The 56,258-nt window shown below is 71.9% G+C and carries 49 protein-coding genes (2 of these 49 cut by a window edge); 22 read left to right on the forward strand and 27 right to left on the reverse strand.

What is annotated here, in order from left to right; genetic code table 11:
* The 3 genes from HNQ07_RS08095 to HNQ07_RS08105 form a co-directional block, all read left to right on the forward strand.
* A protein-coding gene (locus tag HNQ07_RS08095) for an MBL fold metallo-hydrolase RNA specificity domain-containing protein (RefSeq protein ID WP_184110511.1) crosses the window boundary here: on the forward strand, positions 1-1,152 show its 3' portion. It extends 312 nt beyond the left edge of the window; 1,152 of the gene's 1,464 nt are visible here — the last part of the coding sequence; the start codon falls outside the window, past its left edge; it ends in the stop codon at positions 1,150-1,152.
* Between the two features lie 115 nt (positions 1,153-1,267).
* Positions 1,268-1,768, forward strand: coding sequence for a thioredoxin-like domain-containing protein (locus HNQ07_RS08100; RefSeq protein WP_184110915.1), 501 nt, complete (start codon positions 1,268-1,270; stop codon positions 1,766-1,768).
* Between the two features lie 105 nt (positions 1,769-1,873).
* The gene (locus HNQ07_RS08105; RefSeq protein WP_184110513.1) at positions 1,874-3,886 is read left to right on the forward strand and encodes a serine/threonine-protein kinase; all 2,013 of its coding nucleotides are present in this window, start codon (positions 1,874-1,876) and stop codon (positions 3,884-3,886) included.
* A gap of 10 nt (positions 3,887-3,896) precedes the next feature.
* Here the strand turns inward: HNQ07_RS08105 and HNQ07_RS08110 are convergent, their stop codons facing one another.
* Positions 3,897-5,063, reverse strand: coding sequence for a YihY/virulence factor BrkB family protein (locus HNQ07_RS08110; RefSeq protein ID WP_184110515.1), 1,167 nt, complete (start codon positions 5,061-5,063; stop codon positions 3,897-3,899).
* Between the two features lie 90 nt (positions 5,064-5,153).
* Here HNQ07_RS08110 and HNQ07_RS08115 point away from each other — a divergent pair, with 90 nt between their 5' ends.
* Entirely contained in the window at positions 5,154-5,573 is a 420-nt protein-coding gene (locus HNQ07_RS08115; RefSeq protein WP_184110517.1) for a thioesterase family protein, read from the forward strand.
* Between the two features lie 58 nt (positions 5,574-5,631).
* Positions 5,632-7,383 carry an NAD-dependent malic enzyme gene (locus HNQ07_RS08120; protein WP_184110519.1) on the forward strand — a complete coding sequence of 584 codons (1,752 nt, stop codon included), beginning with the start codon at positions 5,632-5,634 and terminating at the stop codon, positions 7,381-7,383.
* Positions 7,384-7,445: 62 nt separating this feature from the next.
* Here HNQ07_RS08120 and lpdA read toward each other — a convergent pair whose 3' ends face one another.
* The 3 genes from lpdA to HNQ07_RS08135 all read right to left on the reverse strand — a co-directional run bounded on the left by lpdA (position 7,446) and on the right by HNQ07_RS08135 (position 11,305).
* On the reverse strand, positions 7,446-8,852 hold the full coding sequence (lpdA, locus tag HNQ07_RS08125) for a dihydrolipoyl dehydrogenase (protein ID WP_184110521.1): 1,407 nt from the start codon (positions 8,850-8,852) through the stop codon (positions 7,446-7,448).
* A 99-nt stretch (positions 8,853-8,951) separates the two neighbouring features.
* Positions 8,952-9,614 (reverse strand): response regulator, encoded by a 663-nt coding sequence (locus tag HNQ07_RS08130; RefSeq protein WP_184110523.1) that lies wholly within the window; start codon positions 9,612-9,614, stop codon positions 8,952-8,954.
* Entirely contained in the window at positions 9,611-11,305 is a 1,695-nt protein-coding gene (locus HNQ07_RS08135; RefSeq protein ID WP_229831889.1) for an ATP-binding protein, read from the reverse strand. Before HNQ07_RS08135 ends, HNQ07_RS08130 begins: the two co-directional genes overlap by 4 nt.
* A 219-nt stretch (positions 11,306-11,524) precedes the next feature.
* Here HNQ07_RS08135 and HNQ07_RS08140 point away from each other — a divergent pair, with 219 nt between their 5' ends.
* Together HNQ07_RS08140 and HNQ07_RS08145 are read left to right on the forward strand one after the other, a co-directional pair.
* Positions 11,525-12,853, forward strand: a complete 1,329-nt coding sequence (locus HNQ07_RS08140) for a dicarboxylate/amino acid:cation symporter (RefSeq protein ID WP_184110525.1) — start codon at positions 11,525-11,527, stop codon at positions 12,851-12,853.
* Between the two features lie 127 nt (positions 12,854-12,980).
* The gene (locus tag HNQ07_RS08145; protein WP_184110919.1) at positions 12,981-13,829 is read left to right on the forward strand and encodes a DUF2167 domain-containing protein; all 849 of its coding nucleotides are present in this window, start codon (positions 12,981-12,983) and stop codon (positions 13,827-13,829) included.
* 63 nt (positions 13,830-13,892) lie between these two features.
* Here the strand turns inward: HNQ07_RS08145 and HNQ07_RS08150 are convergent, their stop codons facing one another.
* The 5 genes from HNQ07_RS08150 to HNQ07_RS08170 all read right to left on the reverse strand — a co-directional run bounded on the left by HNQ07_RS08150 (position 13,893) and on the right by HNQ07_RS08170 (position 19,044).
* Positions 13,893-14,831 carry a pseudouridine-5'-phosphate glycosidase gene (locus HNQ07_RS08150; RefSeq protein WP_184110527.1) on the reverse strand — a complete coding sequence of 313 codons (939 nt, stop codon included), beginning with the start codon at positions 14,829-14,831 and terminating at the stop codon, positions 13,893-13,895.
* Between the two features lie 47 nt (positions 14,832-14,878).
* Entirely contained in the window at positions 14,879-16,024 is a 1,146-nt protein-coding gene (locus HNQ07_RS08155; protein ID WP_184110529.1) for a carbohydrate kinase, read from the reverse strand.
* Positions 16,025-16,427: 403 nt separating this feature from the next.
* Positions 16,428-17,243, reverse strand: a complete 816-nt coding sequence (locus HNQ07_RS08160; RefSeq protein WP_184110531.1) for an HpcH/HpaI aldolase/citrate lyase family protein — start codon at positions 17,241-17,243, stop codon at positions 16,428-16,430.
* Between the two features lie 9 nt (positions 17,244-17,252).
* Entirely contained in the window at positions 17,253-18,251 is a 999-nt protein-coding gene (locus HNQ07_RS08165) for an NAD(P)/FAD-dependent oxidoreductase (RefSeq protein WP_229831888.1), read from the reverse strand.
* A gap of 109 nt (positions 18,252-18,360) precedes the next feature.
* Positions 18,361-19,044 carry an ankyrin repeat domain-containing protein gene (locus tag HNQ07_RS08170; RefSeq protein ID WP_184110533.1) on the reverse strand — a complete coding sequence of 228 codons (684 nt, stop codon included), beginning with the start codon at positions 19,042-19,044 and terminating at the stop codon, positions 18,361-18,363.
* A 62-nt stretch (positions 19,045-19,106) separates the two neighbouring features.
* Here HNQ07_RS08170 and HNQ07_RS08175 point away from each other — a divergent pair, with 62 nt between their 5' ends.
* A complete protein-coding gene (locus HNQ07_RS08175) occupies positions 19,107-20,534 on the forward strand; it encodes a glycoside hydrolase family 32 protein (protein WP_184110535.1) in 1,428 nt (475 codons plus the stop codon).
* Here HNQ07_RS08175 and HNQ07_RS08180 read toward each other — a convergent pair.
* The 3 genes from HNQ07_RS08180 to HNQ07_RS08190 are packed head-to-tail and all read right to left on the reverse strand — an operon-like array spanning position 20,516 to position 22,399.
* A complete protein-coding gene (locus tag HNQ07_RS08180) occupies positions 20,516-21,034 on the reverse strand; it encodes a DinB family protein (RefSeq protein WP_184110537.1) in 519 nt (172 codons plus the stop codon). The genes HNQ07_RS08175 and HNQ07_RS08180 overlap by 19 nt on opposite strands.
* Positions 21,035-21,041: 7 nt before the next feature.
* Positions 21,042-21,536 carry a GNAT family N-acetyltransferase gene (locus HNQ07_RS08185; protein ID WP_184110539.1) on the reverse strand — a complete coding sequence of 165 codons (495 nt, stop codon included), beginning with the start codon at positions 21,534-21,536 and terminating at the stop codon, positions 21,042-21,044.
* On the reverse strand, positions 21,533-22,399 hold the full coding sequence (locus HNQ07_RS08190) for an RIO1 family regulatory kinase/ATPase domain-containing protein (RefSeq protein ID WP_184110541.1): 867 nt from the start codon (positions 22,397-22,399) through the stop codon (positions 21,533-21,535). The genes HNQ07_RS08185 and HNQ07_RS08190 overlap by 4 nt, the downstream gene beginning before the upstream one ends.
* A gap of 362 nt (positions 22,400-22,761) precedes the next feature.
* Here HNQ07_RS08190 and HNQ07_RS08195 point away from each other — a divergent pair, with 362 nt between their 5' ends.
* Positions 22,762-24,012: a hypothetical protein gene (locus HNQ07_RS08195; protein WP_184110543.1), complete on the forward strand. Its 1,251-nt coding sequence runs from the start codon at positions 22,762-22,764 to the stop codon at positions 24,010-24,012.
* Positions 24,013-24,140: 128 nt separating this feature from the next.
* Positions 24,141-26,060 carry a hypothetical protein gene (locus HNQ07_RS08200; protein WP_184110545.1) on the forward strand — a complete coding sequence of 640 codons (1,920 nt, stop codon included), beginning with the start codon at positions 24,141-24,143 and terminating at the stop codon, positions 26,058-26,060.
* Positions 26,061-26,113: 53 nt separating this feature from the next.
* Here HNQ07_RS08200 and HNQ07_RS08205 read toward each other — a convergent pair whose 3' ends face one another.
* Positions 26,114-27,070: an ABC transporter substrate-binding protein gene (locus HNQ07_RS08205; RefSeq protein ID WP_184110547.1), complete on the reverse strand. Its 957-nt coding sequence runs from the start codon at positions 27,068-27,070 to the stop codon at positions 26,114-26,116.
* Positions 27,071-27,226: 156 nt separating this feature from the next.
* Between HNQ07_RS08205 and HNQ07_RS08210 the strand changes: the two genes are divergently transcribed.
* Positions 27,227-28,105, forward strand: a complete 879-nt coding sequence (locus HNQ07_RS08210; RefSeq protein ID WP_184110549.1) for a hypothetical protein — start codon at positions 27,227-27,229, stop codon at positions 28,103-28,105.
* Between the two features lie 133 nt (positions 28,106-28,238).
* The gene (locus HNQ07_RS08215) at positions 28,239-29,063 is read left to right on the forward strand and encodes an EamA family transporter (RefSeq protein WP_229831887.1); all 825 of its coding nucleotides are present in this window, start codon (positions 28,239-28,241) and stop codon (positions 29,061-29,063) included.
* Positions 29,064-29,076: 13 nt separating this feature from the next.
* Here the strand turns inward: HNQ07_RS08215 and HNQ07_RS08220 are convergent, their stop codons facing one another.
* Both HNQ07_RS08220 and HNQ07_RS08225 read right to left on the reverse strand, forming a co-directional pair.
* The gene (locus HNQ07_RS08220) at positions 29,077-31,104 is read right to left on the reverse strand and encodes a bifunctional diguanylate cyclase/phosphodiesterase (RefSeq protein ID WP_184110551.1); all 2,028 of its coding nucleotides are present in this window, start codon (positions 31,102-31,104) and stop codon (positions 29,077-29,079) included.
* A 73-nt stretch (positions 31,105-31,177) separates the two neighbouring features.
* On the reverse strand, positions 31,178-33,154 hold the full coding sequence (locus HNQ07_RS08225; protein ID WP_184110553.1) for a S9 family peptidase: 1,977 nt from the start codon (positions 33,152-33,154) through the stop codon (positions 31,178-31,180).
* Positions 33,155-33,421: 267 nt separating this feature from the next.
* Here HNQ07_RS08225 and HNQ07_RS08230 point away from each other — a divergent pair, with 267 nt between their 5' ends.
* Complete coding sequence (locus HNQ07_RS08230) at positions 33,422-33,613, forward strand: hypothetical protein (RefSeq protein WP_184110555.1); 192 nt, start codon at positions 33,422-33,424, stop codon at positions 33,611-33,613.
* A 47-nt stretch (positions 33,614-33,660) separates the two neighbouring features.
* Positions 33,661-34,767: a M20 family metallopeptidase gene (locus tag HNQ07_RS08235; RefSeq protein WP_373297966.1), complete on the forward strand. Its 1,107-nt coding sequence runs from the start codon at positions 33,661-33,663 to the stop codon at positions 34,765-34,767.
* A 7-nt stretch (positions 34,768-34,774) separates the two neighbouring features.
* Here HNQ07_RS08235 and HNQ07_RS08240 read toward each other — a convergent pair whose 3' ends face one another.
* The 8 genes from HNQ07_RS08240 to HNQ07_RS08275 form a co-directional block, all read right to left on the reverse strand.
* On the reverse strand, positions 34,775-35,266 hold the full coding sequence (locus HNQ07_RS08240) for a DUF4385 domain-containing protein (protein ID WP_184110559.1): 492 nt from the start codon (positions 35,264-35,266) through the stop codon (positions 34,775-34,777).
* Positions 35,267-35,426: 160 nt separating this feature from the next.
* Positions 35,427-36,068, reverse strand: coding sequence for a Dps family protein (locus HNQ07_RS08245; RefSeq protein WP_184110561.1), 642 nt, complete (start codon positions 36,066-36,068; stop codon positions 35,427-35,429).
* A 72-nt stretch (positions 36,069-36,140) separates the two neighbouring features.
* Positions 36,141-37,052, reverse strand: a complete 912-nt coding sequence (locus tag HNQ07_RS08250) for an SDR family oxidoreductase (protein WP_184110563.1) — start codon at positions 37,050-37,052, stop codon at positions 36,141-36,143.
* Between the two features lie 63 nt (positions 37,053-37,115).
* The gene (locus HNQ07_RS08255) at positions 37,116-37,523 is read right to left on the reverse strand and encodes a cupin domain-containing protein (RefSeq protein WP_184110566.1); all 408 of its coding nucleotides are present in this window, start codon (positions 37,521-37,523) and stop codon (positions 37,116-37,118) included.
* A gap of 132 nt (positions 37,524-37,655) precedes the next feature.
* Positions 37,656-39,950, reverse strand: a complete 2,295-nt coding sequence (locus HNQ07_RS08260) for a LuxR C-terminal-related transcriptional regulator (protein WP_184110568.1) — start codon at positions 39,948-39,950, stop codon at positions 37,656-37,658.
* A gap of 46 nt (positions 39,951-39,996) precedes the next feature.
* Entirely contained in the window at positions 39,997-40,893 is an 897-nt protein-coding gene (locus tag HNQ07_RS08265) for an MBL fold metallo-hydrolase (protein ID WP_184110570.1), read from the reverse strand.
* A 16-nt stretch (positions 40,894-40,909) separates the two neighbouring features.
* Positions 40,910-41,539: a response regulator gene (locus HNQ07_RS08270; RefSeq protein ID WP_184110572.1), complete on the reverse strand. Its 630-nt coding sequence runs from the start codon at positions 41,537-41,539 to the stop codon at positions 40,910-40,912.
* On the reverse strand, positions 41,532-43,082 hold the full coding sequence (locus tag HNQ07_RS08275) for a sensor histidine kinase (RefSeq protein ID WP_184110573.1): 1,551 nt from the start codon (positions 43,080-43,082) through the stop codon (positions 41,532-41,534). Before HNQ07_RS08275 ends, HNQ07_RS08270 begins: the two co-directional genes overlap by 8 nt.
* 145 nt (positions 43,083-43,227) lie before the next feature.
* Between HNQ07_RS08275 and kdpB the strand changes: the two genes are divergently transcribed.
* From kdpB to HNQ07_RS08305, 6 genes are all read left to right on the forward strand, one after another.
* Positions 43,228-45,288 (forward strand): potassium-transporting ATPase subunit KdpB, encoded by a 2,061-nt coding sequence (kdpB, locus tag HNQ07_RS08280; RefSeq protein WP_184110574.1) that lies wholly within the window; start codon positions 43,228-43,230, stop codon positions 45,286-45,288.
* An 86-nt stretch (positions 45,289-45,374) separates the two neighbouring features.
* Positions 45,375-45,455: a K(+)-transporting ATPase subunit F gene (kdpF, locus tag HNQ07_RS24350; protein WP_229831909.1), complete on the forward strand. Its 81-nt coding sequence runs from the start codon at positions 45,375-45,377 to the stop codon at positions 45,453-45,455.
* Positions 45,456-47,159, forward strand: coding sequence for a potassium-transporting ATPase subunit KdpA (gene kdpA, locus HNQ07_RS08290; RefSeq protein WP_184110575.1), 1,704 nt, complete (start codon positions 45,456-45,458; stop codon positions 47,157-47,159).
* Positions 47,156-47,791 (forward strand): potassium-transporting ATPase subunit KdpC, encoded by a 636-nt coding sequence (kdpC, locus tag HNQ07_RS08295; protein ID WP_184110576.1) that lies wholly within the window; start codon positions 47,156-47,158, stop codon positions 47,789-47,791. The genes kdpA and kdpC overlap by 4 nt, the downstream gene beginning before the upstream one ends.
* A gap of 4 nt (positions 47,792-47,795) precedes the next feature.
* Positions 47,796-48,887: a sensor histidine kinase KdpD gene (locus tag HNQ07_RS08300; RefSeq protein ID WP_184110577.1), complete on the forward strand. Its 1,092-nt coding sequence runs from the start codon at positions 47,796-47,798 to the stop codon at positions 48,885-48,887.
* Between the two features lie 86 nt (positions 48,888-48,973).
* Positions 48,974-51,163: an APC family permease gene (locus HNQ07_RS08305; protein ID WP_184110578.1), complete on the forward strand. Its 2,190-nt coding sequence runs from the start codon at positions 48,974-48,976 to the stop codon at positions 51,161-51,163.
* 204 nt (positions 51,164-51,367) lie between these two features.
* Here the strand turns inward: HNQ07_RS08305 and HNQ07_RS08310 are convergent, their stop codons facing one another.
* Complete coding sequence (locus tag HNQ07_RS08310) at positions 51,368-52,264, reverse strand: SDR family oxidoreductase (RefSeq protein ID WP_184110580.1); 897 nt, start codon at positions 52,262-52,264, stop codon at positions 51,368-51,370.
* A 170-nt stretch (positions 52,265-52,434) separates the two neighbouring features.
* On the opposite strand from HNQ07_RS08310, the gene HNQ07_RS08315 reads away from it, so the two are divergent.
* A complete protein-coding gene (locus HNQ07_RS08315; protein WP_229831886.1) occupies positions 52,435-53,685 on the forward strand; it encodes an MFS transporter in 1,251 nt (416 codons plus the stop codon).
* Between the two features lie 45 nt (positions 53,686-53,730).
* Here the strand turns inward: HNQ07_RS08315 and obgE are convergent, their stop codons facing one another.
* The 3 genes from obgE to rplU all read right to left on the reverse strand — a co-directional run bounded on the left by obgE (position 53,731) and on the right by rplU (position 55,770).
* Positions 53,731-55,056 (reverse strand): GTPase ObgE, encoded by a 1,326-nt coding sequence (obgE, locus tag HNQ07_RS08320; protein ID WP_184110582.1) that lies wholly within the window; start codon positions 55,054-55,056, stop codon positions 53,731-53,733.
* Between the two features lie 118 nt (positions 55,057-55,174).
* Entirely contained in the window at positions 55,175-55,450 is a 276-nt protein-coding gene (gene rpmA / locus HNQ07_RS08325; RefSeq protein WP_184110584.1) for a 50S ribosomal protein L27, read from the reverse strand.
* Between the two features lie 17 nt (positions 55,451-55,467).
* The gene (gene rplU / locus HNQ07_RS08330; protein WP_184110586.1) at positions 55,468-55,770 is read right to left on the reverse strand and encodes a 50S ribosomal protein L21; all 303 of its coding nucleotides are present in this window, start codon (positions 55,768-55,770) and stop codon (positions 55,468-55,470) included.
* A 381-nt stretch (positions 55,771-56,151) separates the two neighbouring features.
* Here rplU and HNQ07_RS08335 point away from each other — a divergent pair, with 381 nt between their 5' ends.
* Positions 56,152-56,258, forward strand: partial view of a YkvA family protein gene (locus HNQ07_RS08335; protein WP_184110588.1) — the start only. 271 nt of this gene lie beyond the right edge of the window; only the first 107 of its 378 coding nucleotides appear in the window; the start codon lies at positions 56,152-56,154; its stop codon lies beyond the right edge, outside the window.

Here is a 56,258-nt window from a genome sequence, read left to right on the forward strand (position 1 = left end):
GAGGACGGCTACCGTATGGACCTGCGCCACGCCCGGCGCCAGGGCCGCGAGGCCGAGGTGCTGCCCCCGCTGTACGAGGAAGCGGACGTGCACCGCACCGTGGCCCTGCTGCGCCCGGACCTGGCCTTCGGCGAGACGACCACCATCGCCGGCGTGAAGATCACGCCCCAGCGCGCCGGGCACATCCTGGGCAGCGCGTACCTGCTTTTGGAGAGCGCGGACGGCCGCCTGATCATGTCGGGCGACCTCGGCAACCGCGAGAGCGGCCTCCAGATGGACTTCACGCCGCCCCCGGAGGCGGACGCGGTCGTGATCGAGACGACCTACGCCAACCGCACGCACCGCCCGTGGACCGAGACCCTGCTGGAATTCCGCGACGCCCTGAGGGGCGCGGTGCGCCAGGGCGGCAAGATCCTGATTCCGACCTTCGCCATCGAGCGCGCCCAGGTGATCCTGTACACCCTGAAGGACCTGATGGACGCGGGCGAGGTGCCGCGCATCCCGGTGTTCCTCGACTCGCCCATGGCGACCCGCGCGACCAACGAGTACTTCGAGTTCGGTGACGAGCTGATCCCGCCGGTGCGGGACGCGCTGCGCGCCGGCGAGGACCCCTTCCGGCCCAGCACGCTGCACGTGGTGCCCACCAGCGCCGAGTCGCAGCGCCTGAACAAGTACGACGGCCCGGCGATCATCATGGCCGGGAACGGGATGATGACCGGTGGGCGCATCCAGCATCACCTCAAGCACCACCTGTGGAACCCCTCGACCAGCCTGATCATCGTGTCGTATCAGTCGCCCAGTTCCCTCGGTGGGCGGATCGTCACGGGCGCCGACCACGTGCGGATCATGGGCGAGGACATCGCGGTGCGCGCCCACGTGCACACCATCGGCGGCTTCTCTGCCCACGCCGACCAGGACGACCTGCTGGCCTTCCTGGCGACCACCGGCACGCCGCACGTGTGGCTGGTGCACGGCGAGCCGGAGGTCATGGACGCCTTCGTGCCGGTGCTGGAGGGGCGCGGCCTGAAGGGCGACCTGATGCCGGACCGCCAGGACGTCGACCTGCGCGGCCCCGGCTTTCCCCAGGGCCGCCCGCCCGGCGTGGTGCTGGACGCCGCGCCGGACGCGGCACGCGCCGAGGGCGGCGAGTAGGAACGGGACCGGACCTGAGCGGAAGAATGGAGTGGCGCGGCGCAACGGCGGGCTGCGGCCTCCGGCTGGCGGAGCGGTAAGTCCCGGCCGCCGTAAGCTACCCTGGGCAGTGATGATGCGCGCCGCGTTCCCCCTCCTTCCCGCACTCCTGCTCACCCTGACCGCGTGCGGTTCCAAGGGCATCGAGGGCCTCCAGACCTACACCTACGCTGCCGGCGACCACCGCAGCGGGTCGCTGGTGTACGCGGAGAACCCCCCGGCGGGCGGCGCGCACAACCCCATCTGGCAGAACTGCGGCGTGTACTCGCAGCCGCTGTACAACGAGTACGCGGTGCACAGCCTGGAGCACGGCGCGGTGTGGATCACGTACCGCCCGGACCTGGACAGCGCGCAGGTGGACACCCTGAAGAAGCTGGTGGACGGCCGCCCGTACACGCTGCTGAGCCCCTACGACGGCCTGCCCAGCCCGGTCGTGATCAGCGCGTGGGGCGCGCAGCTCAAAGTCGAGAAGGCCGACGACGCCCGTCTCAAGGCCTTCCTCGACAAGTACGAGCAGGGTCCCACCGCGCCCGAACGCGGAGCGGCGTGCAGCGGCGGGTACTCCAGCACCCGCTGACGCGGACTTCGTGACGGTCCCCTGACCCCGGCGGAAGCGGGCGGCCCTACAGTGGAGGCCGCCGCGTCCGGCGTTCCCGCCGCCTGCTCCTCCGGAGGCCCGTCCATGCCCAGCCGCTCCGCACTGCCCGCCGTCCTCGCCCGCCTGTTCCGTCGGTGCCCGGCCCTCCGCTGGGCGCGCGCCCTGCTGCCCGTGCTGCTGGGCGTGTCGCTGCTCGGCGTCCGGGCAGGGGCCGTGCAGGTCGGCACGCTGAACCTCACGCCGCCCTCCGGCTGGACGGTCCGGGTCGAGAAGGGCGTGGCGACCCTGATGCCCGCGGGCGGTGCCGCCGGAGTGATGCTGGTGATTCCGGACCAGACGATCACCGGCGACGCGAGGGCATGGTTCACGACCAGCGTGGGGCAACTGTCCAGCGACGGGCAGGTGACGGAGCGGACGGACGTGCAGGTCTCCACCACGCCGGCCGGGGCGTCGCTGCTGACGGCCGGCGCGGCCGTGCGGCTCGCGCAGGGCACGCAGTACCGCGCGTACATCGCCAGCGTGTCGGGCACCCGGGCCACGTTGTACGTGCTGGTCGCGCCCAGCCGCGAGGTCTTCACGGCCCGTCAGGCGGACTTCGTGGCGCTGGTCCGCTCGGGCCGCGCGCCGGCCGCCGGGGTGCCGGCTCCCGCGACCGGCGGCGGGCTGACCGGACCGAAGGCCGCGCTGCCGGCCGTGAAGCCCATGAACGCCGCGCAGTTCGTCGCGGCCGGCGGCGATCCGGCCACCGCCGTGATCCCCGACGAGTTCCGCTGCTACCAGGAAAAACGCGGCAGCGGCGTGACCCCCGAACTCGTGTTGCAGATCCTTCCCGGCGGGAAATACCGCACGCCCTACGGGGCCGGGTCGTACACCGTGAAGAGGGACGGGAGCCTGACCAGGACCGCGTGGACCGGCGGGGTGCTGGACGGCGCCTCCGGCTATCTGGATTTCGGGGACGATGGCCAGCAGCTCAGCCTCCACGACGTCGGCGAGGGCACGCTGGACGACGCCAGCGACTTCGAGTGCTACCAGCGCGGCCCGCGCGAGAACCGGCAACTGCTGGACTTCAAGCTCCGCACGCCCGCTGTGGCCGCGTACCCCTGCACCCTGACCGACGGCAGCGGCCGGAGCGGCGGCACGCTGGAGATCCTCGCGGGCGGTGCGTACCGCCTGGGCGGCCAGAGCGGGCACTACAGCGTGGACTTCCGCAGCGACCAGGACCAGGAGTGGAGCGACCTGGAGTTCACGGGCGGCGCGCTCCAGGGCGCCAGCGGTACCTACGGCGAGGACGCCACGGGCCTGCGCACGCTGCGCGTGTACCGCCCCAGGATGGAGTGCACCAGGGTGGTCAAGCCCACGCCCCTGCCCCGCTACGGCGCGGCGAAGGCGCCGGCGCCGCCCAGGGGCAGCGGAGGCCTGAGCGGCGCGTACGCCACGTGGTACCCCGACCCGCTGGCCGCGATGGGCCTGGGCGGGTGCAGCGGCCTGTGCTGGGACGTGTACGTGTTCGACAAGGCCGGCTACGTCTTCACCGCCGAGCCGGACGCGTCGCTGGACGAGGCGGACTGCACCCGTACGCACCCCAACGGTCTGCCGGTGTGCGAGGTCTACCGCGCGCAGGGCGGCCAGCTCGTGATCGGCCGGGACAAGCCTGTGCCCTTTGCGAAGGCGGGCGCGGCCCTGAAGATCGACGGGCGCACCTACCAGCTGCTGCAGTCCCTGGCCGGCGTGAAGCTGAGCGGCACGTACACGTCCGACAGCTTCGTGGGGGGCGGCGCCAGCACGGTCAGCGGCGCGTTCCGGACCACCCTGACGTTCCTGCCGCAGGGCAAGTTCACCCGTGAGCGCAGCGGCGGCGTGAGCGCCACCACCACCGACACCGGCACGAACGCGGGCACCGTGACGGGCGGCGCGACCGTCACCAGCGAGCGGCGGGGCGGCGGCACGTACCGCGTGACCGGGTTTACCGTGGAACTCACCTTCGGCGGCGGACATGTCGAGAAGCTGTTCGGCTACGCCCTGCCGGGCAAGGACGGCTGGCCGCAGCTCGACCTGCTGCGGCTGGGCGGCTCGACCTACACGACCGGCCGGAAGTAGGGCCCGGCCGTCACGGCCGCCGGTCGCGCTTTCCCGCGATGCCCAGCACGCGCAGCACCACCACCGCCGGAATCGCCATGACGGCCAGCAGCGCGTTCCACACGGTGCCGCGCACGCTGGGCAGCAGCCGGCCCTCGCCGTGGCGCGGCACCCGCGGCAGCATGCGCGGCCAGCGGGGCAGATCCACGCCCAGCACCCGGCCGCGCGCGTCGCGCACCGGGCCGCCCTCGGCGAGCGCCGCCCGCTCCTGCTCGCTGGGTTCCGTGCTGATCTCCGCGCCCTGGGCGGCCAGCGCCTGCTTCTTGCCCACATTGGCCGCGCCGCCCGCGTGGGTGCCGAACTTCTGCGAGTACACCCACGTGACCTCGGCCCCGAAGAAGAAGATCATCGCGGAGTAGTAGATCCACAGCAGCAGCACCACCAGCGCGCCGGCCCCGGCGAACACGCTGCCCGGCGCGGCCTGCCCCAGGTACAGGCCGATCAGCAGCTGCCCCAGCGTGAACAGCGTGGACGTGAACACGCCGCCCGCCCACACCTCGCGCCACTCCAGCTTCACGTCCGGCAGCACCTTGTAGATGCCCGCGAAGATCGGGGCCAGGAACGCGGTCGAGAGCAGCAGCGTCCCGGCCCGCACGAAGAACGCGCCCGCGCCGATGGTGTTGCCCAGCCGCTCGGCCACCGCCGAGAGGTACGTGTTCAGGCCCAGGAAGGCGATCAGCAGCAGCCCGATCCCGATGATCATCAGGAAGGACTTCACGCGCGTCCACACGATGTTCACCACGCCCTGCGGCGGGGAGGGATCGGCGCCCCACATGGAGTTCAGGGCGTCCTGGATCTGCACGAACAGCCCGGTCGCGCCCAGGAACAGCGTCACGAAGGCCGCGACCGTCGCCGTTGTACTCCCCTTGGTGAGAGCGTCGGGTTTGATCAGGCCGCGCAGGAACTCGGCGGTGTCGGTGCCCAGGTTCTGCGCGATCAGGCCGGACGGCCCGAAGAGTTGGTCGAGCACCGCGCTGTCGGTCAGCACCCGCCCGGCGATCAGCACCGCCAGCAGCAGCAGCGGCGCGACGGCGAACACGGCGTAGTACGCGATGGCCGCCGCCAGCCTCGGCGCCTTGTCCTGATTGAATGCCAGGAAGGCCTCGCGGATCAGGGTGAGGACATCGGCAACCTTCATCCAGCCAGTGTAGGGGGGTGGCCCGGCCGCACCGGAACGGAGCGTTCAGACAATGCCCATGAACGGCGTGCCGGACGCTACTGTGGCCGCATGCGCGCCATTCCGCCGGGCTACACGCAGACGCTCGACGTGCTCGTCACGGACGACATGACCGTGCAGTTCGGGGAACTCGGGGCGGTGCACCCGGTGTACGCCACGTACTGGCTGGCCCGGCACTTCGAGGAAGCCGGGCGCAAGATCATCCTGCCGTTTCTGGAGCCCGGCGAGGGCGGCATCGGCACGCAGGTGGACGTGACGCACACCGCGTCCGCGCTGCCGGGCATGCGGGTCACGGTCACGGCAGTGCTGGAGCGCGTGGAGGGCCGCCGGGTGCATTGCCGCTTGAGCGCCGTGAACGAACTCGGGGACGACATCGGGCACGGCACGACCACGCAGGCCGTGCTGCCACAGGCGCGGATCGACAAGAATTTTGGCGCGCTGCGGCAGCGCTGGGACGCGCGCCGGGCCTGAACACTTCCGTGCATTTCGTGCCCGGACTGTGCGGCGCGGTTCGGTATGCTGCAGTGCCATGCCCAAAGGTCCCCCCGTCTCCCGGTACTACGACGTCAGCCGCGACGAGCACGGCCAGCGGTACATCGACGTGCACGTCAGCGGTCTGGCCCTGCTCCAGAACCCGCTGCTGAACAAGACCACCGCCTTCACCCGCCAGGAGCGCCGCGACCTGGGCCTGGAGGGCCTGATCCCGCCGCACGTCAGCACCTTCGCCGAGCAGAAGGAGCGCACGTACCGCCGCTACCTCGGCTGCCGCAGCGACCTCGACAAGCACGAGTACCTGCGGGCCCTGCAGGACCGCAACGAGGTGCTGTTCTACGGCGTGCTGGAGGATCACCTCGAGGAGATGCTGCCGATCATCTACACGCCCACGGTGGGCGAGGCGGTCAAGACCTACTCCAGCAACTACCGCTACCCGCGCGGCTTCTCCGTCAGTACCGAGGACATCGGGCGCATCGACGAGATGCTGGAGAACGTGTCCGTGAACGACGTCCGCATGATCGTGGCGACCGACTCCAGCGCGATCCTGGGCCTGGGCGACCAGGGCTTTGGCGGCATGGCGATCAGCATCGGCAAGCTCTCTCTCTACACGGCGGCGGGCGGCGTGGGACCGGACAAGACGCTGCCGGTCGAACTGGACGTGGGCACCAACCGCCAGGACCTGATCGACGATCCGCTGTATCTGGGCGTGCACCACCGCCGCCTGACCGGCGAGGCCTACGACGAGTTTCTGGACGCCTTCGTCGAGGGCGTGGCGCACCGCTACCCCAAGGCGATCATCCAGTGGGAGGACTTCAGCCGCGGCACGGCATTCCGGGTGCTGGAGCGTTACCGTCGCGTGCTGCCCAGCTTCAACGACGACATCCAGGGCACCGGCGCCATGGCCCTGGCGGGCCTGGCGTGTGCCGCGCAGATCAAGGGCGAGCGGCTGACCGATCAGGTGTTCGTGGTCGTCGGGGCGGGCGCGGCCGGGATCGGCGTGGCGCAGGCGATCCGTCAGGGGCTGGTGCAGGGCGGCCTGGACGACGCCGAGGCGGGCGCGCGCGTGTACGTGGTGGACCGCTACGGCCTGCTGATGCACGGCCAGCCGGACCTGGAGTCGCAGCAGCTGCCCTTCGCCCGTACTCCGGAGCAGCTGGCGGGCTGGTCGTACGCCGGCGAGTACCCCACGCTGCACGAGGTCGTGGTGAACGCCCGCGCGACCGCCCTGCTGGGCTTCACCGGGGTGCCCGGCCTGTTCCGGCAGGAGACCGTGCTGGCCATGCTGGCGCACACGCCCCGGCCCATCGTGTTCCCGCTGAGCAATCCCTCCAGCCACGTCGAGGCGCGGCCCGCCGACCTGATCACGTGGACGGACGGCGGCGCCATCGTCGCGTCGGGCAGTCCCTTCCCGGACGTGGAGCACGCCGGGCAGCGCTACCCGGTCGGGCAGGGCAACAACGCCTTCATCTTCCCCGGCCTGGGCTTCGGGGCCGTGACCGCCCGCGCCCGCGAGATCACCGACGCCATGATCATGGCCGCCGCCCTGACGCTCGCCGACTACACCCGCACCCACCACCCCGGTCACGTGTACCCGCCTATCTCGGAACTGCGCGAGATCAGCGTCCGCATCGCCGTGGCGGTGGCCCGTCAGGCGATTGCGGACGGCGTGTGCGCCCAGCGCTCGATCCGCAGCCTGAACGACGCCGCGCTGGAAGCCGCGATCCGCGAGCGCGCGTGGCTGCCGCAGTACCTTCCGCTGCACCGCGCGCCGGACGCCCGCGAGTAGCGGCAGGCTCAAGCAGAGGGCGGAAGGCTGCGCAAGCCTTCCGCCCTCTGCCGTTCGCGCCTTTACATGTGCAGCGAGCGTTTGTCGGTCGCCAGCGCGGCTTCCTTGACCACCTCACTCAGGGTGGGGTGCGCGTGGACGGTGCGGGCGAGGTCCTCGGCGCTGCCGCCGAACTCCATGATGGCAACCACCTCGCCGATGAGTTCCGACACGCCGCTGCCGATCATGTGTACGCCCAGGATGCGGTCACTCTGCGCGTCCGCGACGACCTTCACGAAGCCGCGCGGATCGCCGTGGCCCAGCGCGCGGCCGTTGGCGGAAAACGGGAACTGCCCGGTCTTGACGGTCAGGCCGCGGTCCTTGGCCTGCTTCTCGGTCAGGCCCGCCCATGCGATCTCGGGGCTGGTGTAGATCACCCACGGAATCACGTCGTAGTTCACGTGCCCGGCCTGCCCGGCGATCAGCTCGGCCAGCGCCACGCCCTCCTCCTCGGCCTTGTGGGCCAGCATCGCGCCGCCAATCACGTCCCCGATGGCATACACATTCGGCAGGTTGGTGCGGTAGTGCCCGTCCACCTTCACGAAGCCGCGCTCGTCCAGCGCGAGGCCCACGGCGTCGGCGCCCAGCCCGGTCGTGTTCGGCACGCGGCCGATCGAGACGATCAGCTTGTCGAAGCGGGCGGTCGTCTCGGCGTCCTTTTCCGTGTAGGTCACGCTCACGCCGCTGTCGTCCTGCTCGACTTTGGTGATGTTCACCCCGAAGTGGAACTCCAGGCCCTGCTTCTGGAACTGCTTGAGGGCTTCTTTGGCCAGCGCGTCGTCGGCGGCCATCAGGAAGCCCGGCAGGGCCTCCAGGACCGTGACCTGCGCGCCCAGGCGGCGCCACACGCTGCCGAGTTCCAGGCCGATCACGCCCGCGCCGATCACGCCGAGCTTCTGGGGCACCGCCGTGAACTCCAGCGCGCCGCTGTTCTCGACCACGTTCTGGCCGAAGGGGGCCAGCGGCAGGGCGCGCGGGTTGCTGCCCGTCGCCACGATCACGTGCGTGGCCTTCACCTCGGTGCCGGCGGCGTCCACGATCCAGCCGCCCTCCTCCTGGCGGACGAACTTGCCGTAGCCGAAGAACGACGTGATCTTGTTCTTCTTGAACAGGTAGGCCACGCCGCCCGTCAGCTTGTCCACCACGCCCGCCTTGCGCGCGAGCATCTTGGAGACGTCCACGCTCGCGCCCGAGACCTGGATCCCGTGCTCGGCCGCCTCGTGCGTGATCATCTCGAACTTCTCGCTGGAGTCCAGCATCGCCTTGCTGGGAATGCAGCCCACGTTCAGGCACGTGCCGCCCAGACTGGCCTTGCCGTTCCGCTCAAAGGCGTCCACGCAGGCCGTCCTGAAGCCCAGCTGCGCCGCACGAATGGCTGCCACATACCCCGCCGGGCCGCCGCCGATCACCACAACGTCGAAGGAATCCATACCGCCCACGAGCGTACCATCACCGCGCAAAGCGGATGGTGGCGCGTTCCTGCGGCGGGAACGGCCGCGCGCGGAACGCAATGCACGAAAGAGCGCTCCTCAGGACCGCCGGTAGCGCTTCGCGGGCCGGCCGACCGTGCCCACGTCCGTCTCCACGGCCGCCTCGCCCACCTCGACGAGGTGCTCGAGGTAGCGCCACGCGGTCACGCGGCTCAGGCCCAGGGCCGTGCCCAGGTCCGCGGCGGTGCGGGGCGGGCCGCCGCGCAGGGCCGCGCGGACCCGTTGCAGCGTGTCGGCGTCCAGGCCGCTCGCCGCCGAGGCCGGGGTGCTCAGCAGGGCGTCCAGATCGCCCTGGCGCACTTCCGGCTGCGCCCACACGGCCGCGCGCTCCCGGGCCCGCCCCAGCGCCACGCCGAAGCGCCCGGGGGTGACGGGCTTGACCAGGTAATCCGCCGCGCCGTGAATCAGCGCGTCCTGCACGCTGGCCGAGTCGTTCGCCGCCGTGACCAGGATCGCATCGACCCGCGCGCCCGCGACCCGCAGCTCACGCAGGAAGTCCAGGCCCCGGCCGTCCGGGAGCTGCACGTCCAGCAGCAGCAGCGCCGGGCGCAGGGTGGCGACCATGGACCGCGCGATCCGGACGGTCTCCGCGAAGCCCAGCACCTCGAAGCCCCCGGCGTCGTGCAGCCAGCGGGTGTGCAGCGCCGCGATCCGCGGATCGTCCTCCACGATCAGGGTGCGGATGGCCGGGGGAGCGCTCACGTGCCGGCCCCGGCCGGCACGTCCAGCGTGAAGCGCGTCCACGGGCGGCCGCGGCTGTCCGTGACCCGGTCGTGCGTGAGGGTGGCGCCCACAGCGTCCGCGCGGGCCTGCACCAGAGCCAGTCCCACGCCGCGCCCCGGGCCCTTGCTGCTCACGCCCCGCTGCGTCAGGGTCGCGGCGAGGTCGGCCGGCACGCCCGCGCCCGTGTCGCGCACCTCCACGACCACGCCCTCGGGATCGGCGGCGATCAGCACGTGCACCTGTGCGTCCGGGTGGCCCGCAGCGGCCTCCAGGGCGTTCTCGATCAGGTTGCCGGCCGCGAGTTCCAGCAGGTCCAGCGTGCCGGGCGGCAGCTCGGCCGGCAGCGCGGACAGCGGATCGACGCTCAGGGCCACGCCCAGTTCCGAGGCGCGGTCGAATTTGCCCAGCAGCAGCGCGGCCAGCCGCACGTGGCGCAGGCCACGCACCGCGTCGGCGTGGGCGGTGTGCCGCTCGGCCTGGGTGTGGATCAGGGCCAGGGCCTCGCGCGTCTCGCCCAGGTGCAGCAGGCCCGCCAGGGTGTGCAGGCGATTGGTGAACTCGTGCGTCTGCGCGCGCAGCAGTTCGGCGTAGCGCTGCGACTGCGTCAGCTCGTCGGCCAGGGCGCGGACCCGCGCGAGGTCGCGCAGCGTGAGCACCTGCGCACCGTCCCCGGTGTCCTGCACGCCCGCCAGCAGCGGCCGGCCGCGCACGTCCAGAGGCACGGCCACCCCGGCGTCCGGCACGCCCCCCGGCAGGAGCGTGTCCAGCGGCACCGGCAGTTCCTGTGCGGGCACGCCCAGCAGCGCCCGCGCCTGCGGGTTCATCACGTACACCAGGCCGCCGCGCACCACCAGCACGCCCTCCTCCAGCGCGTTCATGACCGTGCGGTAGTGCAGCAGGCCGCCCGCGATCTGCTCGGGCTCCAGGTCCAGCATCTCGCGCTGGGCACGGCGCGCCAGCAGCAGTGACAACCCCAGCGCCAGCGCCAGCGCGCCCAGGTACCACGGCAGCGCCGCCCACAGCACGTCCCGGTAGACGTCCCGCAGGCGTGGCAGCAAGAAGCCCACGCTCGCCAGGCCCAGCACCCGCCCCTGGCCCGAGACGACCGGCACCTTCGAGCGCACCGAGCGGCCCAGCGTGCCCTCCACCGTCTCGGTGACGCTCTGGCCCCGCAGGAAGGCCGTGAAGTCCCCGCCGGCCATGCGCTCCCCGATGCGGGAGGGCGTGGGGTGCGTCAGGCGGGCGGTGGTCCGGTCCGTGACGACCACGTAGTCCGCGCCCAGCAGTTCCCGGTACGTGTTCATCAGCGGGTTCAGGGCCGCGCGCTGCGCTGCGTCGCCCTCCAGCGCGGCCACGACCGGCGGCAGGACGGCCACCAGCCGCGACTCGCGCAGCGAGCGTTCCGCGAACGACCGGTGGATGCCGCTGTACACGCCCTGGCTGACCAGGCCCAGCAGCGGCACGGCCAGCAGCAGGAACGCGCCCAGGGTCGTCAGGAACAGCCGCGACCGCACGCGCAGCAGCCGGGGCGTGTGCGGCAGCGCCACCTCGCGCGCCAGCGGCCCCAGACGGTCCACCGAACCGCCCGGCCGCCCTGCGCGGGAGGAAATACGCTGCACGCCCATGGTCAGGGCAGTGTCGCACACCGCCGCCCGGCGGGTTGTGTTCACCCGCCGCACAATACCCCCGCGCCCGCGGGGCGGGAAAAGCCGCGCCTGGACGCACGGCCGGCGCGTGACGCTCCCTGGCCGGTGTCCCGCTCTGGCGCGTTGTCCCGGCCATGACACACACTGCGCGGCGTACTTCAACCCAGCCCTGGCCGCACCGCGCCGGCCATGCCCCTCACGTCCCGGCCCCACCACGCCGGACGGCCCCCGGAGGTTTCACCCATGCCCAGGATCTTCCGCAGCCTCTACGCCCAGGTGCTGACCGCCATCGTCATCGGCGTCGCCGTCGGGCACTTCTTCCCGACCGTCGGAGAGCAGCTCAAGCCGCTCGGAGACGGGTTCATCAAGCTGATCAAGGTCGTGATCGGCCCGATCATCTTCTGCACGGTCGTCAGCGGGGTCGCCAGCATGCGCGACACGAAGAAGATCGGCCGCGTGGGCGGCAAGGCCCTGCTGTACTTCGAGGTCGTCACCACCGCCGCCCTGCTGATCGGCCTGGTCGTCGTGAACGTGGTCGGCCCGGGGCGCGGTATGAACATCAACCCGGCCACGCTCGACACCAGCGCCATCACCAAGTACACCGAGGCCGCCAGCGAGCAGAGCGTCTCGGACTTCATCCTGCACGTCATCCCGACCACCTTCGTCAGCGCCTTCACCGAGGGCGACCTGCTGCAGGTGCTGCTGATCGCGCTGCTGAGCGGCTTCGCCCTGATCCGCATGGGTGACCTGGGCCAGCGCATCCTCAGGGGCATCGACGCGGCCAGCGCGATGGTGTTCCAGATCCTGGGCTTCATCATGAAGCTCGCGCCCATCGGCGCGTTCGGCGCGATGGCCTTCACCATCGGCAAGTACGGCGTGGGCAGCCTCCAGCAGCTCGCGTACCTGATGGGCACGTTCTACGTCACCTGCGCGCTGTTCGTGCTCGTGCTGCTGAACATCATCGCCCGCGTGTCGGGGTTCAGCCTGTGGAAGTTCCTGCGCTACATCAAAGAAGAACTGCTGCTCGTGCTGGGCACCAGCTCCAGCGAGAGCGCCCTGCCCCGCCTGATGGCCAAACTGGAGAACGCCGGCGCGAACAAGAGCGTGGTCGGTCTGGTCGTGCCCACCGGATACTCCTTCAACCTCGACGGCACCAGCATCTACCTGACCATGGCCGCCGTGTTCATCGCGCAGGCCACCAACACCAACCTGAGCTTCGCTCAGGAACTCGCCCTGCTGGGCATCCTGCTGCTGACCAGCAAGGGCGCGGCCGGCGTGACCGGCAGCGGCTTCGTGGTGCTCGCCGGCACCCTGGCCGCGCTGGGCACCGTGCCGGTCGCGGGCCTCGCCCTGATCCTCGGCATCGACCGCTTCATGAGCGAGGGCCGCGCCATCACCAACATCATCGGCAACGGCGTGGCCACCCTGGTCGTCGCCCGCAGCGAGAAGGCCCTGGACATGCAGCGCCTGACCCGCGTCCTGAACGGCGAACAGCTCCCGCCCGTGAACACCGACGTGCAGAGCGAGGAGCACGGCGAGGGCCGCAAGCTGGGCAGCGCGCAGCCGGCCTGACGACGGGCCGGGCACCGCGGGCAGAGGGCTTCACGCTCTCTGCCCGCGCTCGCTCGGTACTCCCCCCGCTGGAGGTGCCGCACATGCCGCACCGGGCTGCCGGGCGTCCTCTTACCCTGAGAAGGTGATGAAACCTGTCTTCATGTTCGCGGCGCTGGCCCTCGCCACCACGGCCGCTGCCACCACGCCCGCCACCAAGCCCCTGACCTACCAGACGGGCACCATCACGCTGCTGGGCGGCAAGGCCACCCTGACCACCGGCACCACGCTGCGCTACCTGAACGCCGAGGGCGCGCGGCGCGTGATCGTGGACGAGTGGGGCAACCCGCCGGAAGCGGCTGAGGGCACCCTGGGCATGATCGTGCCCGCCGGCACCGATCCCGGCACGCGCGACGGCTGGGGCGTGGTGGTGACTGAGAGCAAGGACGGCCACGTGTCCGACAGCGACGCCGCGAAGACCAACTACGACCAGCTGATGAAGGACATGCAGGCCGCCACCCAGGACAGCAACGCCGAGCGCGAGAAGGCCGGGTACGGCACCCTGGATCTCGTCGGCTGGGCCGACCCGCCCCGCTACGACGCGGCCACGCACAAGATGTACTGGGCCAAGGAACTCGCGTTCAGCGACAACGAGCACCACACCCTGAACTACGCCGTGCGCATCCTGGGCCGCGACGACGTGCTGGAACTGAACGCCGTGGCGGGCATGGAGCAGCTCCCGCAGATCAAGAAGGACATGGCCGCCATGCTGTCGCAGGTGTCCTTCACCGCCGGCTCGCGCTACGAGGACTTCGACGGCAGCACCGACAAGCTCGCCGCGTATGGCGTTGCTGGGCTGGTCGGCGTGGTCGCCGCGAAGAAGATCGGCCTGCTGGCCCTGCTGCCGCTGCTGCTCAAGAAGGGCTGGATCGTGCTCCTGGCCGGGCTCGCGGCCTTCCGCCGGCTGTTCGGCCGCAAGGGTGCGGCCCAGGCGTAAGGGGGAACAGAGCCGGGGGCTGGGGACGGGGAAGCCCACTCCCAGCCCTCCGCGTGTGTGCCCTCAGCCTAACGCCGCGTACGCCACGGCCACCTGCGCGGCCACGGCGGCGTTGTGCCGCACCAGGGCGATGTTGGTGTCCAGGCTGCGCCCGCCCGTGATCTCCACGATGCGGCCCAGCAGGTACGGCGTGGTGTCCTTCCCGGTCAGGCCCAGGGCGTCCATGTCGCCCAGCGCCCGCTCGATGTGCGGCGTGATCTCGTCGGCGGGAATCTCGGCGTCTTCGGGCACGGGGTTGGCGAGGAGCACGCCGCCCGACAGGCCCAGCGCCCACTTCGCCTTCAGGACGTGGGCGGCGTCCTCGGGCGTGTTCACGCTCATTGGGGACTTGAAGCCGCTGCGGCGCGAGTAGAACGCCGGGAACTCGTCCGCGCCCAGCGTGATCGCCGGCACGCCCTGCGTCTCGAGCACCTCCAGCGTCAGGCCGATGTCCAGGATGCTCTTGACGCCTGCGCTCACCACGCACACGTCGGTGTGGGCGAGTTCCAGCAGGTCCGCGCTCACGTCCATACTGCGCTCGGCGCCGCGGTGCACGCCGCCCGTGCCGCCCGTGGCGAACACGCGGATGCCCGCCAGCGACGCAATCCGCATGGTCGACGCCACCGTGGTCGCGCCGTGCTTCCCGAGGGCCACCGTCACCGGCAGGTCACGGGTGCTGATCTTGTCCACCCCCTTGTCGGTGGCCAGCAGGTGCAGTTCGTCCGGGGTCAGGCCCACCTTCAGGCGGCCGCCCAGCACGGCAATGGTGGCGGGCACCGCGCCGTGCTCGCGCACCACGTCCTCCACGCCGCGCGCCATCTCCACGTTCTGCGGGAACGGCATGCCGTGGCTGATGATGGTGCTCTCCAGCGCCACCACCGCCCGGCCGGCGTTCAGCGCGGCGGCGACTTCCGGGTGGATGTCCAGGTACGGGGCGACGGACTGGGAACTGTGCTGTGTCATGGGAAACCTCGGTGGGGGAAAGGGCTGTGAGGACAGGTCTGCTGGGGTCAGGTCGACTGCGTGGGCTCGGCGGTCACGGTCTCCGCCAGGCGCGCTGCGATGGCCGCCGGGGTCAGGGTGGGGGAGACGGCGGACTCGCTCTCGATGGTGATGGCCGCCGCCGCGTGCCCCCGGCGCGCCGCCTCGGCCGGGCCCACGCCGGACGCCAGGGCCGCCAGGAACGCCGCGAGCATCGCGTCCCCCGCGCCCGTCACGTCCCGCACGGTGGCGGGCAGGGCGGGCAGGTCGTGCACGCCGTCCGGGCCGGACAGCACGCTGCCGTGGGCGCCGCGCCGCACCCACACCAGCGTCACGCCGAGGTCGTGCAGTTCGCGGGCGGCGGAGCGGATGGCGTCCGGGTCGTCGGGCACGTCGTGGCCCACCAGCACGGCTAGTTCCGGCACGTTCGGCGTGACCGCGTGGGGCACCAGCCCGGCTGCCAGCGCCGGACGCAGCCGCGCCGCCTTGGGCACACTGACCGGCTCGAACACCACCGACGCGCCCACCTCGGCCGCCAGGGTCAGGAGGTGCGCCAGGGTGGCCTCCGGCAGGTTCCCGTCCGCGACCACCCATGCCGCGCCGCGCAGCGTGCCCCGGCGCTCGTGTAGGGCGGCCGGCGTCAGGGCCTCGGTGGCCTCCATCGCCGCGACCGCCACCAGCAGTTCGCCGTTCGCATTCAGCACGGCCGTGTACGTGCCGGTGCCCACGCCCTCGGCGCGCAGCACGCCCCGGACGTCCACGCCAGCCGCCTCGGTGGCGCGCAGCAGGCTGTCGCCCAGCGCGTCCCGACCCACCGCCGACACCAGCGTGACCGGCACGCCCAGCCGCGCCAGATTTTCGGCCACGTTGCGCGCCACGCCGCCCGGCGCCTGCACGGTCACGCCAGGGTTGCTCGTGCCGGGCACCGCCGCTGCCAGCGTCCGCGCCTTCACGTCCACATTCGCGCCGCCCACCACCACCACGCGCCCCGGGCCGTCCGCCGGCGGCAGCACGTAGCCGCGGCCCAGCAGCGCGCCCTTGCGCACCAGATTGCTGACATGCACGTTCACCGCCGCGCGTGTGGAGCCCAGGCGGCGGGCGAGGTCCTCTGGGGTTGCCAGGGGGGTCTCCCGGATCAGGGCGAGGAGGGCGGATTCGGTGTCGGTCAGGGGCATGGCTTAACTATAGTAAAGGAGCTTTTTGAGATTAAGCAAGATGGTGTCGGTTTCCTCCTCTGGCCCCACCCCCCAGCCCCCAACCCCAGACTCGGAGAGTTGCGCAGCAGAGGGGCAGGGGGAGCGGCGCTGCAGTGAGCAGTTGGCGCCATGCTGCTCGAGCTGGCCTAACACGGGGTCTCGTTGTCGTGGGGCCGTGTAGCTGCCTCGTGCGTTGTCGCCGTCACTCGCGCACGATGGCTTTCGGTCAGGTGCTCAGTGGGACGCTTCGGTTTTGAACCCCTTGCCGCTTGCCGGGGACTCGCAGAGGCTGGGAGAGGGTGGCGTGACCACCTCTACCGAACCTATTCCCTCCGCCTTTCCCAAGAGGGGATCACAGAGCGGCGAAGCAGGGTGAGGGGCTCTACTGCGTCGCTTCCCACAGCGCCAGCACGTCCTGCGCCTCGTCGACGTGCATCTGTTCGATCAATGCGCCGTGGTGGGTGGCGACGCTCCGGCCCTCGGCGCGGGCGGCGGTCCAGGTGTCGATCAGGGCGCGGGCGGCGTCGGCCTCGGCATCGGTGACGCCGTAGGCGGCGTTGGCGGCCTCGATCTGGCTGGGGTGGACGACGGTCTTGCCGGCGAAGCCCAGCGCGCGGCCCTGCTGGCATTCGCGCTGGAAGCCGCCGGGGTCGCGGACATCGTTGTACACGGCGTCCAGCGGGAGCTTGCCGTGGGCGCGGGCGGCGAGGACCACGGCGCTCAGGGCGTGCAGCAGCGGCAGGCGGTCCGCGTGGGGCCGGGTGCGCAGGGCGCGGGCGAGGTCGTTCGCGCCAACGAGCAGCCCGGCCACGATGGGCACGGCGGCAATCGCGGGGGCGTTCAGCACGCCCAGCGGCGTCTCGACCATGGCCCACACGGGGAGGCCAGGGGGGACGTCGTGGACAGCGCGGGCGTCCTCGACTTTCGGCAGCACGATGCCGGCGGCGGCTGTGGCGAGGGCGCGGTCGGGGTGCGCCCAGGGCGTGCCGGGGCCGTTCACGCGGACCAGCACGGGCACCGGCCACGGCGTGTGCAGGGCCTCCTGGACGTGCTCGCGGGCCTGCTCCTTGTGCTCGGGCGCCACCGCGTCCTCCAGATCCAGGATGACCGCGTCGGCGGGAAGCGTGCGGGCCTTCTCGATGGCGCGGGGTTTGTCGCCCGGCACGTACAGCACCGAGCGGAGGGGACGGGGCGTCATGCCCGCATGCTAGGCGGTCACGTGCCCGGCCAGCGTCCAGCCGCTCAGCAGGGCCGCTTCCACGCGGGGGCCGTGTCCGTCCGGCGTGAAGCCGTCACCGCAGATGCCCAGCCGCAGGTGCCCGTCCCAGTGGTCGGGGCCGGCCGCCCGGCGTTCCGGGGTCGCGTAGCGCCAGCGGTGCGCGAAGGTGGCGGCGGCGCCCAGCGGTGAGCCCAGCACGTCCGCAGCGGCGGCCAGCAGCTCCGGCAGCACCTCGTCCGGGGTGCGCTCCAGGTGCGCGCGGGTCCATTCGGCAGTGGCGTGCAGCATCAGTGCGGGCGGATGGCCGGCCGGGCGTTTGGTGTGCTCGCGGGCGATCCACTCCAGGGTGGGGTGGCCGCGCAGTTCCAGCGCGGGCCATTCGGCAGGCACGTCAGCGTTCAGGACGATCCCGGCCGCCCACGCGGGCGCGAAGGTCACGTCCGGTACGGGCACCTCCAGCCCGGCCAGCAGGGCCCGCTGCTGCGGCGCGGGCACGTTCAGCAGCAGGGTGCGGGCGCGGGCCACCTCGCCGGCCGCGTCGAACACGCGCCAGCCGGTCTCGTCACGCGCCACACGGGTCACGGTCACGCCGGGGCGCACGTCCAGACCGTCCGCGAGGGCCTTGCCCAGGGCGCTCATACCGGCCGGCGGCGCATAGCGGGGGTGGCCGTCGCTGCCGGCGGTGACCGCGCCGCCCTCCCAGCGGGCAAACCCGCGCGTCCACTCGCGCAGCCAGCCGTCGGCCACGCCGCTCTCCACCAGGCGCTGCGTGCGCTCCGCCCGCGCGGTGAAGAAGCGGGCGCCGTGATCCAGCCGCGCCTCGCGGCCGTCCGGCAGGGTCACGCGGCGGGTCGCGGCCCGGCCGGACACGCCCCGCGCCTTGTCCAGCAGCAGCACGCGCTGTCCGGCGGCCCGCAGGTCGCCCGCGGCGGCCAGACCAGCCAGACCGGCGCCCACCACCACGGTGTCCAGCATCTCAGCGGTCATGCGTGTCCGGACGTGGGCGCGCGGCGCTCGACGCGAGCAGGAACGGCAACAGGGCCAGCAGATACACCAGGGGTCGCGGCATGGGCGCAGTATCCGGCAGCCCGGCCGTTCACTCCGTGCGCTGGAGTAACTTCACCATGCCCGCGTACCCCCGCTGCCGCGCGTGCTCCAGGGGCGTGACCCCCTCGCGGTCCGCGACGTGCGGGTCGGCGCCGTGGGCGAGGAGTTCCCGCACGATCTCGGTGTGCGTGTGGCCGCCGTCCCCGAGGATCACGGCCTCCAGCAGCGCCGTCCAGCCCAGGTTGTTCACATGGTTCACGTCGATCCGCGTGGTGTTCAGCAGTTCGCGGACGTACGCAAGGTGACCGCGGTCGGCGGCGGGAATCAGGGCGGTGCCGCCGAAGCGGTTGGTGAGCGTCAGGTCGGGGTGCGCGCGCAGCACCTCGCGCAGCAGGGCGACGCTGCCGGTCTCGCCGCTCACCAGCAGGGCGTTGTTGCGCTGCGTGTCCTGGCGGTCGGGGTCGGCACCGGCGGCGATCAGCACGCGGGCCACCGCGACGTGATCGCCCAGCGCCGCCCACGTGAGTGCGGTGCGGCCGGTGGCGTCGGCGGCGTTCACGTCCGCGCCGGCCCGCAGCAGGGCGCTGACCTCGGCGGCGCGCCCGCTGCGGGCGGCCTCCAGCAGCTGGGTGTTCACGGTTACCTCCGTGCGGGGTGGGGCCGCGCCGCCGGCGGTGGCGGGCGCGGCGGCGACCATCGTCGCCAGGACGAGCAGCAGGCTCCGGCGCAGCATGCGTTCATCATGCCCGCCGCGCGCCTGTAGAGTCACGGTTCCCCAGCGGGCATCATGGACCCATGCCCGTCCTCAGGCCCCGGCTGCACTTCACTCCCCGCCAGTACTGGATCAACGACCCGAACGGCCTGGTGTACGCAGGCGGCGTGTACCACCTGTACTACCAGTACAATCCGCGCGCTGACGTGCACGGATACCTCAGCTGGGGCCACGCGACCAGCCCGGACCTGCTGACGTGGACCGAGCATGACGTGGCCCTGCCGTGGCGCGAGGGGCACGAGGTGTACTCCGGCAGCGCGGTCGTGGACTGGCACAACACCAGCGGCCTGGGGCAGTCCGGCGACCCGCACCCGCCGGTGGTGGCGACCTACACGGGCGCCGCGCCGTACCACCAGGCGCAGTACCTCGCGCACAGCCGCGACGGCGGGCACACGTGGGCCTTCACCCGCGAGCGGGCGGTGCTGGACGAGGGCAAGCAGGACTTCCGCGACCCGAAGACCATCTGGCACGCGCCCACGGCGCGCTGGGTCAGCGTGGTGGTGCACCCGGTCGAGCGCCAGATCGGCGTGTACGGTTCCCCGGACCTGCACGAGTGGACGCCGCTGAGCACCTTCGGCCCGGCAGGGGTCGTGGACGGCATCTGGGAGGTGCCGGACCTGTTCCCCGTGACCGCGGCGGACGGCCGCGAGCGCTGGGTGATGAAGGTGGACGTGTTCGCCGGCGCGCCGCAGGGCGGCACCGGCGCGCAGTACTGGGTGGGCGACTTCGACGGCGTGAGTTTCACGCCCACCCAGGCGGCCCGCTGGGCGGACTGGGGCAAGGACTTCTACGCGGCCATCACGTACAGCGACCTGCCGGACGCCGGGCGGCGCGTGTGGCTCGCGTGGATGAACTCCTGGGAGTACGCGACCGTCCTGCCCACCCAGCCGTGGCGCGGCGCGATGACGCTGCCCCGCGACCTGGGCCTGGTGCCGGACGCCGGCGGCTGGGCGCTCACGCAGACGCCGGTGCGCGAGCTGGACGCGCTCCGGGATCGGCGGACCGCGCTGGCCGCGCCGCAGACGGACATGACGATCGAGCCCGGTCAGCCCCTCGACCTGCTCCTGACCGTGCCGCGCGCGGGCCGCCTCACCGTGACCCTCGCGTCGGAGGCGGGCGCGGAGGCCACGCTGCGCGCTGAGGGGGGCGTACTGACGCTGGAGCGCCCCGGCCCGGCGGACGTGCCGGGGTTCGCGGGCACCCACACCGCGCCCTTCCCGGACGGCGGCGCTGACCTCGACCTGCGCGTGATCCTCGACACCTGCTCGCTGGAGGTCTTTGCGGGTGGCGGGCGCCTCAGCGTCACGGACCTCCTGCTGCCGGCCCGGCCGGTCACCCGCGTGACGCTGGAGGGTGACGCCACCGGCGAGGTGTGGACGTTGCGGTCTGCCCTGCCGGACGTGGACGGCGCCGCCGAGACTCGGGCCCAGGGTCAGAACGTCGGCAGGTAGTTCAGCAGGTCCAGGAACGGCGGCGTGACCCCCTGCTGCCGCAGCAGCGCCGAGATCTGCGCGCTGTGCCGCATCTCGTGGATCATCACGTGCCACAGCAGGCCGTGCACGGTGTAGCGCTGTTCGCCCTGGCGGCCCGACACCGTCACCAGCCGCCCCTCCTCCTCGGGCGTCAGGGTGCCCAGATACGCCGCGGTGCTGTCCTCCACCCGCCGCCAGTAGTCCAGCATGGTGTCCAGCGGAAACGCGGCGTAAAACGGGCCGTCCTGCGCTCCGACCAGCGATGGCACGCCCTCCCACACGGGCGCGTCGCGCCGGATGTCCTCGTGCAGCCACGAGTCCTCGACCGCCGGAATGTGCAGGATCAGGTCCTTGATGCTGTGGAAGCGCGCGCCCGGCAGCACGGCCCGCGACAGCACGTCGTCCGGCGCGGCTTCCAGCGTGGCCCACAGGTCGCGCCGGGCGCGGCGCAGGTAGTCGTACGTTTCGGGAATGTTCAAGGGCACCTCAGCGTGGAAGCTCCAGGCCGGCGTAGGCGCTCAGGTCGGGCTGGAGGGGGTATGCCATCGCGGCGGGCGTCTCGGGGAGCAGGCCATGGTCGCCGGCTGGCCGGAAGCCGAAACGCGGATAGAACTCTGGATGGCCCCACAGCACGACCAGCGCCTCGCCCGAACTCTGCGCGCGCTCCAGCAGTCCGCGCACCAGGGCGCTGCCGACGCCCTGGCGCTGGTGTTCCGGCGCCACGCTCATGGGTCCCAGCAGCAGCGCCCGGCGGGGCTGATCGGCGTCGCCGCCGTGCAAGTCACACGGCGCGATCATGCCGTGGCCCACGATCATGCCGCCCTGCACCATCACCAGCGACCACTCCGCGCGGAAGTCGGCGCTGGCCCGGAAGGCGCCGATCATGGCGTTCTCGGCCCGGCCGTCGTCCCAGGTGAAGGCCCGCCGGGTCACGTCCTCGATGGCAGCGGTGTCGGCGGGCACCTCTGGGCGCACCGTCACGGCAGCACCAGCCGGGGCTCCGGCGCGGGGCCCTGGGAGCGGCGCTGCACGTCGCGCAGCACGGCGTCGGGCTCGGCGTGCAGGCCGTGCTTGCGGAAGGACGTCACCAGGCTGTGCACGTCCCGCGTGAGCAGGTCGCGGAAGTTCGGGTTCTGCCGGGTCACGAGTTGAGGAAAATCGATGATGGTCACGGTGTTCTCCCACCACAGGAGGTTGTAGGTGCTGTAGTCGCCGTGCACGAAGCCCAGCCGCAGCAGGTGCGCCAGGCCGCTGACGCTCTGCTCCCACGCCCCCGCAGCATCGTGTGGGGTCAGGGGGGCGTCGCTCACGCGCGGCGCGGGGTGATCCTCGGTGCCGACCAGCCGCATCAGGACTGCGGGGACCGTCTCGGCGTAGTCGTCGGGGCGTGGGCCGGCCAGCGGTTCGGGGACGTTCAGGCCGGCGCGCCACAGCGTCCACAGGTGCGCGTACTCGGCCATCACCCAGCCGTGCTGGAGCATCTGCAGTCCAGCGCGGCTGCGCGACTCCATGGCGCGCTTTGCCCGCTGGTCGAGGATCACCTGACCCTCGCGGTACACGCGGTCGTTCTTGAAGCTGCGGGCGTCCAGGTCGCGGTAGATCTTGAGCAGGACGCTGCCGTGCACGCTGCGGGCGACATACGCGGTGGCTTCCTTGCCGCTCTTGAGTTCCGCCACGACCTCGTCGATCAGGCCGCGGCTGACCAGGCGGCGCACGGTGTCGTCGGCGATGTCCTCCTCGTTCTGCGCGGCGAGGTCATCGATGCGGCGCCGGCCCTGTGGGCGGTCGCGTTTGCGGCGCAGGCGCTGCTCGCCCGGCTCGTCGCCCGTCCAGCGGGCGCTCATGGTTGCCCCGGTCGGTCAGGGCGTGGGAAGGGTCCGGAAGGCCGGTGCGGCCGTTGAACGTGTTTCAACAAGGGAACTCCTGCGATCGGTACGGGAACCTCGGGTCGTGATCCTCAGTCGGTCGATGTCGAAGTTGGTCATAGGCGGCACCTCCTTTACGGTGATGGCCAGAGCGTATCAGGCCGCGTCCTAGCGGTGTGCGTGATAAGCCATCACGCCTACGTCCATGAAAAACGGCCAATTTGTTACCACTGGTTACCCGGTGTTACTTCGCGGCTGACCCTCCGCATGAGAAGATCACGCATCGTTGAAGGCGACACGATTCAAGGTCAACCGTTCTCTGCCACCCGGGGGCCGACTGCATGCCGAACACACCCGCCGCCGATGCCTTTCCCGGCCCTCTCACCATCAGGCTGCATAAGGATGTCTGCACCATCTTCTGGGAAGGTCAGCCCGTCCCCCTGTCCACCAAGTGGGTCGTGTTCTACACGCTGCTCGCTGTGCACAACGACCGGCACGTCAGCACCGACGAGATCTGCGACCACCACCCGTGGAGCCGCCTGAGCCCCCACATCGCCGGCCGCGACATGTGGCGCTTCACGAATACCCAGGAAGAACGCTTCTTCGGCCGCCGTATCACCCACAGCCCCGCGCGGCAGGCCAGCAAGCTCTTTACCCTCGGCCTCGACCCCACGCGGCAGGTGCGCTTCGAGCCCAGCCGGCCCGTCATCGCCGACCACCTGCGCACCCTGCGCGCCCAGCGCAACGCCATCGGCATGGAGCTCAGCGAGTGCACACTGCTGCTGTATTCCGGCCTGGTCGAGCAGGCCCACGCCCGGCTTCTTGACCTGAGCGCCCGCATCCTGGACGTCAACGAACGTGCCCACACCGAGACCCTGATCACCATGTGCCTCGACGAGCAGCGCGGTGTGGACGGCACGGTGGCGCAGCTTCCCACCCTGCACGCCCTGCTGGAGCAGCCGGGCCTCAACCGCCTCAACCGCGCCCGCCTGCTGATCCGCCTGGCCCGCCACGCCACCCTCAGCAGCGACTACGACGCGGCCCGCCCCCACTACGACGCCCTGCGCAGCCTGCTGGTGCCCGAGGACGGCGTGGAGTTCTGCCAGTACCACATCAACTACGGCCTGTACCTGCGCCGCACCGGGAAACTCGAACAGGCCATCCACCACCAGCGCGTCGCGCACGAGGCCGCGCAGAACGCCCAGTGGTGGTACGGCGTGTACGCCGCCCGCAGCAACCTCGCCCTGATGTACCTGAACGTGGCCGAGCAGAGCCCGCCCATGTCCCGCCGCGCCAACCTGGAACGCGCCCTGGACTGGGCCCAGCGGGCCAGCACCACCGCCACCCTCACCCGCCAGCCCGTCTCGCAGGCCGTCGCGGCTGTGCTGATCGTCCGCACGTCCCGGCTGCTCGGCCACATGACGCAGGCCCGGCACTGGCTGACCGTCGCCCAGAGCTACCCGGATCTCCCGGACCGCGACAGCCACCTGGCCGTGACCTACGACGAACTCGCCGCCATCGAGGACGACAGCGGCAACCACTTCCTGGCCGACGTGGCCCGCGCCCAGGCTGCCCAGCTGCGACGTACGTGAACCCCGCCTGACGCGTTCATCTCCTGTCACGGCGCGGTCACGGTGACCCGGGCACCATGCCCGCACCTCCGGCTGCGGGCGGGTGACCGTCCCTCCGCCCGCTCGAGCCGGGGGCATGGAGGGACACCATGAACGCACACGTCATCCGTCGCCACACCGCCGCCCCCCTGACCCTGTTGTCGCTCGCCCTGAGCCTCGCCGCGTGCGGGGGCGGCACGGCGACCCCGCCCGGCACGCCCGTGACCACCCTGAGCGACAGCGGCGCCGGCAGCCTGCGTGAGGCCATCGGCGCCGTCGCCGCCGGCGACACCCTGCGCCTCACGCAGGGCGGCACCCTGACCCTGCAAAGTCCCCTGGTCATCGACAAGAACGTGACCGTGATCGCCAGCGGCGTGACCATCGACGCGGCGGGAAAGGGACGCGCGCTGGAGGTGGCCAGCGGCGCCACCGTGACCCTCAAGGGTGGCACGCTGAAGGGCGGGACGGGCGGAGTGCTGATCGCCCGCCTGACCACGGCCAGTGTGGGCGAGCGGTCTGGCCCCGCCCGAGTGGAGCCGCGCGCGCGCCTGAGAGCCAGCGGGCTGAGCGCGCAGGCGGCCACGCCGACCGTGGGCGGCGTGCTCCTGAACCGGGGCACGCTGACGCTGGACGGTGTGACGATCACCGGGGGCAAGGCGAATATCGGCGGCGGGATCTTCAACGCGTCCGGAGCCACCCTGACGCTGACTGGTTCGACCAGCGTCACGGGAAACACGGCCGACCTGATCGACCCGAACGACGACACGATCGACCAGGGGGTAGGCGGCGGCATCTTCAACAAGGGCACCCTGTTCGTCAGCGGCGGCAGTGTCAGCAACAACAACGCGTCGTACTCGGGCGGGGGAATCCAGGGCGGCATCGGCAGCGCCATCACGATCAGTGGGGGCAAGGTCGATGGCAACACCACCACGTACCCGGTGACCGTCGAGGGCACGGTCACGACGGGTGCGGCCGGCGGCGGCGTCTTCACCAGCGGTGACCTGACGGTCACGGGCGGCAGTGTCAGCGGGAACAGCACCTCGTTCTTCGGTGGCGGCATCACCGTGCAATCCACGTGCGCTGACGCCGAGTGCACCACGGTGAACCGGCCCGTGTTCAAGTTGTCCGGCGGCACCATCGAGAACAATGCCCAGACGGATACCACCGGAATCGGGGGCGGCGGCGGCCTGTGGAGCGACGGCACCACGACCATCACCGGCGGGACCGTGCGGGCCAACACTGCCGACGGCGGAGCCGGCATGGTCGCGTGGTACACCACCGACATCACTGGCGGGGTGTTCGAGGGCAACCAGGCGCGTGGGAGCGGTGGCGGCCTGTTCTTCCTCAACTCTGGCCGTACCTATCACATCGGCGGAACGGCACGGATTACGGGCAACAAGGCCGTGAACTCTGGAGGCGGTTTCTCTATCGCCCGTTCCGCCGAGGTGACCATGGATGGCGGCAGCGTCAGCGGGAACGCGGTGACGGGCACCACGGATGGCGGTGGCGGTGTCCGCGTGGGCGGCGGCACGGCCTTCACGCTGGTGGGCGGCGAGATCAAGGGCAATACGGCAGTGAAGACCGGCGGCGGCATCACGGTGGGCGGCAAGGTCACCATGACCGGCGGCAGCATCACGGGCAACACCGTCACGAACCGCACCGACGCGCAGGGCGGCGGGGGCGGCGGCGTCCGGCTGTACGCGGGGGCCAGCATGACCGCCAGCGGCGGCACGATCAGCAACAACGTCGCGTGGTTCGGGGGTGGTGTGGAGACCAACGGCGCGTACCAGACATCGCCCACCTCCACCTTCGTGCTGTCCGGCGCGACGGTCAGCAACAACCGGGCCGAGGACAACAACGTCGGCGGAGGCTTCTGGAACGACGGCTCCCTGAGTATCCAGAGCGGCAGCGTGACCGGCAATGTCGCCCGGCAGGGGGCGGGCGTGTTCAACACGAAGGTCGCCGTGTATTCGCAGGCCGGCGGCAGCGTGAGCGGCAACACGCCGGATAACGTGTACACCGCGCCGTAACCCAGGAGAGGGCGGCGGGCTTCAGATCGGCCCCGCCGCCCTCCGCGCCGCGCTCACTTCAGCGTCTTGCTGATGTACTGGTTGGTGTAGTAGTCCGCAGCCTTCGCGCCCTCTTTCAGAGAGCCCTGCTGGATCAGGGCGGCGACGGCCTTGGACCACGCCGCCGGGTTGCTGGAGCCGAGGCCGTTTTGCTGCGTCCACGCGCTGGTCATCAGGGGCGTGCTGGCCTTCAGGACCTCCAGGGTGCCGCCGTCGGCGCCGAACACGGGCTGGGCGAGGGTAAAGGCGCGGGCGGGGTCGGCGACCGTGAATTTCAGGCCGCGCTGGGACGCCCGCACGACCTTGCCGGGCAGGTTGCCCGAGAGGGTCTTCGCGCTGCCGATCAGGCCCGCGCCGACCATGGGGTACGCGCCGCTGACGTCGAGGGTGTAGACCTTCTTGCCGGTGGCCCGGGCGAGGTTCAGCACGTCGTTGTTGACGTAGCCGACGGCGGCGTCCACGCGGCCGCCGCGCACGGCGTCCACCTGCGTGAAGCCGACCGTGGCGAGTTTCAGGTCGCGTCCGTCCTTCAGGCCGGCGTCGTCCAGCAGGGCCAGGACGGCGTTGTACGAGCTGCCGAAGGGGCCGGGGACGCCGAGGGTCTTGCCCTTCAGGGCGGCGGCGCTGGCCAGCGGACTGAGGCTGAACACCGTGACGGGGTTTTTCTGGTACATGGTCATCACGTAGCGCACGTCCGCGCCCTGGTTGCGCGCGAAGATGGCGTCCTCGGGATCGCCGACCACGAAGTCCAGCTTGCCCTGGAGCAGCAGCGGCATGAGTTCATTGATGAAGCCGTGCTGGAACTTGACGGTCAGGCCCTCGGCCTTGAAGTAACCGAGCTTGTCCGCCACGTAGAAGGGCGTGAACTGCACGTTCGGGAAGTACCCCAGGCCGATGTTGACCGTGCGGGTCTGGGCGCCGGCGGTCCCGAGGGCGAGCGCAGTCAGGGCGATGAGGGTCAGGCGGGTCATGGCAGCGAGTATACGGGCGCTTCTTGACGCTTCCTTGATGGGCACGGACGCGCCGTGCGCAACAGACGCGCAAAAGGCGGGGGTGATAGACTCCGGGGCACGCCCGCGTGCCGTGGCCCTGCGGGGACGGCCGAGCGGAGCAAAGGAGTACATCAGATGACCCAGAACGACGACACGCGCCAGGCCGAGCAGACGCCGGAAGAACTGCGCGAGATCATTCCCCAGCTTCAGGGCGAGCCCGATGAGGACGCCGTGCTGGATGCACAGGAAGCCCAGGCCGAGGTCGGCACCGAGGGGCTGAGCGCCGCCGCAGAGGCGGACGACGACGAAGAGGGCGAGGACGAGTACATCGACGCCGATGACCTGCTGGGCCTGCTGGCCGAACTGAAGGACATGCTCGAAGCCCAGGGCAAGGAAATCCGCGGTCTGCGCCGCGAGATGCGCGAACTGCGCGAGTCGCAGGGTCAGGGCGGCGCGCGTCCGGCCGGCGACCGTGGCGGTCAGGGCGGCGGCTTCCGTCCCCGCGAAGACCGTGGCGGGTACCAGGGCGGCGGCGACCGTGGCGGTCAGGGCGGCGGCTTCCGTCCCCGTGAAGACCGTGGTGGGTACCAGGGCGGCGGCGACCGTGGCGGTCAGGGCGGCGGCTTCCGTCCCCGTGAAGACCGTGGCGGGTACCAGGGCGGCGGCGACCGTGGTGGGTTCCGTCCCCGTGAAGATCGCGGCGGGTACCAGGGCGGTGGCGACCGTGGTGGTCAGGGTGGCGGCTTCCGTCCCCGCGAAGACCGTGGCGGCTACCAGGGCGGCGGCGACCGTGGCGGTCAGGGCGGCGGCTTCCGTCCCCGCGAAGATCGCGGCGGGTACCAGGGCGGTGGCGACCGTGGTGGTCAGGGTGGCGGCTTCCGTCCCCGCGAAGACCGTGGCGGCTTCAGTGACCGCGAGTTCCGCCCGCGTGACGCGGCGGCCGACACGACGGACCGTCCGCGCGCCCGTGCGGACCGCGGCTGGAGCACCACGCCGCGCCGCGACGACGAGTAAACGCAGTCCCCTCCCCGCGCGCTGAGCGGCGGGAAGGACCGGGCCCGGCCCTGGTGGAGTCCTCCACCGGCCGGGCCCGCTGCCGTGTGCCCGGCGCGGCGTCCGCTACACTCGGCAGCCGGATGGTGCGCGCGTGCTGAATCCCACCCTGAGCGGCCTGCTGTCGGCCGCGACATACGGTGTGGGCGATTTCCTGTCGGGTCTCGCGAGCCGCCGGGACCCGCCGCTGCGGGTGGTGGCCCTCACGCACCCACTGAGCGCGGCGGCCATGCTGCTGCTCGCGTGGGCGCTGGGGCAACCGGTGCCGGAGATGGCCGCCCTGGGGTGGGGCGCCGGAGCGGGCGTGGCCGGACTGGTGGCGGTGCTGGCGTTTTACCGCGCGCTCGCGCTGGGACCGATGGGCGCCGTGTCGGTTGGGGCCGGGGCGCTGTCGGCTCTGGTGCCGGTCGTGGTCGGCGTGCTGGGGGGCGAGGCGCTGGGTGTGGTGGGCTGGCTGGGCGCCGCGGCCGTCCTGGTGGGCACGGCGCTGCTGGGCTGGCCCGCGGCGGGGGAGGGCGCCGGGCGGGGCACGCCGCTGGGCCTGGTGGCCGGCGTGGGCTTCGGGGTGTTCTTCGTGCTGCTCGCGCAGGCGCAGGGGGGCGGCGTGCTGTGGGTGCTGGGCGCGGCGCGCGTGGCGAGTTCGCTGGTGGTGGTGCCGCTCGCGGCGGCCACGGTGGGCCTGCGCCCGCGCGGGCCGGGGCTGATCGTGGCGTCCGCGCCGGGTGACACGCTGGGCAACGTGTTCTACCTGCTGGCCGTCCAGACCGGTCCATTGGCGGTGGGCGCGCTGCTGACCAGCCTGTACCCGGCCGTCACGACGCTGCTGGCCGTGACCGTGCTGCGTGAGCGCCTGCGTGCGCCGCAGTGGGTGGGTGTGGGGCTCGCGCTGGGCGGCGCGGCCCTGCTCACCCGGCCGTGAGGCACGGCGGTTGTCACGGCCGGGCGTGCGCCACGGTGCCTGTCGTCTCCGGGTGACCGACCACCCCGACCCGCGCGAGTTCGGCTGGCAGGGCCGCGTGGAAACCCGGCGCGGGCCGCCCGAGGAGGTAGCCCTGCGTGCAGCGGGCGCCGAGGCGCCACGCGTGCGTCAGGATCGGCACGGTCTCGATGCCCTCGACGATCACGCTCACCCCGGCCTCCCGCGCGTAGGCCATCAGGGCGGCCAGCACGGCGTTCGCGGTGGGGTCGGTGGGGGCATTCGCCACGACGCTGTGGTCGATCTTGACATAGTCCACGGTCAGGCAGCGCAGCAGCTGCAATCCGGAATTGCCGGCGCCGACGTCGTCCAGGGCCACGCGGAAGCCGGCGGCGCGCAGACCCGCCGCCTGCTGCGTCACGGCCGCGAGGTTGCCGACGCTGCGTTCGGTGATCTCGATCACCACGCGGTGGGGGGGCAGGCCGGCGGCGCCCACCTCGCGCAGCAGTTCCGGCGCCAGCGGCGTGTCCTGATCCAGGGACGGCGCGGACACGTTCAGGAACAGCAGCGCGCCGTCCGGCAACGCCTGCGCGTGGGCCAGGGCGGCCTGCACACACAGACGGTCGAGTTCCGCGCCGCGGTTCACGCGGGCGGCCACGTCGAACAGCTCCTGCGGTTCGCGGAATCCGGAGGCTGCGGCGGGCCGGGCGAGCGCCTCGAAGGCCAGGGGAACGCTGGCGGCGCGCTCCGGGGTGGGCGGCCCCCAGATCGGCTGGAAGACCACGTCCACGCGGCCGTGGTGCAGCAGGTCACGCAGGGCGTCCACCTGTTCCTGGCCCAGCAGGCTGGCGCGGCCCGCAACGTCCTGAAAGGTCACCAGCCGGTCGCGACCCCGGCGTTTGGCCTCGCGCAGCGCTTCCTCGGCCTGCTGCTGCACGTCGTCCGGGTGGGCGCCGGCGCCCGCGCGGGTGGTCAGGCCGGCGCTCACGGTGGGCAGGTGCGCGGTGGCCAGCCGGGTGCGCACGTCGTCGATGGCGGCCGCCGCAGGCTCGGCCGGAAGCGGCAGGAGCAGCGCGAACTCGTCCCCGCCCACCCGGTACGCGCGGCCGGGGAAGGCTCCGCTCAGTACACGCCCCACGCTGGCCAGCACGCGGTCGCCGTGCAGGTGGCCGCCGCGGTCGTTGATCACCTTGAACTCGTCCACGTCCAGCCGCGCCACCGTGAGCGGCGTGTGGTCCAGCGCGCCCAGTCGCAGCGCGGCGCCCAGGCCCTCCTGGAAGGCGCGGTGGTTGCCGAGCGCCGTGAGCGGGTCCGTGATCGCCTCGGCGCGCAGCCGGGTCATGGTCGCCTCGTTCGCGGCGTCCGTGAGCCGCTGGTGGCGTTGCAGCACGCGCCACAGCGACAGCAGGGCGCCCACGCCGCCCAGGAACACCAGCGGGGCCAGGACCGCCAGCGTGTCCTGCAGCCGCGTCAGGCGGGCGAACTGGGCGCTGGACGCCCGGCGGTGGACGCGCGCCTCGGCGTCCACCCGCTGCTCCAGACGCGTGAAGGCGGGGTCCGACACGATCCGGTCGATGTTGTTCACATGCGCCGTGTCGTGCGTGCGGACGGCGGGGAACAGGGCGGTGTTCACGGTGGTCACGTACTCGGCGTGGAGTGACAGCAGGGCGTTGATGCGCGCCTGCTCGTCCGGACCGCTGTTGTTCCGCGCGGCGCTCAGGACCATGCGGACGTTGTCGGCCGCCTTGGCATGCTGGGCCAGGATCGCCGCGGAGGGTTCCAGGCGGTACTTGCGTTCCAGCGACTCCTCGGCGCCCACCCAGTAGCGGACCTTCTGGTACAGGTCGCTCTGCCGGGCGCTGCGGCCCGCCGCGTGGGTCAGGGTGCGCGTCTGCACGCCGCTCAGGACGGCAAACAGCGCGAGCAGCAGCACCGTGACCATCAGGGCGGCGGTGACGGCGCGCCGGCCCGGCGACCACACGGCCGGGTGGTGGGTCGTCTCCGGCCCGCCGTCCAGAGACGCGGCGCCGCCAGGCATCTGCATAGCTCTACCTTACGGCACAGGGCCTGACGGGAACCTCACCTGTACGCATGGTCAGTTCTTCGGCGCGCTGTGGTCACGACGCGGTCGGCGCCGTGCCCAGCCAGCGGTCCAGCCAGTCCAGCGTTTCCTGCAGGCGCCGGATCCGGCGGTCCGGGCGGCCCGAGCGCGACAGTTCGTGGTTCTCGCCGGGGAAGCGCACGAACCGCGTGGGCACGCCCAGCTGCACCAGGGCGGCGTACCACTGCTCGGCCTGCTCGACGGGGCAGCGGTGGTCGAGCGCCGAGTGCACGATCAGCGTGGGCGTGCGGACGTTCTCGACGTACTGCAGCGGGCTCATGTCCCACAGCGCCGGGGTGTCCGCGCGGCGCCACGCGTTCAGGCCCAGCTCGTCGTGCCAGAAGCGCAGCCCGATGTCCGAGGTGCCCGCGAAGCTCAGCAGGTTGCAGATGCTGCGGTCCGTGATGGCCGCGTGGAACCGCGTGGTGTGGGCGGTCAGCCAGTTGGTCATGAAGCCGCCGTAACTGCCGCCCATGACCGCCGTGCGTTCGCGGTCGAGGCGCGGCACCCGGTCCAGGCAGGCGTCGAAGAAGGCCAGCAGGTCGTCGGCGTCCACGCTGCCCCAGCACCCGTGGATGGCGTCCACCCACGCCTGCCCGTAGCCGACCGAACCGCGCGGGTTGCTGTAGCACACGCCGTAGCCCTGCGCGGCCAGCAGCTGGAACTCGTGCGTGAAGGCGTGCCCGTAGTCGGTGTGCGGTCCGCCGTGGATGTTCAGCAGCGCGGGCACCGCGCCGTCACCCTCCGGCAGCAGCACCCAGCCCTCGCCCTCACCGAGGGGGGTGGGGAAGGTCACGCGCTGCGGCGCGCGGGCGGGGAAGGGCAGCCGGGCGTTCAGGTCGGTGACCGCCACGCCGTTCAGCTCGACCTCCGGGAAGACGTCGGCCCGCTCGCGCAGCAGCGCCACGCCGCCCGGCACGGCAGTGAACGCCGCGATCACGCCGTCCGGCCGGTGGTCATGCGGAGTGACTGTGCCATCCACCGTGGCGCGGAACAGGCCGCAACTCCCACGCACCGTCGAACTGAACAGCAGCGTGGTGTCGTCCAGCCACACCGGGCGCTCGGGCATGGCGCCCACGTGGCAGTCCCCGCCCACCGCGTTACCGACCGGGTGGTCGTGCCCTGCGTCCAGGCGCGTGGCGTCGCCGTCGGCGCCGACCAGATAGAGGTGGGTGTGCTCGGTGTTGCCCTGCCCGTCAGGGCGACCCACCAGCGCGAAGCGCTCGCCGTCCGGGTGCGGGACCACGGCCGTGATCGCCGAGTTCCAGCGGGTGCGCTGTGCCGGTGCACCGTCCAGCGGCAGGTCCCAGACCTCCTGCTGCCAGTACGCGGCCCGCAGGTCGTCCTGGGCGCTCACGAACAGCACGCCCTGGCTGTCCGGCCGCCACGCGTACGCGCTGATCGCCACGGCCGGGGCATGCCACTCGGTCAGGGCGCCGGACGCCACGTCGAGTCGCCACATGCGCGCGGGCCGCACGGGCAGCCAGTCCTCGCCGTTGAAGCGGTAGCGCGGCGCGGTGATCACGCGCGGCTCGCCCCGCTCGTCGCGCCGGTCCTCGTCGTCGCCCAGGCTCAGGAACGACAGGAAGCGCCCGTCCGGGCTCCACTGCACGTTCTGGACGGCGTGTTTCAGGGTGGTCACGCGCCGCGCCTCGCCGCCCGCGAGCGGCAGCACGTACAGCTGGCCCCCGGCGCCCCCGGCGTCGCGCACGAACGCCAGGTGGGTGCCGTCGGGCGACCAGCGCGGCGACGTGTCGCGGCCCTCGCCCGCCGTGAAGGCGCGGGCCGAGCCGCCATCCGACAGCCAGATGTGCGACTTGTAGCGCGGCCGCGCGAACGCCGCGTCGGGCTTCAGCGGGTCTTCCTCCTCGATGCGCGACAGCACGAAGGCCACCCTCTGCCCGTCGGGGCTGATCTGGGGATCGGCCGGGAAGGCCAGGGCGAGCAGGCTGTTCGGCGTGGGACGATTCGGCGTCGAAGCGGAAGCGGTCATCCGCGCAGTCAAGCACGGCCCCCTGCGGCGTTCATGATGCTTGACTCAAGGCGGCGTGATAGCTCGCTTATTCCGTCTGAGCGCCGGTGTCGGTACCATGGTCATACCGGTATCGGCGACCTCGGCTCGCGGGGTTCACATGTCCTTCGTTTCGGCGGAGGGCACTTTCGTCTCACCCGTGGGGTCCTCACCCGCACGCTGGGTCGCCGTCACCTGCCCCCTCCGCTCCTCACGCTTCCCGCCCCTTGTCCCTCCGGAGGTCTGCATATGCACGAACTGTCCTGCACCTGGGTTCCCGGCACCACCAACGTCGTTCGGCTGCGCTTCAACGGCCGCACCATCGAGATGACCAGCACCCGCCTGAGCCGCATTTTCGGGCCGAAGGTGCTGGGCGACCTGTACCTGCGTGGCCGCGCCGTGCTGCGCGCCGACGCCGCCCAGGTCGCCAAGCTCACCTGAGCCGCTCTGTCCGTCCCGTTCCACGCACGCGCAGTAGCATGGCGCGCATGTCTGCACAGCCCGACCTGACCGCCATGCTGGCCGACCTGCACACCCTGGTCGGCATCGAGTCCCCCTCCAGCGATCCCGTCGCGGTGAGCCGAGTGATGGATGTCGTGGAGGGCTGGGCCCGCGACCTGGGCGCCACCACCCGCGCCCTGCCGGGCGGCACCCGCTCGCTGCAGTTCGGCCTGGACGCCAGCGGCGCCGAGCGCCCCCTGCTGATCCTGATGCACGCCGACACGGTGTGGCCCACCGGCACCCTGGAGCGGATGCCGTGGCGCCACGACGGCGACCGGCTGTACGGCCCCGGCACCTACGACATGAAGGGCGGCATCGTCGGCACGGTCCACGCGCTGCGCGCCCTGCACGGGGAGTGGCCGCGCGGCGGGATTCACGTGCTGCTGTCGCCGGACGAGGAGATCGGCAGCGTCACCAGCCGCCCGCACATCGAGGCGGCGGCGCAGGGCGCGCGGGCCGCGCTGGTCGTGGAGCCGCCGGTCGCGGACTCGCACGCCCTGAAGACCGGCCGCAAGGGCACCGGCGGGTACTGGCTGACCCTGCACGGCATCGCCAGCCACGCCGGCAACCGGCCCGCCGACGGCGCGAGCGCCATCACCGCCGCCGCCGAGGCCGTGCTGGCCATCCACGCGCTCGCCCGGCCCGAGGTCGGCACGACCATCAGCGCGGGCGTCATCCACGGGGGCAGCGCCATGAACGTCATCCCCGAGACGTGCACGGTCGAGTTCGATGTGCGCGTCAGCACCCTGGACGAGGCGCAGCGGGTGGACGACGCGGTGCGCGCGTGGGCGCCCACGGACACCCGGGTGCGCACCACGCTCACCGGCGGCCTGAACCGCCCTCCCTTCGAGCAGGGCGAGGCGACGCTGGCCCTGTATGCTCGCGCCCGTGACCTCGCCCGCGACCTGGGCTTCACGCTGGAGCACGAGAGCGTGGGCGGGGGCAGCGACGGGAACTTCACCGCGCCCATCACGCCGACCCTGGACGGCCTGGGCGCGCCCGGCGACGGCGCGCACGCCGCCCACGAGCACATCCGCCTCGACCGCTGGCCCGACCATGTGCGGCTCCTCACCCGCCTGCTCCGGACGCTCTGACGCGCCCTCAGCCGTAGCGGGCCCGGTGCTCCCTCTTCAGCGCCGCGTACTGCGCGTTCGCCTCGGCCTCGTCCCACTTCGCCTTGAAGATGCGGGCGGACTCGGCTTTCACAGGGTCTTCCGGCTGCCGAGGTAATTCCGGGCGGCCATGCGCGCCGCTCTGGCCCTTCTTGTCGTCGGGCACCGGACCGGCGTACTTCTTGCCGCCCCGGTGGTTCGCGTAGCGCCGCGCGCGCGTGAAGCCCATCTGAAGGAACTTCCGGGCCATGTCCGCGCCCACGAAGTCCCCGGCCTTCAGGTAGGCGAGAAACATCCCGTAGATCGCCTCGCTGCTCTCCTGCGCCGCGTCCGGCGTGGCGAAGCGCCAGTGCGGCAGCAGCTCGGCCTTGTACGGCTGCACCAGCAGCACGCCCTGTTCGCCCACGCCCACCCGATACAGCTCCGGGTGGGCGCGCAGGTCCAGCTCCGCGTAGTTCAGGGAGTAGTCGAATTTCGGCATGGCGTCCTCGCGGCAAAGAGGCCACCGGGGCGGCCCGGTGGCCCTGCGCGTGCCCGCTTCGCTCGGCCCTACCGGGCAGGCGTGCTCGCGGCGCTCCGTTTCGGGGATGGCGGCGCTGTCCCGGCATCCCCTGCATTCCGGCCGCTCGGCGGGCCGAACTTCAGTTCATCTGCTCGTCGTCCATGATCGCCTGGAGCATCCAGCGGATCTTGTCGACGGTCTGCGCGTACCCGTTGTACATGTCCGCCGTCGCGGGGTCCTCGGCGTCGTCGACGGTCTTGCTGTCGTCGCGGTAGCCCTTGCCCACCCGGGTGAGGTCCTGCACCAGGTCCGCCACCTGCGCGCGGGCGTCCCGCACCGTCTCGGTGGGCACCTTCACCACGCTGTAGCGCTCGATGTCGGCCGGCGCGGCGGCGGGGCTGCCCCCCAGCGCGACCAGACGCTCGGCCTGCTCGTCGATCGACGGGAAGATCTCCTCGATGAACTCGTCGTACGCGAGGTGCAGGTCGCGGAAGAAGCGCCCACGGATGTCCCAGTGGTACTTCTTGAACTTCAGGTACAGGCTGATCGACGTGGCGAGGTTGCGCTGAAGCGTCTCGGCCACGGTGCCGAACTGCGTCTCGGACAGGTACGCGTGGTCCACCAGGGCGTTGTTGGTGGTGCTCAGGTGGGCGGCGTCCGCGTGGGCCGTGCCGGTCGCCTTGCCGCTGGGCTTTTTCCCGTCGCTCGTGGCGGTGGCGCGCTCCGCTTTCGCTGGAGCCTTCGTGGACGCGGCCTTGCTGCTGCGGCTGTTCTTCGTCATGCCGCAAGCGTACGCTCCGCCCGCCGAGAAGCCCCAGGGGGATTTTCTTTACGGTTGGGCGCCGCGGCATGCTCATGCCGGCGTGCCCAGCGGCATGATCTGCCGGGCATACTCGCCCACGGTCGTGAACGAGGAGCCCAGGTCCGCCACGCGGGGATCCACGGTCAGGGGCATGCCGCGCGCCAGCGCCAGCATCAGGGCTGCGAAACTGCGCTCCAGTGGGGTGCTCGCGGCGTCCAGCTGCGCTTCCAGGGCCGTCACCGGCACCCGCTCGACCGTGAAGACCCGGCCGCCCACGTCCTCGAACCGCCGCACGACCGTGTTCATGTCCAGGGTCTCGGCCACCACGGTGAGGGCCGTGCCGTGCAGCTCCGGACGGTCCACGCACGCGACCGCCGTTCGGGCCACGTCGCGGCAGGTGATCCAGCCGACCGGCTGCGTGCCGTCGCCGGGCACCCGCACGGCGCCGCGCTGGTGGTCGAAGCCCAGCACCGGGCTGAGCCAGACGTCCATGAAGACGGCGGCGTGCAGCACGGTGGTGGTCATGGCGCTCGCGTGCAGCGCGGCCTCGACCGCCCGCTTGGCGGCCGAGAGGGGCGAGGGAGGCGACGTGTCGGCCGCCTCCGGAAAGGACACGTACACGACCTGCGCCACGCCCGCGTCCTGGGCGGCAGCCACCAGGTTCAGCCCGCCCCGGTGGTCCACGTCCGCGATCGAGTCCGCCGCCTGATCGCGAAGCGTGGTGGTGGCCGTCGTGATGACGGTCTGGACGCCCCGGCAGGCCCGCTCCAGCGAGGCCGGATCCTTGAGGTCCGCGTGAACCGGCTCGGCCCCCAGGTCGTGCAGGGCCCGGACCTGCCGCGGATCCGACGTGGGGCGCACCACGGCGCGCACGGCGTGTCCCGAGCCGCTCAGGTGCTGGCAGATGGCGGAACCGAGCAGTCCGGTGGCGCCGACGACGAGGATCGGGGCGGGGTCGGTCATGGCGGGGTCTCCTGGGTACGGTGGGGACGGGACGTTGTGCGGGCCGCTGTCGGGTGACCGTGTTCAGGCCAGGCCGCGCCCCGGGTACGTCTGCGGAAAATCCAGTCCGGCGAACGACAGCGTGACCTGCACCTCGGCGGGCGCGTCGCCCCGGTTGAGGAGCCGGAAGTCCGTGCCGGGCGCGATCACGCGGGTCTGGCCGGAGCCCACCGTCTCGCTCACGCCGTTCATGACCATGGTCAGTTCGCCACTCTGCACGCTGACCCGGTACTCGCCCATCATCGGGCGCAGGGGGGCCTGGGCGCCGGGTTCGATCCGCAGCGTCACGGTCCATGGCGTCGTGTCGGCCACGGTCGACACTGGCCGGGCCCCCTCGCCCGGATCGAGCCGCACCGGCCCGCTCGCCGCGGCCACGCCCAGTCCCAGCACCACACTCCACACCAGCACGCGCCCTGCCGCTCCTGTCGTCATGGTTTTCCCCCCTGGAGGCCACCGCCCGGGGCCCTGTGCACCCGCGCCGGCCGATGCCCTCACCGTAGGCGGCGGGGGCCGCGCCGCGCATCGGGAGAATTCGGGGGGTGCCGCCACCAGTCCGGGGGGTCGTCAGAGGGACGGACGCCCGACCGGGCCGGAATCCTCCACCGGGATCAGGCGGTGATCCAGCGCGAAGCGGGCGAGCTCGACCCGGTTGTGCAGCTCCAGCTTGCCCAGCATGCTCGCCACATGCTTGCCCACCGTGCCGGCACTGATCCCCAGCGTCAGCGCGACCTTCTTGTCGCTGTGGCCCCGCGCCACCCACGCCAGCACCTCCAACTCGCGCGCCGTCAGGGGAGGCGCCGCGGTGGTCGGCTCCACGGCGCGCAGGGCGCACTCCACGTCGGCGGCCCAGGCGTCCGGTGCGGCGGTCGCGCCTGCACTCCACGCGGCCGCGAACTGGTGCTCGGGCATCGCGGCCCGCCAGTCCTCGATGAAGTGCTGGCGTTCGGCGTGACAGCCGCCGGGCAGCACGCCCTCCGAGCGCTGGCCGGTCGCGACGCTCGCGGCGGCCAGGCGCACCGCGAGGGACGGCTGGCCCCGCCGATCGGCCAGCAGCGACGTGATGTACAGCAGGGCCTCCTCAAGCACCACGTCGTCGACGTGGCGGCCCACTGCCCACGCGCGGCGCAGGTGCGTCTGTTCGGGGTCCACGTCCCGGTGCAGCAGGGTCACCCGGGCGCGGACGGCGCTGGTGTACGCCTCGCCCACCGGTTGTCCCAGCGCCGTCCAGAGTGCCAGCGCCCGGTCGAGATACGTCACGCACGCCGGATACGCCCCGGTCTTCTCTAGGGCGAAGCCCAGGTTGTGCAGTGTGTGCGCCTGCGCGGCCACGTCACCGTGTGCCTCGGCCAGGGCCAGGGCCTCCCGGAACAGGTCGATGGCCTGCCCGTAAGTTCCGGTATTCGACAGCACGTCCGCGAGGATGGACATCGCGCCCGCTTCCTCGCGGGGGTCGCCCAGCGCCCGGCGAATGGCCAGGGCGGCCTGGCACCACGCCTCCGCGTCGTGGTGCCGTTCGGCGCGGCTGGCCATCAGGGCGGCCGTGGTCAGCAGGGTGGCACGCTCCGCCGTGACCAGATCCCCGGGCAGGGCCAGCACCCGGCGGCACAGGGCAACGCCCTGCTCGAAGCGCCCCTGCGTGCTCCAGTAGTCGAACAACGCGCTGACCAGCTGCTGCGCTTCTGGCACTGCCTGCCGGGCGATGAAGTGCTCAAGGGCGGTGACGATATTGGTATGGTCGACGTGGACCCGGTTCAGCCAGTCGCGGCCGGCGCCGTGTTCCGGGTTCCCGGCCGCCGCCAGCGCCAGGTAGAACCGGGCGTGGCGTTCGGCCACGTCGGTGGCGTGCGGGGAGTCCCGGAGCACCTCGGCGGCGAACTCGCGCACGGGTTCGAGCAGCGTCCAGCGAGCCGGGGTGCCCTCGGTGCGCCGGATCAGGCTGTGCTCGACCAGCGCGATCAGGATGGTGCGCGCGTCCGGGCGGCCGGTCACGGCCTCCAGCGCGTCCAGCGTGAAGCCGCCGCGGAACCCGCCGCAGGCCGTGAACACCGCCTGCTCGTCCGTACTCAGCAGGTCGTAACTCCAGCGCACGGCGTCGCGCAGCGAGCGCGCGCGCGGCGCGTCGTCCAGGGGGCCGCCGTCCAGCACGTCCAGGGGCGTATCGAGCCACGCCAGCAGGCCGGCCACGTCGACGGCCCGCAGCCGCGCCGCCGCGAGTTCCAGCGCCAGCGGCAGCCCGCCCAGCGCCGTGCACACGGCGCTGACCGTCGCCGCGTTGTCGGGCGTCAGGGCGAACTCCGGTTCGACCTCCTGCGCGCGCTGCACGAACAGCTGCACGGCCGGGCTGCGGGCGGCATCCTGCGGCCGTGCGGGCAGCGCCAGCGGGGGCAGTGGCAGCTCGCGGGCGTGCCGGACCCGCAGGACGCGCCGGCTGGTCGCCAGGATCCGCGCGCCCGGCAGCCGTGCACACAGCGCCACGATGTCGCCCTCGGTGCCCGGCAGGTGCTCCAGATTGTCGAGGATGAGCAGCACGGAGCGGTCACCGACCGCCTGCTCCAGCGCGTCCAGCGGCGAACTGCCGTCGCGCACCCCCAGCGCGTGGGCGACGGCCGGCAGCACCTGATCGGGGCCGGCCAGTGGGGCTAGGTTCACGAATACCGCGCCCCGCTCGAAGCGGGCGTGCACCAGCCGCTGCACCTCGCGGGCCACCCGCGTCTTGCCCACGCCACCGGGCCCGCGCAGCACCACCACGCGCACGTCCGGCTGCAGCAGCAGGTCACCGGCCAGCACAAGTTCCACGTCCCGTCCGACCAGCGCCGGCTCGCCGGTTCCAGGACGCTCCGTCCAACGCTGGACGTCCATGCTCCAGTGTACACACGGTCAGTCCGGAGTGGACGGCGCGCGGCCGTCAGGGAACGAAGACCAGACGGTTGTCCTGCACGTCCATGGACACCGCGCCCGCCTCCAGCAGTTCCGTCAGGTGGGCGCTGACCACCGCACGGTTCAGCACCACCGCGCCCGCGTTCGTCATGGTCACGCCCAGCTGCTCGCACACCCGGGCGAGCAGGTCATCCACGCTGGCCGGGCCGGCGCGGACCGCGGCCAGCACCGTGTCCGTCGTGCGGGCGTACGCGGCGAGGTTCACGGCCACCAGCCCGGCCAGGTCTTCCGTCGGGTCGCCGTGCCCGGGCATCACCACGCGGACGCCCTCCAGATCGGCCAGCTTCGCCGCGCTCGCCTTCTGCAACGCTGAGTCCGCGCAGAAGGTCAGCGGGTGCTTGCCCAGCGCGGCCGTGCCGAACAGCGCGTCGGCGGCGTACAGCACGTCGCCCGTCCGCACGGCGTACATCATGCTCGCGTGCCCGGCGACCTCGATCAGCTCTATATGCACGCCGCCGATGCGCGTCAGGCCCGGCTCCGGCGCGAGCCGCGCGGGACTGGGCGGCGCCAGCAGGAATTTGTTCTGGAGGTCACGCGGGGGCCGCGCTCCGAACAGGGTGATGGGCTCCAGGATCGGATGCGTGATGACCGCCTGCTCCAGCGGCGGCGCGAAGATCTTCAGCTCCGGGAACGCCCTGAGGATGTGCGCGTTGCCGCCGTGGTGGTCCGCGTGGCTGTGCGTGTTCAGGATGCCCGTGGGCGTGAGGCCCGCCGCCGCCAGCGCCCGCAGCAGCTTGCGGGCGTGCGAGTCGTCCAGGCCGGTGTCCACCAGCAGCGCGCCGCCGTGGCCGTCCTCCAGCACCACGGAAGTCACCGCGCCGGGCAGAGAGTGGACGCCGGGGGCCAGTTCAAGCAGCGCGGTCATGGCCGGATGCTAGCGGCTACAGCAGTCCGGCCCGCAGGGCCTTGACGGCCGCCTGGGTGCGGTCGGCAGCCTGGAGCTTGACCAGGAGTTCCTGCACGTGCAGTTTCACGGTGCTGACGCTGATGCCCAGGTGCTGCGCGATGTCGCGGTTCGGCAGGCCGTCCGCGACCAGCCGCAGGACGTCCAGTTCGCGCGGAGTCAGGGGCGAGTGCTCGCCGGGCGCGCGGACGCTGCCCAGCACGTGGTGGGCCACCTGCGGATCGAGGTACGCGCTGCCGGCCGCGGCGGCCCGCACGGCCAGCAGCAGCAGGTCGGGCCGCGCACCCTTGAGGCAGTACGCATCCGCGCCGGACGCCAGGGCCGCGAGCACCTCGGCGCGCAGGTCGTGCGCGGTGAGCATCACGATCCGCACGGCGGGGTGGCGGGCGCGGATCTCGGCGGCGGTCTGGATGCCGTCCATGCCGGGCAGGCCGATGTCCACCACGGCCACGTCCACGGCGTGCGCGGCGAGCTGTTCCAGCGCTTCCTCGCCGCTGCGGGCCTCGGCCACCACGCGCAGGTCGCTCTCCAGGTTCAGGGCGGCGCGCAGGCCGTCGCGGGTGAAGGCGTGGTCCTCGACGAGCAGCACACGGATGGATTCAGACATGGGCAGCCTCCGGCGCGAGGGGCAGGGTGAGGGTGAACACGCTGCGGGCCTGCGGCGTGCGGTCGTAGCGCACCGCGCCGCCGTGCGCCTCGGCGATCTTGCGCGTCAGGTACAGGCCCAGGCCGGTGCCGCGGCCCGCGCCGCCCGCGTGGAAGCGCTGGAACAGCCGCGCCTGGGCGCTGGTGGGTACGCCCGGTCCCTCGTCCTGCACGGTCAGGGTCGCCTCGTCGTCCGCGCGCACCGTAACGCGCACGGTGCCGCCGGGCGGGGAGAACTTCACGGCGTTCTCCACGAGGTTCTGCGCGGCCCGGCGCAGGTCGTGGCGCCGCCCGGCGACGCCCGCGCCCTCCAGGTCCGTCTCGATGGTCACCTGCCGCTCCTCGGCGCGCGTGCGCAGGTCGCCCACCACGCCCAGCACGACGTCGCGCAGGTTCACGCGGCCGCCCTCGCCCGGGCTGTCCTGGTCCTCGCCGCTCTCGTACTTGGCGACCAGCAGGAGCTGCTCGGCCAGGGACAGCAGCGTCTCGTTGGACTGGATGCCGTTGACCAGGGTGGCGCGGTACGCGTCCGGCAGGGGACCGTAGGCGCCGCGCAGGGCAGCGTGCATGTTCATGCCGTTCGCCATCAGCGGCGTGCGCAGGTCGTGCGAGAACGCGTACACGAGGTCGCGCAGCAGCTCTCCGCGCTCCGCGAGCTGCGCGCGGCTGCTGCGCAGTTCGTCGAGCAGCGCGGTGCGTTCCAGCAGGGGTTGCAGCGCCGCCGCCGCCTCGCCGGTCAGGGCGGGGGGCGTGACGGGCGCGGTCAGGAGGATCAGCAGGTCGCCGCTGTCCGGGCGGCGCAGCCGGGCCAGGAACACGTTCCCGCCGTCCGCCGCCCACAGGTCGCTGTCCGGGCCGCCGCTCACGCCGGACGGGCGGGCCAGGAACTCCAGCGGCAGCCGTTGCCCCAGCCGGCCGGTCACGGGCTCCCGGCCGGGCGCCGTGACCAGCGCGTGCGGCGCGCGCAGCGTGGCCTTCTCCAGCGCCCCGACCTCCACGCTCTGCGCGCCGGTCAGGCGCTGCAGGGCGTGGGCGGCGCGTTCCACGAACTCCGGCAGGCCCAGCGGCCCGCCCATGTCCTGTGCGAGCTGACGCAGCGCCCGCTCGCGCGTCAGCTGGCGCTCGTCCTCGCGCAGCTGCGCGGCGCGCTCGCTGGCCTGCCGCGCCCGGTGCGTGAGCCACCCGACCAGCAGCACCGCCAGGATGCTCACCGCGCGGTTGGCGAGGTCCGTGGTGTCCCAGCCGTCGCGCGTGCCGTTCACCAGGCCCGCGATCACGTTCGCCAGCACCGCCAGGCCCGTCAGCGGCCACGTGGCCCGGCCGGACGCGCCCAGCAGCGCGAAGGCCACCGACGCGCTCAGCAGCGTGCCCACCACCAGCGACGCCGGCGTGAGCATGTCCACCGTCAGCACGGCGGCCAGCAGCAGCAGCGCGACCGTCCACACGGTGCTGTCGGGCAGCGGCAGACGCAGCGGGGGCAGGAGGGCGCGGCGCAGATCGTCCATGCGCTCCGTAGCCTACCCCCCGGCGGCGGGCGGCCCACTGGCCACCTGACCAGGGGGGCGCGCCACGTGGCCGGTGGGCGGCGGGGTCAGCGCGGACGAGCATGCCCGCAGGTATGACCACTCCCCATTCCCGCCGGAGCTTTCCATGACCGCCCCCGCCCAGCCCGCGCCGTCCACGCCGCGTCCACAGGGCATCTTCGCGCCGGCCCTGCTGCGCGGCGCGCTGCTCGCCAGCGTGCGCAAACTCTCGCCGCGCGACCAGGCGCGCAACCCCGTGATGTTCGTGGTGTACGTGGGCACGCTGCTCACGCTGATCCTGACCGTCCAGAACGCCCTCCAGGGCCGCGCGTGGGGCTACGAGCTGGCGATCACGCTGCTGCTGGCCCTGACCGTGCTGTTCGCCAACTTCGCCGAGGGCCTCGCGGAGGCGCGCGGCAAGGCGCAGGCCGCGTCCCTGCGCTCCGCGCGCGAGGACGTGAAGGCCCGCCGGCTCACGAACGGCCGCGAGGACCTCGTCGCGGGAACGCAGCTCCAGAAGGGCGACCTGATCGTGGCGGAGGCCGGCGACCTGATCGCCGCCGACGGCGAGATCGTCGAGGGCCTCGCCAGCGTGGACGAGAGCGCCATCACCGGCGAGAGCGCCCCCGTGATCCGCGAGGCCGGCACCGACCACAGCGGCGTGACCGGCGGCACCCGCGTGCTGAGTGACCGCATCGTGATCCGCGTGACCAGCGGCGCGGGCGAGAGCTTCCTCGACCGGATGATCGCGCTGGTCGAGGGCGCCAGCCGGCAGAAGACCCCCAACGAGATCGCCCTGGGCATCCTGCTCAGCGGCCTGACGCTGGTGTTCCTGCTGGCCGTGGTCACGCTGTACCCCTTCACGGCGTACGCCGGGGCGCCCGCCGCGCCGGTCACGCTGGTCGCGCTGCTGGTGTGCCTGATTCCCACCACCATCGGCGGCCTGCTGCCGGCCATCGGCATCGCGGGCATGGACCGCGCGCTGCAGGCGAACGTGATCGCCAAGAGCGGCAAGGCCGTGGAGGTCGCCGGGGACGTGGACGTGCTGCTGCTCGACAAGACCGGCACCATCACCATCGGCAACCGCCTGGCCACGGACTTCTTTCCGCTGCCCGGCGTGAGCGCCGAGGAACTCATGCGCGCCGCCCTGCTCTCCAGCCTGGCCGACCCCACCCCGGAGGGCAAGAGCATCGTCGCCCTGGCCCGCGAGCGCGGCGTGGACGCCCCGGCGCCGCAGGGCGCGGAGTTCGTGGAGTTCACCGCGCAGACGCGCATGAGCGGCGTGGATGTTCCCGGCCCCGACGGAGCGGTCACCCGGATCCGCAAGGGTGCGGGCAGCCGGATTGCCGCGCTGGCGCACGAGCGTGGCGGGCACGTTCCGCCTGAACTGGCAGCCATCACGGATCAGGTCTCGCGCGGCGGCGCGACGCCCCTGACCGTGATCGAGGACGGGCGCCTGCTGGGCGTGGTGGCGCTGTCGGACATCATCAAGCCCGGCATCCGCGAGCGCTTCGCCGAACTGCGCCGCATGGGCCTGCGCACCGTCATGATCACCGGCGACAACCCCCTGACCGCCGAGGCGATTGCCCGCGAGGCCGGCGTGGACTCCTTCCTGGCCGAGGCGACCCCCGAGGACAAGATGGCCATGATCCGCGAGGAGCAGGAGGGCGGCAAGCTCGTCGCCATGATGGGCGACGGCACCAACGACGCCCCGGCCCTGGCGCAGGCGGACGTGGGCCTCGCCATGAACTCCGGCACGCAGGCCGCCAAGGAAGCCGGGAACATGGTGGACCTGGACTCCGATCCCACCAAGCTGCTGGAGGTCGTGGAGATCGGCAAGGGCCTGCTGATCACGCGCGGAGCGCTGACCACCTTCTCCATCGCCAACGACGTCGCCAAGTACTTCGCGATCCTGCCGGCGCTGTTCGTGACCGCGTACCCCGCGCTGGGCGTGCTGAACGTGATGCAGCTGCACAGTCCCACCAGCGCGGTGCTGAGCGCCGTGATCTTCAACGCCCTGATCATCCCCGCCCTGATTCCGCTCGCGCTGCGCGGCGTGCCGTACCGCCCCATGAGCGCCGCCGCGCTGCTGGGCCGCAACCTGCTGGTGTACGGCCTGGGCGGCCTGATCCTGCCCTTCGTCGCCATCAAGGTCATCGACCTGCTCATCACGCCCCTGCTGGGCTGAGGAACCGATATGGACGCCCTGTTTATCCTGCTGACCGTCGTGTGCTTCGGAGTGATCGCGCTCGCCCTGCGGGGCATGGAGAAGCTGTGATCCTCTTTCTGGCCGCCGTATCGCTGCTGATCGCCGCGTATCTCGTGTATTCCCTGCTCCGCCCGGAGGACTTCTAAATGTCGGCTGCCCTGCTTCAGATCATCATCCTGCTGGCCATCACGGTGGCGCTGGTCGTGCCGGTCGGTACGTGGCTGCACGGCGTGTTCACCGGCGAGCGCCACACCGCGCCCGAACGCCTCACGTACCGCGTGCTGGGCGTGGACCCCGATGAGGGCATGGACTGGCGGCGCTACGGGCTGGTGCTGGTCGTCAGCAACCTCGTGATGCTGCTCGTGTCGTACCTTCTTATCCGCCTTCAGGCGGCGCTGCCGTGGAATCCGTCGGGCTTCGCGGCGCAGGCCCCGGACCTCGCGTGGAACACGGCCGTGTCGTTCATGACCAACACCAACTGGCAGGCGTACAGCGGTGAGCAGAGCCTGTCGTACTTCTCGCAGATGGCCGTGCTGACCACCTTCATGTTCACGTCGGCCGCCACGGGCTTCGCGGCGGCCGTGGCGTTCATGCGCGGGCTGGCGGGCAAGAGCGGCGCGAACCTCGGGAACTTCTGGGTGGACGTGACCCGCATCATCTACCGCGTGTTCCTGCCGCTGAGCTTCGTGCTGGCGCTGGTCCTGATCTGGCAGGGCGTGCCGCAGACGCTGCACCCGACCGTGACGGCCACGACCGTGGAGGGCGCCGCGCAGCGGATCGCGCTGGGGCCGGTGGCGAGCCTGGAGAGCATCAAGCACCTCGGCACGAACGGCGGCGGCTTCTTCTCCATGAACTCCGCGCATCCCTTCGAGAACCCCACGCCCCTGACGAACGCGCTGGAGATCCTGGCCATGCTGCTCCTCCCTACGTCGCTGACCTACGCCTTCGGGCGGATGCTGGCAAGCCGCCGGCAGGGCTGGGTGATCTTCGGCGGGATGTTCGCGCTGTTCGTGGTGTTCCTCGCCGTGATGTTCGGGGCCGAGCAGCGCGGCAATCCCATCCTGGGCACCCTGGGCGCGGACCAGACGATCACGGCCACGCAGGCGGGCGGCAACATGGAGGGCAAGGAAGTGCGCTTCGGTGTGGGTCAGACGGCGCTGTTCGCCACGACCACCACCGCCGCCACGACCGGCAGCGTGGACGCCATGCACGATTCCCTCACGCCGCTGGGCGGCCTGGCGGCCCTCGTGCAGATGCAGCTCAACAGCGTCTTCGGCGGCAAGGGCGTGGGCTTCATCAACTTCGTGCAGTACGTGATCCTGAGCGTGTTCATTGCCGGCCTGATGGTCGGGCGCACGCCGGAATTCCTGGGCAAGAAGGTCGAGGCGCGCGAGGTGAAACTCGTCATGCTCGCCGTCCTGGCGCACCCGCTGAGCATCCTGGGCTTCACCGCGCTGGCTGTGACTCTGCCCAGTGCGCTTGGCAGCCTGAACAACCCCGGCGCGCACGGCTTCAGCGAGGTGCTGTACGCGTACACGTCCGGCACGGCGAACAACGGCTCGGCCTTCGGGGGCCTGAACGCGAACACGCCGTTTTACAACCTCACCATCGGGCTGGCCATGCTGATCGGGCGCTACCTGACGCTGCTTCCGATGCTGGCGGTGGCTGGCCTGCTCGCCGTTAAGACGCGGGTGCCGAGGAGCAGCGGCACCCTGCCCACCGACACCGCCCTGTTCGGCGGCCTGACCGTGTCGGTCATCGTGATCGTGGGCGCCCTGACCTTCCTGCCGGCCCTGACCCTCGGGCCGATCGCCGACCACGTGCAGATGCTGCAAGGAGCTGTGAAATGACCGTTCCCACCCCCGCCGATCCCGCGCCCGCCACGCCCCTCGCCCGCGTCCTGCTGTCCTCCGTGCTCGCCGCCGTGCTGTTCACGCTGGTGTGCGGCCTGGCGTACCCGCTGCTGACCACCCTGGCCGGAACCGTCCTGTTCCCGGCGCAGGCGCAGGGCAGCATGATCGAGCGGGACGGACGGGTGGTCGGTTCCGCGCTGATCGGGCAGGCCTTCAGCGCGCCGCAGTACCTGCACGGCCGGCCCAGCCAGACGAACAGGACCGACGGCAGCGGCCCGCAGCCCTACAACGCCGAGAACAGCGGCGCGAGCAACTGGGGGCCGACCAACGCCAAACTGAGTGACGCCGTGAAGGGCCGGATCGCCGCCTTCCGCAGTGAGAACGGCCTGAACGCCACAGCACCCGTGCCCGTCGATATGGTCACGGCGTCCGCCAGCGGTCTCGACCCGGACATCAGCGTGGCGGGGGCGCTGGCGCAGGTCGGCCGGATCGCGCAGGCCCGGAAGGTCACGCCCGCGCAGGTCGAGGCGGTCATCCGCGCGCACGTCACCGGCCGCAGCCTGGGCTTCCTGGGCGAGGAGCGCGTGAACGTCCTGAGCGCGAACCTCGCGCTGGACGCGCTGAAGTGACGCCATGACCGAACCCGTCCGCCTGACCCGCGAGAAGGCCCCGCAGGACGCGCCGCGCGGCACGCACCGGGTCTTCCTGGGCATGGCGGCCGGGGTGGGGAAGACCGTGCGCGCCCTGAACGACCTGCGTGACCGCGCGGCGCGCGGCGAGGACGTCGTGATCGGCGTGCTGGAAACGCACGGCCGGGCCGGCACGCTCGCGGCGGCGGCGGGCCTGCCGGTCTTCCCGCGCGTGGAGCTGCCGCGCGGCGACGCGGTGCTGACCGAGCCGGACATCGAGGGCCTGATCGCCCGGCACCCGGACGTGGTCCTGATGGACGAGCTGGCGCACACCAACGCGCCCGGCAGCGCCCGCGCCAAGCGCTGGCAGGACGTGGGAGCGCTGCTCGCGGCGGGGATCGACGTGCACAGCACCCTGAACGTGCAGCACCTGGAGTCCCTGAACGACGTGGTCGCCCGCCTGACTGGCGTGCGTGTGCGCGAGCGCGTGCCGGACCACGTGCTGGAGGAAGCCGACGAGATCGTGCTGGTGGACCTGCCGCCCGAGGACCTGCGCCAGCGTCTGCGCGACGGGCTGGTGTACGGCCCGGAAAAGGTCGAGCAGGCCCTGGGGAACTTCTTCACCACACCGAACCTCACGGCGCTGCGCGAGGTCGCCCTGCGGCACGTGGCCCAGACGGTGGAGGCCACGCCGCCCGACGGTCAGCCGGGTGCGCACGAGGTCGTGGTGGTCGCCATCGCCGCGGAGGCGACGGCGCTGAGGCTGATCCGCCGCGGCGGGCAGTTCGCGGGGCGCCTGCGCGCGGAACTGCACGTGGTGACCGTGAACACGGCCCGGCTGTCGCACGAGCAGTCGCGGCTGCTGGACACCTGCCGCGAGATCACGCAGGCGCTGGGCGGCACCTTCGAGGTGCTGCCCGCGCAGGGCGGCGTGGCGGGCACCCTGGTCGCGTACGTGCGGCGCGTGAACGCCACGCAGGTCGTGCTGGGCGAGACGAGCCGCTCGCGCTGGCTGGAGCTGCTGCGCGGCGACATCATCAAGGTCGTGCTGCGCGACACCCGGGACGTGGACGTGCATGTGATCGGGCGCGACTGACCGGGCCGGCCACGCCCGGCGCTTCCTCAAGAAACCGCGTGGACCGTGCTGACGCGCGCAAGTGAGAGGAGGATTACACTGCCGCAATGCCCTCCGCCCGACCTGCGCGCAGTCCGTTCATGACGTGGTTCCTGGAGTCCAACCAGCCGGAACCCGAGGGCTACTACGAACAGGAAAAGGAGGTCGCGGCGCAGCACCACACCCAGCCGTGGTGGAAGGTGATGTGCCTGACGGGGGTGGACTACTTCTCCACGCTGGGATACCAGCCGGGTATCGCGGCGCTGGCGGCGGGCGCGCTGTCGCCCATCGCCACGCTGGTGCTGGTGCTGGTCACGCTGTTCGGAGCGCTGCCGATGTACCGCCGCGTCGCCCAGGAGAGTCCGCACGGCGACGGCAGCCTGAGCATGCTCGAGCGCCTGCTGGACTACTGGCCCAGCAAGGTGCTGGTGCTCGCGCTGATCGGCTTCGTCGCCACGGGCTTCGTGATCACCATCACGCTGTCGGCGGCGGACGCCTCGGCGCACCTGGTCGAGAACCCGCTGCTGAAATCGGCGCTGTCCGGCCGGGAGATTCCCGTCACGCTGATCCTGATCGCGCTGCTGGCGGCGGTGTTCCTCAAGGGCTTCAAGGAAGCGGTGGGGATCGCGGTCGGGATCGTCGCGCTGTACCTCGCCCTCAGCGTGCTGGTGGTGGGGCGCGGCTTCCTGGATGTCGCCACGAACCCGCAGGTGCTGAGCGGGTGGTGGGACGCCCTGACGCACGCGTACGCGTCGCCGCTGGCGATCGTGGGCGCGGCCCTGCTGGTGTTTCCCGCACTGGCGCTGGGCCTGTCGGGCTTCGAGACTGGGGTCGTCGTGATGCCGCTGGTCAAGGGTGATCCCGGCGACACGCCGGCGCAGCCCACCGGCCGTATCCGCAACGCCCGCAAGCTGCTCACCACCGCCGCGCTGATCATGAGCGTCATGCTGATCGGCTCGTCGCTGGTCACCACCCTGCTGATTCCCCGCCACGAATTCTGGGCGGAGACCAGTGTGACCCGCGTCCTGAACGGCGCGGACCTGCGGGCGGGCCGCGCCGTGATCGACGTGCCGCTCGACAACTCCAACCGCCCGCGCGAGGTCTACACCCTGCCGCTGCCGGCTGGGCGCACCGGCACCTACACCGTGCAGGCCGACACGGTGGGCGGCCCGGTGCCGATCACGGTCAGCGTGGCCGGCGGCGCGGACGGCAGCAGCGTGCCGGTCACGGTGACCACACCGTCCGGGGCGGCGAACGGGCGCGCGCTGGCGTACCTGGCGCACAACCGCTTCGGCGAGGCCTTCGGCACACTGTACGACGCGTCCACCATCCTGATCCTGTGGTTCGCGGGCGCGTCGGCCATGGCGGGGCTGCTGAACATCGTGCCGCGCTACCTGCCGCGCTACGGCATGGCCCCCGACTGGGCGCGCGCCACCCGGCCGCTGGTCGTGCTGTTCACGCTGATCAGCGCCCTGGTCACGCTGGCCTTCCGCGCCGATGTGGACGCGCAGGCCGGCGCGTACGCGACCGGGGTGCTGGCGCTGATGACCTCGGCCGCCATCGCGGTCTTCCTGACCGAACTGCGGCGGGGGCACCGCGGTCCGGCCGCCGCCTTCGCGGTGGTCAGCGCGATCTTCATCTACACCAGCGCCGTGACCGTCGGGGAGCGCCCCGAGGGCCTGTGGATCGCGTCCCTGTTCATCCTGGGCATCCTGGTGGTCAGCGTCGGCTCGCGCATCTCGCGCAGCACCGAACTGCGCGTGCAGCAGGTCGTGCTGGACGACTCGGCCCAGGCCATGCTGGACGACGTGGCGTCACGCGGGCTGCCGGTACGCTTCATCGCCAACCGCCTGAACGAGGGCGACGACCTCGAATACCGCGAGAAGGCGCTGGAGGTGCGGCTCGACAACCACCTGTCGCCCGGCGAGGCCGCGCTGTTCCTGGAAGTCGCCATCGACGACGCCAGCGACTTCAGCGCCACCGTGCCGGTCACCGGCGTGCGCGTGGGCTCGCACGCGATCCTGCGCGCGTCGGGCAGCAGCGTGCCGAACACGCTGGCCGCCGTGCTGCTGCACGTCCGCGACCTGACCGGCCGCCCGCCGCACGTGTACTTCGAGTGGAGCGAGAAGGGCCCCGCCCAGAACGCCCTGCGCTTCCTGCTGGCCGGCGAGGGCGACGTGCCGCCGCTCACCCACGAGATCCTGCGCGTGGCCGAGCGCGACGCGCGCCGCCGCCCGATGGTGCATGTGGGTGGCTGAGCTGGGAACAAAGGCGGCACCGGGACGGCGAGGGCGGCCGTCCCGGTCTTCATTCCTGTGCCGGCTCACGGCGGCCACCAGATCAGTTGAAGGTCTTAGCTTCCACTGATCTGGTGCGAGCAGAGCGGGTGACCGCAACAGACAGCGGTCGGAGTGGAATTGATGGTGGTGTCGTCGCACCATCAATGCAACGGAGTACCGCTGTCAGAACACCTTGCCGCCGGTGACGGGGTACACGCCGCCCGTCATGTAACTGCCCTCCTGCGACGCCAGCAGCACGTAGATGGGCGCGATCTCGGCCGGCTGGCCGGGGCGGCCCAGCGGCGTGTCCTGGCCGAAGGTCCTCACCTTCTCCTGGCTCTGGCCGCCGCTGGGTTGCAGCACCGTCCAGAACGGGCCGGGCGCCACCGAGTTCACGCGGATGCCCTTCTCGGCGAGTTGGCCCGCCAGGGCCTCGGTGTACGCGGCGATGGCGGCCTTGGTGGTCGCGTAGTCCAGCAGCGTCGGGGAGGGCTGGTGCGCGTTGATGGAGGACGTCGTGATGATCGACGCGCCGGCCGGCAGGTGCGGGATCGCCGCCTGCGTGATCCAGAACAGCGCGTACACGTTCGTCTTGAAGGTCTGGTCGAACTGCTCGGAGGTGATCTCGTCCACCGACTCGCGGAACACCTGCTTGCCGGCGTTGCTGACCAGGATGTCCAGGCCGCCGAGTTCCTGCACGGTCCGCTCCACGAGCTGCCGGCAGAACGCCTCGTCCTTCAGGTCGCCGGGGATCGCCACGGCCTTGCGGCCCGCGTCCTCGATCAATTTGATCACCTGCTGCGCGTCCTGTTCCTCGTCCGGCAGGTAGTTGATGGCGACGTCGGCGCCCTCGCGGGCGTACGCGATCGCCACCGCCCGCCCGATGCCCGAGTCCCCGCCGGTGATCAGCGCCCTGCGGCCCTCCAGGCGGCCCGATCCCCGGTAGCTGTCCTCACCGTGGTCGGGCTCGGGCACCATCCGCGCGGCCAGACCGGGCGCCGGCTGCGGCTGTTCGGGGAAGGGGGGCTTGGGGTACTGCTCGCGCGGATCGCGCAGTTCATAGGGATTCTTGGCCGCCATGTCCCGACCGTAGAAGCCGGGTGCATGAAAACCCTGGGAGGAGGCCCAAGCCTGGGTCGGGTGGGGGTGAAGCTGTCCTTCAGTCAGCTCGGGGCCGGGTTCTCTGGGCCGTCCAGCCCAGCGGAGCGCCCGCCCGCGCGGGGACACCGGAGCGCGCTACCCTCGGCCACGTGACTGCCGCGCCCCCCGACGCCCTGCGGCCCAGCGCGGCGCAACTTGGCCTGATCGGCGCGAACTTCCTGATGTGGAGCGGCTTTTTTGCCGTCATTCCGCTGGTGACCGTCCATTTCAGCGGCTCGCCCGCACAGGGCGGCCTGGGCTGGCCCGCCGCGACGGTCGGCGTGATCCTGGGCCTGCGCCAGCTGACGCAGCAGGGCCTGACGGTGTTCGGCGGCGCGTGGGCCGATCACCTGGGTCCCAAACCACTGATCCTGGCCGGGTGCCTGCTGCGTACCCTGGGCTTTGCGTGGATGGGTTTTGCCACCACGCCGGGCGTGCTGCTGGCCGCCGCGGTGCTCGCCGGCGTGGGCGGCGGCCTGTTCGACGCGCCGAAGAACGCCGCGATCACCGCCGTCACGCGGCCCGAGCAGCGCGCGCGGATGTTCAGCCTGACCAGCATCTCGGGGAACCTCGGCATGGTGGGCGGCCCGCTGATCGGCGCGGCGCTGCTCGCGCTGGGCTTCCGCACGGCGGCCTTCGCCGCGGCCAGCGTGTACCTGCTCGCCGCCGGCGTGATGGCCGCGACGCTGCCGCACCTGCGCCCGGAGCGCGCGCCCGCCCGTGGACTGGCGGGCCTGGCGCGGGCGGCGGCAGACGTGCCCTTCCGCCGCTTCACGCTGGTGCTGATCGGGTATTTCGTCCTGAGCACGCAGATCAACGTGGCGATCACCCTCAAGGCGATCAGCCTGGCCGGACCGCACGCGACCGGGCCGCTGTACGGCCTGTCGGCGGGGCTGGCGGTGGTGCTCCAGTACCCGCTGCTGCGCGCCGTGGAACGCCACCTGCCGCTGCGCGCCGCGCTCGTCGGAGCGGTCGTGCTGGTGGGCGTCAGCCTGGGCCTGATGGCGCTGGCGACCACCTTCCCGGCGCTGCTGGCGTGCGTGGCGCTGTACTCGCTGGGCACCATGCTGGTGTACCCCGCCCAGCAGACCCTGACCGCCCGCTTCGCGCCGCCCGCCTCGATCGGCAGTTACTTCGGCTTCAGCGCGATCAGCCTGGGGGCCGGCGGCGCGCTCGGCAGCGCCCTGGGCGGCGTGCTGGTGGATGCTGGCGCGCGGATCGGCGTGCCGGCCCTGCCGTGGCTCACCCTCGCGGTGATCGGGGGCGTGACTGCCCTGGGCCTGCGCTGGGCGCTGCGCGGTCTCGACCGCCCCGACGACGTGGAGGCCACAGGCGCCGCCCCCATCGGCGAGGGCTCCTGACCGTCCGCCGATGGGGGTGAATGAAGCGCTGGAGGTCTTCGCCGCTCAGCCCCGCTCGGCCTCGTCGTCGAAGTACTCGAAGCGGTGCGAGCCGATCTCCACGGTGTCGCCCTCGCGGGCGCCGGCGCGTTTCAGGGCGTTGTACAGGCCCTGACGGCGGAACACGCTGCCCAGGTACTCGGACGCGTCTTCCAGGTAGCGCGAGAAGCGCGTGATGCGCGCCTCGAAGCCGCCCCCGTGCACCGTCCACACGCGTTCCGGCTGTCCGTCGCTGACGATGCCCACGCCGCGCGCCGCCGGGTCGATACGGAACTCGATCCGCAGGGCCTCGTCCACAACCACGTCGGGCTCCAGCTCCAGCGCGTGCCGTTCCGTCCACAGCTCAAAGGCGGGCATCATCTGGAACAGCGTCTCGCGCAGCTCTGACAGCCCCAGGCCGTCCTTCGCGCTGACCTTCAGCACCGGCAGGCCGGACTCCGCGAGTTCGTCCTCGACCATGGTGGCGAGGTCCGCGTCCACCAGTTCCACCTTGTTCAGCGCGATCAGCGCGACGTTCTCCAGCAGCGTCGGGTCGTAGGCCTGGAGTTCGGCCTGGAGTGATCTCAGCTCGCCCACCGGGTCGCGGGTCACGTCCAGCACGTACACCAGCAGGCGGGTGCGGCTGATGTGCCGCAGGAACTCCAGCCCCAGGCCCCGGCCCTCGCTGGCGCCCTCGATGATGCCCGGGATGTCCGCCATGGTGAAGCGCTCGTCGTGGCCCTCGCGCGCCACCACGCCCAGGATCGGTGACAGCGTGGTGAACGGGTAATCCGCGATCATGGGGTTGGCGCGGGACAGCGCGGCCAGCAGCGAACTCTTGCCCGCGTTCGGGTAGCCGACCAGCCCCACGTCCGCGATCAGCCGCAGTTCCAGCCGCACGCGGCGTTTCTGGCCCGGCACGCCCAGTTCCGCGAACCGCGGGGCCTGGCGGGTGGAACTCGTGAAGGTGCTGTTGCCGCGGCCGCCCGGCCCGCCTCGCGCGATGATCTTCTGCTGCCCCACCGCGACCAGATCAGCCAGCACGCGGCCGCTGTCCTCGTCGAAGGCGGTGGTGCCCACGGGCACGTCGATGTACACGTCCTCGCCGTCGGCGCCCTGCCGCAGCCGGCCCTCGCCGTACGCGCCGTTGGGCGCCTTGAACTTGCGGCGGCCCAGCAGCCGCTCCAGCGACTCCACACCCTCAATGGCCCGCAGGATGATGTCGCCGCCCTTGCCGCCGTGCCCACCGTCCGGGCCACCCTTTTCCATGTACTTCGCCCGGTGGAAGCTCATGGAGCCGTCCCCGCCGTTCCCGGCGGCCACCTCGATATTCAGTACGTCACGAAATGCCATATGCCTACCTCTGTGTTGTGCTGCCCTGTGTTATGACCGCCAAAACGTGCCGCTGGCGCAGGAAAAGAAAATGCGCCCGGCCCTTCTCGCGGGCAGGGCGCACCAAAACGGCTTGACGTCAGTCCGCCGCGACGTCCACGCTGGGCACTTCGATGCTGATGAAGCGGCCGGTGCGGCCACGGTTGGTGAACACGACCTTGCCCGCTTCCAGCGCGAACAGGGTGTGGTCGCGGCCCATGCCCACGTTAGGGCCGGCCTTGAACTTCGTGCCGCGCTGACGGACCAGGATGTTGCCGGCCAGCACCTGCTCGCCGCCGAACTTCTTGACGCCCAGCATCTTGGGCTGGCTGTCACGTCCGTTCTTCGAGGACCCTACGCCTTTCTTGTGTGCCATGTGGTCTCAGCCTCCCCTTAACCCTTGATCCCGACGATCTTCAGGGTGGTGTAATCCTGGCGGTGGCCCGTGCGGCGACGGTACTGCACGCCGCTCTTGTACTTGCGGATGTAGATCTTGGGGCCGCGGCCGTGCTGCACGACCTCGGCGTTCACGACGAACTGGCCCACGGCGTCGCCGAACAGGGCCTTGTCGCCGCCCACGAACAGGGGCTTGAGGTCGATCGTGTCGCCCGCTTCGCCCTTCAGGCTCTCGACGTGGATGACGTCGCCTTCAGAGACGCGGTACTGCTTTCCGCCGGTTTCGATGATTGCAAACATGGTTCTCTCCCGCCTTGTCGCGCTCCGGAACGCTGCCTGGAGTCGCAGGACTGCCGAACCCACCACAGGGCGGGTCACCAAACAGAGACTGTAGCACATCCGGGCGGACGCTGGAATACGCGGGAACACACCCGGAACCGGCGGCGGAACCGGAAGCGGGGCAAGCAGGGAGCACGGCCCCCAGCAGGTGGGGGTGCAGTGGTGCTCGGTGCGTGTTCCCGTCTCCGTGAACGTGTCCTCGCGGTACACGTGGACTCGCGTGGGCGAGTCTCGTTCCTGAACCTCCGGGCCAGCCCGCGACTGACGGGCACGGCTGCAAGCTAGGAGTGTAGCACGGCCGCCCGCCGGAACTCCATGCGGCCTGGGAGCGTAGTGCCGGGCATGATCTTCTCGCCTGTCCTGACCCGACTGCGGCCCATTTGGCGCGACGCGCTGGCCCTGCTGTACGCCGTCCGCGACCGCCGCACGCCGGACCGCGCGCGCTGGAT

Origin of the sequence: Deinococcus metalli (assembly GCF_014201805.1) — a bacterium.
GTDB lineage: Bacteria > Deinococcota > Deinococci > Deinococcales > Deinococcaceae > Deinococcus > Deinococcus metalli.

What these genes read in the sequence shown, in the direction of transcription:
- rplU (WP_184110586.1), bottom strand. Translation starts at nt 55,770, where the DNA reads ATGTTTGCAATCATCGAAACCGGCGGAAAGCAGTACCGCGTCTCTGAA.
- HNQ07_RS08300 (WP_184110577.1), top strand. Translation starts at nt 47,796, where the DNA reads ATGACCGAACCCGTCCGCCTGACCCGCGAGAAGGCCCCGCAGGACGCG.
- HNQ07_RS08200 (WP_184110545.1), top strand. Translation starts at nt 24,141, where the DNA reads ATGAACGCACACGTCATCCGTCGCCACACCGCCGCCCCCCTGACCCTG.
- obgE (WP_184110582.1), bottom strand. Translation starts at nt 55,056, where the DNA reads ATGGCATTTCGTGACGTACTGAATATCGAGGTGGCCGCCGGGAACGGC.
- HNQ07_RS08235 (WP_373297966.1), top strand. Translation starts at nt 33,661, where the DNA reads ATGTCTGCACAGCCCGACCTGACCGCCATGCTGGCCGACCTGCACACC.
- HNQ07_RS08105 (WP_184110513.1), top strand. Translation starts at nt 1,874, where the DNA reads ATGCCCAGCCGCTCCGCACTGCCCGCCGTCCTCGCCCGCCTGTTCCGT.
- HNQ07_RS08255 (WP_184110566.1), bottom strand. Translation starts at nt 37,523, where the DNA reads ATGACGACAGGAGCGGCAGGGCGCGTGCTGGTGTGGAGTGTGGTGCTG.
- HNQ07_RS08220 (WP_184110551.1), bottom strand. Translation starts at nt 31,104, where the DNA reads ATGCAGATGCCTGGCGGCGCCGCGTCTCTGGACGGCGGGCCGGAGACG.
- HNQ07_RS08155 (WP_184110529.1), bottom strand. Translation starts at nt 16,024, where the DNA reads ATGCCCCTGACCGACACCGAATCCGCCCTCCTCGCCCTGATCCGGGAG.
- HNQ07_RS08210 (WP_184110549.1), top strand. Translation starts at nt 27,227, where the DNA reads ATGACCCAGAACGACGACACGCGCCAGGCCGAGCAGACGCCGGAAGAA.
- HNQ07_RS08230 (WP_184110555.1), top strand. Translation starts at nt 33,422, where the DNA reads ATGCACGAACTGTCCTGCACCTGGGTTCCCGGCACCACCAACGTCGTT.
- HNQ07_RS08305 (WP_184110578.1), top strand. Translation starts at nt 48,974, where the DNA reads ATGCCCTCCGCCCGACCTGCGCGCAGTCCGTTCATGACGTGGTTCCTG.
- HNQ07_RS08270 (WP_184110572.1), bottom strand. Translation starts at nt 41,539, where the DNA reads ATGTCTGAATCCATCCGTGTGCTGCTCGTCGAGGACCACGCCTTCACC.
- HNQ07_RS08250 (WP_184110563.1), bottom strand. Translation starts at nt 37,052, where the DNA reads ATGACCGACCCCGCCCCGATCCTCGTCGTCGGCGCCACCGGACTGCTC.
- HNQ07_RS08265 (WP_184110570.1), bottom strand. Translation starts at nt 40,893, where the DNA reads ATGACCGCGCTGCTTGAACTGGCCCCCGGCGTCCACTCTCTGCCCGGC.
- HNQ07_RS08160 (WP_184110531.1), bottom strand. Translation starts at nt 17,243, where the DNA reads ATGACGCCCCGTCCCCTCCGCTCGGTGCTGTACGTGCCGGGCGACAAA.
- HNQ07_RS08170 (WP_184110533.1), bottom strand. Translation starts at nt 19,044, where the DNA reads ATGCTGCGCCGGAGCCTGCTGCTCGTCCTGGCGACGATGGTCGCCGCC.
- HNQ07_RS08205 (WP_184110547.1), bottom strand. Translation starts at nt 27,070, where the DNA reads ATGACCCGCCTGACCCTCATCGCCCTGACTGCGCTCGCCCTCGGGACC.
- kdpA (WP_184110575.1), top strand. Translation starts at nt 45,456, where the DNA reads ATGTCGGCTGCCCTGCTTCAGATCATCATCCTGCTGGCCATCACGGTG.
- HNQ07_RS08140 (WP_184110525.1), top strand. Translation starts at nt 11,525, where the DNA reads ATGCCCAGGATCTTCCGCAGCCTCTACGCCCAGGTGCTGACCGCCATC.
- HNQ07_RS08100 (WP_184110915.1), top strand. Translation starts at nt 1,268, where the DNA reads ATGCGCGCCGCGTTCCCCCTCCTTCCCGCACTCCTGCTCACCCTGACC.
- HNQ07_RS08110 (WP_184110515.1), bottom strand. Translation starts at nt 5,063, where the DNA reads ATGAAGGTTGCCGATGTCCTCACCCTGATCCGCGAGGCCTTCCTGGCA.
- kdpB (WP_184110574.1), top strand. Translation starts at nt 43,228, where the DNA reads ATGACCGCCCCCGCCCAGCCCGCGCCGTCCACGCCGCGTCCACAGGGC.
- HNQ07_RS08195 (WP_184110543.1), top strand. Translation starts at nt 22,762, where the DNA reads ATGCCGAACACACCCGCCGCCGATGCCTTTCCCGGCCCTCTCACCATC.
- HNQ07_RS08275 (WP_184110573.1), bottom strand. Translation starts at nt 43,082, where the DNA reads ATGGACGATCTGCGCCGCGCCCTCCTGCCCCCGCTGCGTCTGCCGCTG.
- HNQ07_RS08115 (WP_184110517.1), top strand. Translation starts at nt 5,154, where the DNA reads ATGCGCGCCATTCCGCCGGGCTACACGCAGACGCTCGACGTGCTCGTC.
- HNQ07_RS08120 (WP_184110519.1), top strand. Translation starts at nt 5,632, where the DNA reads ATGCCCAAAGGTCCCCCCGTCTCCCGGTACTACGACGTCAGCCGCGAC.
- HNQ07_RS08245 (WP_184110561.1), bottom strand. Translation starts at nt 36,068, where the DNA reads ATGACGAAGAACAGCCGCAGCAGCAAGGCCGCGTCCACGAAGGCTCCA.
- HNQ07_RS08260 (WP_184110568.1), bottom strand. Translation starts at nt 39,950, where the DNA reads ATGGACGTCCAGCGTTGGACGGAGCGTCCTGGAACCGGCGAGCCGGCG.
- HNQ07_RS08175 (WP_184110535.1), top strand. Translation starts at nt 19,107, where the DNA reads ATGCCCGTCCTCAGGCCCCGGCTGCACTTCACTCCCCGCCAGTACTGG.
- HNQ07_RS08165 (WP_229831888.1), bottom strand. Translation starts at nt 18,251, where the DNA reads ATGACCGCTGAGATGCTGGACACCGTGGTGGTGGGCGCCGGTCTGGCT.
- HNQ07_RS08145 (WP_184110919.1), top strand. Translation starts at nt 12,981, where the DNA reads ATGAAACCTGTCTTCATGTTCGCGGCGCTGGCCCTCGCCACCACGGCC.
- HNQ07_RS08225 (WP_184110553.1), bottom strand. Translation starts at nt 33,154, where the DNA reads ATGACCGCTTCCGCTTCGACGCCGAATCGTCCCACGCCGAACAGCCTG.
- kdpC (WP_184110576.1), top strand. Translation starts at nt 47,156, where the DNA reads ATGACCGTTCCCACCCCCGCCGATCCCGCGCCCGCCACGCCCCTCGCC.
- HNQ07_RS08150 (WP_184110527.1), bottom strand. Translation starts at nt 14,831, where the DNA reads ATGACACAGCACAGTTCCCAGTCCGTCGCCCCGTACCTGGACATCCAC.
- rpmA (WP_184110584.1), bottom strand. Translation starts at nt 55,450, where the DNA reads ATGGCACACAAGAAAGGCGTAGGGTCCTCGAAGAACGGACGTGACAGC.
- lpdA (WP_184110521.1), bottom strand. Translation starts at nt 8,852, where the DNA reads ATGGATTCCTTCGACGTTGTGGTGATCGGCGGCGGCCCGGCGGGGTAT.
- HNQ07_RS08240 (WP_184110559.1), bottom strand. Translation starts at nt 35,266, where the DNA reads ATGCCGAAATTCGACTACTCCCTGAACTACGCGGAGCTGGACCTGCGC.
- HNQ07_RS08310 (WP_184110580.1), bottom strand. Translation starts at nt 52,264, where the DNA reads ATGGCGGCCAAGAATCCCTATGAACTGCGCGATCCGCGCGAGCAGTAC.
- HNQ07_RS08190 (WP_184110541.1), bottom strand. Translation starts at nt 22,399, where the DNA reads ATGAGCGCCCGCTGGACGGGCGACGAGCCGGGCGAGCAGCGCCTGCGC.